This is a genomic window from Geofilum rubicundum JCM 15548 (assembly GCF_000974365.1).
In the GTDB taxonomy this organism is placed as follows: Bacteria; Bacteroidota; Bacteroidia; order Bacteroidales; family Marinilabiliaceae; genus Geofilum; species Geofilum rubicundum.
In genome coordinates this window covers 1-57,671 of the sequence record NZ_BAZW01000018.1, presented here as the reverse complement: position 1 = coordinate 57,671, position 57,671 = coordinate 1, and the positions used below count along the sequence as shown (strand labels likewise).

57 protein-coding genes and 4 pseudogenes (1 of these 61 running past the window's edge) are annotated in these 57,671 nt (G+C 46.4%); 31 read left to right on the top strand and 30 right to left on the bottom strand.

The genetic code is table 11. From position 1 onward, the window contains the following. The 3 genes from JCM15548_RS10075 to JCM15548_RS10065 all read left to right on the top strand — a co-directional run. On the top strand, window positions 1-265 hold the end of the coding sequence (locus JCM15548_RS10075; protein WP_227625677.1) for a Gfo/Idh/MocA family protein. 1,085 nt of this gene lie to the left of the window's left edge; 265 of the gene's 1,350 nt are visible here — the last part of the coding sequence; the start codon falls outside the window, past its left edge; its stop codon occupies window positions 263-265. Between the two features lie 123 nt (window positions 266-388). Further along, window positions 389-1,618, top strand: a complete 1,230-nt coding sequence (locus JCM15548_RS10070; RefSeq protein ID WP_062124914.1) for a DUF438 domain-containing protein — start codon at window positions 389-391, stop codon at window positions 1,616-1,618. 9 nt (window positions 1,619-1,627) lie between these two features. Continuing rightward, the gene (locus JCM15548_RS10065) at window positions 1,628-2,140 is read left to right on the top strand and encodes a DUF1858 domain-containing protein (protein ID WP_062124912.1); all 513 of its coding nucleotides are present in this window, start codon (window positions 1,628-1,630) and stop codon (window positions 2,138-2,140) included. A gap of 13 nt (window positions 2,141-2,153) precedes the next feature. Here the strand turns inward: JCM15548_RS10065 and JCM15548_RS10060 are convergent. The 9 genes and pseudogenes from JCM15548_RS10060 to JCM15548_RS10035 form a co-directional block, all read right to left on the bottom strand. After that, window positions 2,154-2,690: pseudogene (locus JCM15548_RS10060) on the bottom strand (outer membrane lipoprotein-sorting protein); the annotation flags it as partial. Window positions 2,691-2,701: 11 nt separating this feature from the next. Continuing rightward, entirely contained in the window at window positions 2,702-2,908 is a 207-nt protein-coding gene (locus JCM15548_RS23725; RefSeq protein ID WP_227625676.1) for a hypothetical protein, read from the bottom strand. Window positions 2,909-3,049: 141 nt separating this feature from the next. After that, window positions 3,050-3,208 carry a hypothetical protein gene (locus tag JCM15548_RS23720; RefSeq protein ID WP_227625675.1) on the bottom strand — a complete coding sequence of 53 codons (159 nt, stop codon included), beginning with the start codon at window positions 3,206-3,208 and terminating at the stop codon, window positions 3,050-3,052. Then, complete coding sequence (locus JCM15548_RS23715) at window positions 3,205-3,828, bottom strand: ABC transporter permease (protein WP_227625674.1); 624 nt, start codon at window positions 3,826-3,828, stop codon at window positions 3,205-3,207. Before JCM15548_RS23715 ends, JCM15548_RS23720 begins: the two co-directional genes overlap by 4 nt. Then, window positions 3,795-4,322: a hypothetical protein gene (locus JCM15548_RS23710; protein ID WP_227625673.1), complete on the bottom strand. Its 528-nt coding sequence runs from the start codon at window positions 4,320-4,322 to the stop codon at window positions 3,795-3,797. The genes JCM15548_RS23715 and JCM15548_RS23710 overlap by 34 nt, the downstream gene beginning before the upstream one ends. Beyond that, window positions 4,319-5,494: an ABC transporter permease gene (locus JCM15548_RS10050; RefSeq protein ID WP_062124910.1), complete on the bottom strand. Its 1,176-nt coding sequence runs from the start codon at window positions 5,492-5,494 to the stop codon at window positions 4,319-4,321. The genes JCM15548_RS23710 and JCM15548_RS10050 overlap by 4 nt, the downstream gene beginning before the upstream one ends. A 3-nt stretch (window positions 5,495-5,497) precedes the next feature. Continuing rightward, entirely contained in the window at window positions 5,498-6,199 is a 702-nt protein-coding gene (locus JCM15548_RS10045) for an ABC transporter ATP-binding protein (RefSeq protein ID WP_062124929.1), read from the bottom strand. Window positions 6,200-6,436: 237 nt separating this feature from the next. Then, entirely contained in the window at window positions 6,437-7,573 is a 1,137-nt protein-coding gene (locus tag JCM15548_RS10040; protein WP_157482629.1) for a hypothetical protein, read from the bottom strand. Continuing rightward, entirely contained in the window at window positions 7,561-8,157 is a 597-nt protein-coding gene (locus tag JCM15548_RS10035; RefSeq protein WP_062124906.1) for a TetR/AcrR family transcriptional regulator, read from the bottom strand. The genes JCM15548_RS10040 and JCM15548_RS10035 overlap by 13 nt, the downstream gene beginning before the upstream one ends. Window positions 8,158-8,461: 304 nt before the next feature. Between JCM15548_RS10035 and JCM15548_RS10030 the strand changes: the two genes are divergently transcribed. From JCM15548_RS10030 to JCM15548_RS09945, 24 genes and pseudogenes are all read left to right on the top strand, one after another. Further along, complete coding sequence (locus tag JCM15548_RS10030) at window positions 8,462-8,659, top strand: hypothetical protein (protein WP_062124904.1); 198 nt, start codon at window positions 8,462-8,464, stop codon at window positions 8,657-8,659. 10 nt (window positions 8,660-8,669) lie between these two features. Beyond that, window positions 8,670-9,152, top strand: coding sequence for a TspO/MBR family protein (locus JCM15548_RS10025; RefSeq protein WP_062124902.1), 483 nt, complete (start codon window positions 8,670-8,672; stop codon window positions 9,150-9,152). 264 nt (window positions 9,153-9,416) lie between these two features. After that, on the top strand, window positions 9,417-9,893 hold the full coding sequence (locus JCM15548_RS10020) for an NADH-quinone oxidoreductase subunit NuoE family protein (protein ID WP_062124900.1): 477 nt from the start codon (window positions 9,417-9,419) through the stop codon (window positions 9,891-9,893). Window positions 9,894-9,935: 42 nt separating this feature from the next. Continuing rightward, window positions 9,936-11,114, top strand: coding sequence for an NADH-ubiquinone oxidoreductase-F iron-sulfur binding region domain-containing protein (locus JCM15548_RS10015; RefSeq protein ID WP_062124898.1), 1,179 nt, complete (start codon window positions 9,936-9,938; stop codon window positions 11,112-11,114). Window positions 11,115-11,158: 44 nt separating this feature from the next. Then, entirely contained in the window at window positions 11,159-11,545 is a 387-nt protein-coding gene (locus JCM15548_RS23705; RefSeq protein ID WP_227625672.1) for a 2Fe-2S iron-sulfur cluster-binding protein, read from the top strand. Further along, a pseudogene (locus tag JCM15548_RS10010) lies at window positions 11,485-12,699 on the top strand ([FeFe] hydrogenase, group A); the annotation flags it as partial. The gene JCM15548_RS23705 and the pseudogene JCM15548_RS10010, both read left to right, overlap by 61 nt. A 15-nt stretch (window positions 12,700-12,714) precedes the next feature. After that, window positions 12,715-12,969 (top strand): iron hydrogenase small subunit, encoded by a 255-nt coding sequence (locus JCM15548_RS26600; RefSeq protein ID WP_439645448.1) that lies wholly within the window; start codon window positions 12,715-12,717, stop codon window positions 12,967-12,969. Between the two features lie 13 nt (window positions 12,970-12,982). Then, window positions 12,983-13,234 carry an NAD(P)H-dependent oxidoreductase subunit E gene (locus JCM15548_RS10005; RefSeq protein ID WP_062124895.1) on the top strand — a complete coding sequence of 84 codons (252 nt, stop codon included), beginning with the start codon at window positions 12,983-12,985 and terminating at the stop codon, window positions 13,232-13,234. A 47-nt stretch (window positions 13,235-13,281) separates the two neighbouring features. Beyond that, window positions 13,282-14,136, top strand: coding sequence for a [Fe-Fe] hydrogenase large subunit C-terminal domain-containing protein (locus tag JCM15548_RS23695; protein WP_227625671.1), 855 nt, complete (start codon window positions 13,282-13,284; stop codon window positions 14,134-14,136). 50 nt (window positions 14,137-14,186) lie between these two features. Beyond that, window positions 14,187-15,134 carry a (Fe-S)-binding protein gene (locus tag JCM15548_RS23690; protein ID WP_227625670.1) on the top strand — a complete coding sequence of 316 codons (948 nt, stop codon included), beginning with the start codon at window positions 14,187-14,189 and terminating at the stop codon, window positions 15,132-15,134. A gap of 32 nt (window positions 15,135-15,166) precedes the next feature. Beyond that, window positions 15,167-16,360, top strand: coding sequence for a SpoIIE family protein phosphatase (locus tag JCM15548_RS09995; RefSeq protein ID WP_062124893.1), 1,194 nt, complete (start codon window positions 15,167-15,169; stop codon window positions 16,358-16,360). A gap of 265 nt (window positions 16,361-16,625) precedes the next feature. Next, complete coding sequence (locus JCM15548_RS09990; protein ID WP_062124891.1) at window positions 16,626-16,970, top strand: DRTGG domain-containing protein; 345 nt, start codon at window positions 16,626-16,628, stop codon at window positions 16,968-16,970. Window positions 16,971-16,980: 10 nt separating this feature from the next. Continuing rightward, a complete protein-coding gene (locus JCM15548_RS09985; protein ID WP_062124889.1) occupies window positions 16,981-17,397 on the top strand; it encodes an ATP-binding protein in 417 nt (138 codons plus the stop codon). A 15-nt stretch (window positions 17,398-17,412) separates the two neighbouring features. Then, window positions 17,413-18,792, top strand: a complete 1,380-nt coding sequence (locus tag JCM15548_RS09980) for a [Fe-Fe] hydrogenase large subunit C-terminal domain-containing protein (RefSeq protein WP_062124887.1) — start codon at window positions 17,413-17,415, stop codon at window positions 18,790-18,792. Next, entirely contained in the window at window positions 18,779-19,114 is a 336-nt protein-coding gene (locus JCM15548_RS09975) for a serine kinase (RefSeq protein ID WP_062124885.1), read from the top strand. Before JCM15548_RS09980 ends, JCM15548_RS09975 begins: the two co-directional genes overlap by 14 nt. Window positions 19,115-19,118: 4 nt before the next feature. After that, the gene (locus tag JCM15548_RS09970; RefSeq protein WP_083985076.1) at window positions 19,119-19,862 is read left to right on the top strand and encodes a PHP domain-containing protein; all 744 of its coding nucleotides are present in this window, start codon (window positions 19,119-19,121) and stop codon (window positions 19,860-19,862) included. Then, window positions 19,859-20,221, top strand: coding sequence for an ATP-binding protein (locus JCM15548_RS09965; protein WP_227625669.1), 363 nt, complete (start codon window positions 19,859-19,861; stop codon window positions 20,219-20,221). Before JCM15548_RS09970 ends, JCM15548_RS09965 begins: the two co-directional genes overlap by 4 nt. Window positions 20,222-20,223: 2 nt before the next feature. Beyond that, window positions 20,224-20,397, top strand: a complete 174-nt coding sequence (locus JCM15548_RS23685; RefSeq protein WP_227625668.1) for a hypothetical protein — start codon at window positions 20,224-20,226, stop codon at window positions 20,395-20,397. Window positions 20,398-20,410: 13 nt separating this feature from the next. Then, window positions 20,411-20,803 (top strand): (2Fe-2S) ferredoxin domain-containing protein, encoded by a 393-nt coding sequence (locus JCM15548_RS09960; RefSeq protein ID WP_062124881.1) that lies wholly within the window; start codon window positions 20,411-20,413, stop codon window positions 20,801-20,803. 20 nt (window positions 20,804-20,823) lie between these two features. Continuing rightward, a complete protein-coding gene (locus tag JCM15548_RS09955; protein ID WP_227625667.1) occupies window positions 20,824-22,035 on the top strand; it encodes a (2Fe-2S) ferredoxin domain-containing protein in 1,212 nt (403 codons plus the stop codon). Next, entirely contained in the window at window positions 22,002-22,616 is a 615-nt protein-coding gene (locus JCM15548_RS25960) for an NADH-ubiquinone oxidoreductase-F iron-sulfur binding region domain-containing protein (RefSeq protein ID WP_439645447.1), read from the top strand. The genes JCM15548_RS09955 and JCM15548_RS25960 overlap by 34 nt, the downstream gene beginning before the upstream one ends. Window positions 22,617-22,645: 29 nt before the next feature. Beyond that, window positions 22,646-24,058, top strand: coding sequence for a [FeFe] hydrogenase, group A (locus tag JCM15548_RS09950; protein WP_305047382.1), 1,413 nt, complete (start codon window positions 22,646-22,648; stop codon window positions 24,056-24,058). Then, on the top strand, window positions 24,012-24,413 hold the full coding sequence (locus JCM15548_RS25955) for an iron hydrogenase small subunit (RefSeq protein ID WP_305047381.1): 402 nt from the start codon (window positions 24,012-24,014) through the stop codon (window positions 24,411-24,413). The genes JCM15548_RS09950 and JCM15548_RS25955 overlap by 47 nt, the downstream gene beginning before the upstream one ends. 236 nt (window positions 24,414-24,649) lie before the next feature. After that, window positions 24,650-25,123: an NADH-quinone oxidoreductase subunit NuoE family protein gene (locus JCM15548_RS09945; RefSeq protein WP_062124879.1), complete on the top strand. Its 474-nt coding sequence runs from the start codon at window positions 24,650-24,652 to the stop codon at window positions 25,121-25,123. On the opposite strand, the gene JCM15548_RS09940 is transcribed toward JCM15548_RS09945, so the two are convergent. The 17 genes from JCM15548_RS09940 to JCM15548_RS09860 all read right to left on the bottom strand — a co-directional run bounded on the left by JCM15548_RS09940 (window position 25,124) and on the right by JCM15548_RS09860 (window position 45,239). Then, window positions 25,124-25,906 carry a LytR/AlgR family response regulator transcription factor gene (locus JCM15548_RS09940; RefSeq protein ID WP_062124877.1) on the bottom strand — a complete coding sequence of 261 codons (783 nt, stop codon included), beginning with the start codon at window positions 25,904-25,906 and terminating at the stop codon, window positions 25,124-25,126. It abuts the gene before it with no gap. A 25-nt stretch (window positions 25,907-25,931) separates the two neighbouring features. Further along, a complete protein-coding gene (locus JCM15548_RS09935) occupies window positions 25,932-27,041 on the bottom strand; it encodes a sensor histidine kinase (protein WP_062124875.1) in 1,110 nt (369 codons plus the stop codon). Between the two features lie 180 nt (window positions 27,042-27,221). Further along, a complete protein-coding gene (locus JCM15548_RS09930) occupies window positions 27,222-29,411 on the bottom strand; it encodes an ATP-binding protein (protein ID WP_162198209.1) in 2,190 nt (729 codons plus the stop codon). Next, window positions 29,408-30,112, bottom strand: coding sequence for a PAS domain-containing protein (locus tag JCM15548_RS22340; RefSeq protein WP_305047384.1), 705 nt, complete (start codon window positions 30,110-30,112; stop codon window positions 29,408-29,410). Before JCM15548_RS22340 ends, JCM15548_RS09930 begins: the two co-directional genes overlap by 4 nt. A 16-nt stretch (window positions 30,113-30,128) precedes the next feature. Then, window positions 30,129-30,905 carry a PocR ligand-binding domain-containing protein gene (locus tag JCM15548_RS09920; protein ID WP_062124869.1) on the bottom strand — a complete coding sequence of 259 codons (777 nt, stop codon included), beginning with the start codon at window positions 30,903-30,905 and terminating at the stop codon, window positions 30,129-30,131. A gap of 111 nt (window positions 30,906-31,016) precedes the next feature. Next, window positions 31,017-32,495 (bottom strand): carboxypeptidase-like regulatory domain-containing protein, encoded by a 1,479-nt coding sequence (locus tag JCM15548_RS09915; protein WP_062124867.1) that lies wholly within the window; start codon window positions 32,493-32,495, stop codon window positions 31,017-31,019. Window positions 32,496-32,540: 45 nt separating this feature from the next. Continuing rightward, entirely contained in the window at window positions 32,541-33,947 is a 1,407-nt protein-coding gene (locus JCM15548_RS09910) for a CsgG/HfaB family protein (RefSeq protein ID WP_062124864.1), read from the bottom strand. Between the two features lie 50 nt (window positions 33,948-33,997). After that, complete coding sequence (locus JCM15548_RS09905; RefSeq protein WP_227625666.1) at window positions 33,998-34,432, bottom strand: curli production assembly/transport component CsgF; 435 nt, start codon at window positions 34,430-34,432, stop codon at window positions 33,998-34,000. Between the two features lie 27 nt (window positions 34,433-34,459). Beyond that, on the bottom strand, window positions 34,460-34,942 hold the full coding sequence (locus JCM15548_RS09900; protein ID WP_062124862.1) for a CsgE family curli-type amyloid fiber assembly protein: 483 nt from the start codon (window positions 34,940-34,942) through the stop codon (window positions 34,460-34,462). Between the two features lie 149 nt (window positions 34,943-35,091). Then, a complete protein-coding gene (csgH, locus tag JCM15548_RS09895; RefSeq protein ID WP_157482627.1) occupies window positions 35,092-35,451 on the bottom strand; it encodes a curli-like amyloid fiber formation chaperone CsgH in 360 nt (119 codons plus the stop codon). Between the two features lie 59 nt (window positions 35,452-35,510). After that, complete coding sequence (locus tag JCM15548_RS09890) at window positions 35,511-36,074, bottom strand: hypothetical protein (RefSeq protein ID WP_062124857.1); 564 nt, start codon at window positions 36,072-36,074, stop codon at window positions 35,511-35,513. Window positions 36,075-36,183: 109 nt separating this feature from the next. After that, a complete protein-coding gene (locus JCM15548_RS09885) occupies window positions 36,184-36,948 on the bottom strand; it encodes a hypothetical protein (RefSeq protein WP_062124855.1) in 765 nt (254 codons plus the stop codon). 86 nt (window positions 36,949-37,034) lie between these two features. Then, window positions 37,035-37,253, bottom strand: a complete 219-nt coding sequence (locus JCM15548_RS09880; protein WP_062124853.1) for a hypothetical protein — start codon at window positions 37,251-37,253, stop codon at window positions 37,035-37,037. A 280-nt stretch (window positions 37,254-37,533) separates the two neighbouring features. Next, window positions 37,534-38,232: a LytR/AlgR family response regulator transcription factor gene (locus tag JCM15548_RS09875; protein WP_062124851.1), complete on the bottom strand. Its 699-nt coding sequence runs from the start codon at window positions 38,230-38,232 to the stop codon at window positions 37,534-37,536. A gap of 586 nt (window positions 38,233-38,818) precedes the next feature. Beyond that, a complete protein-coding gene (locus JCM15548_RS09870; RefSeq protein WP_062124925.1) occupies window positions 38,819-43,618 on the bottom strand; it encodes a RecQ family ATP-dependent DNA helicase in 4,800 nt (1,599 codons plus the stop codon). A 234-nt stretch (window positions 43,619-43,852) separates the two neighbouring features. Further along, entirely contained in the window at window positions 43,853-44,785 is a 933-nt protein-coding gene (locus tag JCM15548_RS09865; RefSeq protein WP_062124849.1) for a DUF3137 domain-containing protein, read from the bottom strand. A 34-nt stretch (window positions 44,786-44,819) separates the two neighbouring features. Beyond that, window positions 44,820-45,239: a hypothetical protein gene (locus tag JCM15548_RS09860; protein ID WP_157482625.1), complete on the bottom strand. Its 420-nt coding sequence runs from the start codon at window positions 45,237-45,239 to the stop codon at window positions 44,820-44,822. A gap of 285 nt (window positions 45,240-45,524) precedes the next feature. On the opposite strand from JCM15548_RS09860, the gene JCM15548_RS23665 reads away from it, so the two are divergent. After that, window positions 45,525-46,094: a hypothetical protein gene (locus JCM15548_RS23665; RefSeq protein ID WP_227625665.1), complete on the top strand. Its 570-nt coding sequence runs from the start codon at window positions 45,525-45,527 to the stop codon at window positions 46,092-46,094. Continuing rightward, window positions 46,091-46,792, top strand: a complete 702-nt coding sequence (locus tag JCM15548_RS23660; RefSeq protein WP_227625664.1) for a metallophosphoesterase — start codon at window positions 46,091-46,093, stop codon at window positions 46,790-46,792. Before JCM15548_RS23665 ends, JCM15548_RS23660 begins: the two co-directional genes overlap by 4 nt. 16 nt (window positions 46,793-46,808) lie before the next feature. Here the strand turns inward: JCM15548_RS23660 and JCM15548_RS09850 are convergent, their stop codons facing one another. The 4 genes from JCM15548_RS09850 to JCM15548_RS09835 are packed head-to-tail and all read right to left on the bottom strand — an operon-like array spanning window position 46,809 to window position 55,440. Beyond that, on the bottom strand, window positions 46,809-48,908 hold the full coding sequence (locus tag JCM15548_RS09850; protein ID WP_157482623.1) for a fibronectin type III domain-containing protein: 2,100 nt from the start codon (window positions 48,906-48,908) through the stop codon (window positions 46,809-46,811). 24 nt (window positions 48,909-48,932) lie between these two features. Then, window positions 48,933-49,982, bottom strand: coding sequence for a hypothetical protein (locus JCM15548_RS09845; RefSeq protein ID WP_062124843.1), 1,050 nt, complete (start codon window positions 49,980-49,982; stop codon window positions 48,933-48,935). Then, window positions 49,979-53,692 carry a hypothetical protein gene (locus tag JCM15548_RS09840; RefSeq protein ID WP_062124841.1) on the bottom strand — a complete coding sequence of 1,238 codons (3,714 nt, stop codon included), beginning with the start codon at window positions 53,690-53,692 and terminating at the stop codon, window positions 49,979-49,981. Before JCM15548_RS09840 ends, JCM15548_RS09845 begins: the two co-directional genes overlap by 4 nt. A gap of 44 nt (window positions 53,693-53,736) precedes the next feature. Next, on the bottom strand, window positions 53,737-55,440 hold the full coding sequence (locus tag JCM15548_RS09835) for a hypothetical protein (protein WP_062124839.1): 1,704 nt from the start codon (window positions 55,438-55,440) through the stop codon (window positions 53,737-53,739). A gap of 222 nt (window positions 55,441-55,662) precedes the next feature. On the opposite strand from JCM15548_RS09835, the pseudogene ggt reads away from it, so the two are divergent. Together ggt and JCM15548_RS09825 are read left to right on the top strand one after the other, a co-directional pair. Further along, a pseudogene (gene ggt / locus JCM15548_RS26290) lies at window positions 55,663-57,349 on the top strand (gamma-glutamyltransferase). A gap of 60 nt (window positions 57,350-57,409) precedes the next feature. Further along, a pseudogene (locus JCM15548_RS09825) lies at window positions 57,410-57,671 on the top strand (NAD-dependent dehydratase); the annotation flags it as partial.

The following is a 57,671-nucleotide window of genomic DNA, read 5'->3' as shown; positions in this document are numbered from 1 at the left end:
GCCGATAGACCGATATACCAATGAAAAACCCAGGATTTTCCGCATCGATTATGTACGCGAAGGTCATTGGGGCGGTGATACCTTGATGATGGATAAGCTGTTTAAAGATCCGGATATGCCTGACCCCTTGAATCAGCAGGCCAGTCTCAGAGATGGTGTGATGTCTGTCTTAACCGGTATTGCTGCCCGTAAAAGTATTGAGACGGGTGGCCCGGTTGATATCAAGGGTTTGACTTCGCTGGAGCCACGGTTGACGATTGTTTAAATAATCAGGAAGAAAAAAGACATAGCATATAAAGAGTTTTTACTCTTTATATGCTATATTTGTATAGGTCCTATTCGATCAGAGTGGGGTTTCATCATTCGATGACCATTAAAACAAAGCCATATGAGTGAACTAATCAATAATTCAGAGAAGCGTAAAGAGATGCTTAAGCACATGATTTTGGAACTGCACAGCGGGCAGGCACCGGAACAGGTAAAAAAGCGTTTGACCGAACTCTTGCAATACATTCCCTATGATGATGTGGTGGAGGTGGAGCAGGAGCTGATCGCCGAAGGGCTGCCGGTGGAAGAGGTGCTTAGACTTTGTGATGTGCATACAGATGTGCTGGAAGGACGTATCGATACAAGCGGTGCAGCCAAGGTGCCGGAGGGGCATCCGGTTGACCTTTTCATGCAGGAAAACCGGGCGCTTGAAGCAGAAGCCAAGGAGTTGGGAGTCCTTTTCGACCAAATACCCGAACTCAAACAAGCGGATCTGCCGAAGTGGCTGGTAGGGGTTCATGGTAAACTGAACAATCTGATGGATGTGGATAAGCACTATCTGCGCAAGGAATATCTGTTGTTTCCCTTTTTAGAAACCCACGGGATTACTGGTCCCCCCAAAGTCATGTGGGGCAAGCACGATGAGACGCGCGAATTTCTGAAAGCTGCTATTGATGCCGTTAGTAACCATGAGGCACTCACTCTGGATGAATTGCCTTTGGTGGTTGAAGGAGCTGTGAAGCCAGCCGTTAAGGCTGTGCTGGATATGATTATGAAGGAGGAGGAGATTTTATTGCCCATGAGCATGGATACCCTGACCGATGAAGAGTGGTACCAGGTGGATCAGCAGACACCCGAGTACGGGTTTTGTCTGATCGACCCGGAGGTGGAGTGGACACCTGAAAACGTGGAGACCAATCCGGTTACCTATGGTGTGGATAACAGTATTCGTCTGCCAACCGGCGCCTTTAATGTGGACGAGCTGGCTGCCTTGTTTACGGTTTTGCCGATTGACCTGACCTTTGTGGACAAGGATGATAAAGTGAAATTCTTTTCGCACGGTCCCAACCGTGTATTTGCCCGTAACCGGGCCATATTGGGGCGTGATGTGCGCATGTGTCATCCACCCGGAAGTGTTCATATTGTGGATCAGATTGTGAATGATTTTAAATCAGGCAAGGAGAACAGTGCCGCTTTCTGGATACAATTCAAGGAGCGCTTTATTTACATCGAATATTTTGCCATGCGTGGTAAGGAAGATGAATATCTGGGAACGGTTGAGTTTACACAGGATTTGACCAAATTACGTCAGTTAGAGGGAGAGCAGCGCCTGCTCAACTATTCCAAATAACCCGGAAATATGCAGATTACGCCAAAGACAAAGATTGGTGAGTTGTTGGAAGAGTGGCCTCAGTTGGAATCCGTGTTGATTGACATATCGCCGGCCTTCGAAAAGTTGAAGAACCCCATTTTGCGCAGAACCATTGGGAAAGTCGCCACCCTGCAGCAGGCGGCCACCATCGGCCAGATAAGAGTGGATGAGCTGGTGCTGCGCCTGCGAGAGGCTGTGGGACAAGCAGGGGAAGTGCATGCCAGCGGGGAGACGGAGGATGTGGTGACGGAGTTACCGGATTGGTTGGGTGACAGCCAGGTGGTCCGGTCTTTTGACGCCACGGATGTGATCAATCGCGGAGAGAGTCCTATGGCCGCCGTTCTGAGTACTGCCCGGCAACTGGGTGAGGGAGAAGTTTTAGAACTGAAGTCGCCTTTTGTCCCCGCCCCTTTGCTGGATATGCTCAAGGAGCAGGGTTTTGCAGTGCTATCCCTACAAAAGGAGGATGGGGTACTTAGTTATCTTCGTAGAAAGTCGTAGTAGGCACTGAAGCCTAGCGCTTCAGTGCGGCTTTTGAAAAGATGTATTCAGGTATTTCCGCGTTGAACCGAATATCGGTGATTTTATATTCGGTGCCCTCTCCATCCTTTAGCATATCCTTATAAATCATGGTTTTGGGAAACCAGCGTCCTTCTGTTTTTTCCACATCCCGCAGCTCAATACGTTTCAGTAACTGTCCGCTTTTGGCGTGCATTTCTTGCTTAAGCGGTATGAAGCGCTCCGCATCCACCCACATTTTGCTTGAATGGTAGGCCACATCGCTCACTTTGGCTTTCAGCTCAAGGAGATAAACATCGCGGTTGTCCAGTTTTTCCTTCCCTAAAATCGTCGCCTCGTAGGTTTCCGTCAGCGGTCGGTCGTCCATCATGTCCTCGTATGACAGGTCGGACCCCATCACCGATTGCCGTAGCATGTGCCCTGCAATCTGAATGGTGCGGTCGGTCGATGGGGAATAGATCCATAGCTGATCCTCGAGTTTCAGCATTTTGGTCCCCTTGTCGCGCGCCGGCGACAGGTACTCGGTGAAGGATTTTTGCGTGCCTACGGCGTATGTTTTAGCGTGAGTGTGCGCGAGGAGCGACGACCGTGAATGGTGATCGACGTTTCCATGATGCGGTTGTCGGACGACAAGTTGTCGTCCACTTTTTGAATGATTTCTTCAGCGGTGGGCTTTGCCTGGGCCAGTGCAGCAAGGCCAAACATGGTAAAAGCCAGAAGCGTGTATTTCATTATTGTAGTTTTATTCATTAATGTATGGGGAATTTCTAAAAATTAACTTGAGGTGGAAAGGAAATCCTGCAACAAATATTATTTATTTTATCTGTCAACATCATCTACATGGAATGATTCAAAAGTTTTAAGCGGATAATCGTGTTAGATCATAAAAATTCAGGTTTCAAGTTCCTTAAACAACTGAGACGTTTGCCTGCGGTAAATACCAATGCCCGCCAGCATGGTTCCGGCAACGGTCGAAAGCAGTCCGGGGATGAAGCCCAGATAGTAGCTTTCGGCCGTAATTCTCGCCCGAATGGTCGACGGCATCATCATGGAGCTCCTTCCATCATGCCAGAAATGTTTAAGCCGTAGGTCTGCAACAACCACGCGAAAAGCAGTCCGAAAGCCGTACCAATAAGCGTGCCGATAATGCCTATAGCGATGGCTTCATAGATGAGGGTAGCAAAGACATGATCTTTCGCTTCTCCCATAGCCAGTCGTACCCCAAACTCACCGTAGCGCCGGAGACTGCCCAGCAGTCCCGCATTCCATAAAACCAGTCCCATGGTGAGGACAAAGAGCAAAGAGATGTAAACCGACCAGTATTGGGCCATCGAAACATACAGGCCCATGTTGCCTTGCCGACTGAGGCTTTTCATGACGGGCGCAAATTCATCATCTGTGCTCGAATGCTGTTGGTTGAAGCGGTGGGCCATTTCAAGGGCGGCTGCATCATGGTAATAGCCTTCCTGCTGAAATCCGAGAATCTCTCCAGCCGCATTCTGCATATCCAAGGCGTAGCGGGCATCTTCCAAATCAATAAGAAGGGCGCCCCGGTCTAATGCCTCAGAACCAAAAGTGACGGTTCCCACCACTGTGAAGTTATAGAAAGCCATGCTGCCGTTCATGGTTGACCCGATTAAGGTAACCGTATCACCCGGGTTGATGTGCATTTTTTGAGAAAAGAGTTCGCTGATGAGGCTTCTCCGCTTTGACTGATTATTTGTCCACGCACCAGCGCGTTATCCAGGTTTAGTCGCCCGGCTTCCCCACTTTCCGGTGAGAGGAAATCGAGACCCAGTCCGTATACCGGTCCCTGCGACCGGGTTTCCCCTTGCTCATTGGGCACATCCAGCAGTCCGCCAAAGCGGATGCGTGGCGCCCAGTCCACAGAGCTAAATTGCGTTTTGAGCGCTTCCAGCAGTCGATCCGTCTCCATCAGTGCCAAATCATTGGGCATCTGGTCCATGTTCTCAGCATAGGCCCGGGTCATGATTTTGACATGGCCATTGGAGAAGTTGGCATTCATTTCAATGGTATCACCCATAAAACCGGTGATGTAGGCATGCATAAAGACCGTTAGCATAACCCCGATGGCCACCACCAGGATGGGTAGCCGACTGCGGCTTTTATCGCGAAGCAGTCCTTTTAGTAGAAATGGTATCATTGTATTTTCCCCCTTAAAGCTTCGGTTGGATTCATTTTAGCAATTTTACGTGATGGCCAGTAGCTCACGATGGTCGTTATAAGCACCACCAGAAGGGTGGTAGAGACGATTAATCCCGGACTGAATACAGGATAGAGAGTTTGGGCGATGGGCACGCCAAATTCGCTGGTATCGACGGGCATGGTCCAGCCGTTTTTAGCCATCCACCAAAGCAAAGGCGTCCCATAGAGGGCGCCGACCAGGGCGGCCAGTACTGAGTGCATGGCTCCTTCCACGGTAAACAGTCCCACGACCTGGCCCCGGGTATAGCCAAGAGCAATGTAGGTGCCGATTTCTTTCTGGCGTTTAAAAATGGACAAGACCTGGGTGTCGAAAATCGCCAACATGGCCAGGAGAAGCAGTATAAAATAGAGAATGCCTTGTCCCACCTCCTTAGTCTTCAGCATTTCATCAATGGAGGCCGTGAGGGTCTCTTTGGTTTTGAGGCTAAAACCCTCAACCGATGTTCGTTCCCTTTCTTCATCCCGAAAGGTCAATATGGTAGTCTCTCCGGGCATGGAAAGCATCTCCTGCAGGGTTTCAAGCGGCAGGTAAATTTGTCCCGCTTCCGCCGAGGGGACATTGGATGAAAAGATATCCGTAATCAAAATATCATGGGCATCGAAAGTGCCGTTGACATCCCGCCAGCGAATGGTCACATATTGGCCGATCTCCAGCTTCAGGTTACGGGCCATCATGGCTCCGATGATGGCCGGGAAAGCTTCGGTGACCGTATCCAATTGGTGGGTCGGTAGTTTGAGCAGCGACTGTTCAGCGGGAATGCCTTTAATGAGGACACTCTGCAAGCGGCCCTGCGGGTAGATGCTGCCTTGGGTCATCAAAAGGGGTACCATGTCGCCTGCCGCTATCTCGTCGGCCAGTTCCGGCGGGATGGGGGCGTGACTGTCGCTCAGCGTGAAGGGATCGTAGGGGTCGTATTGCTGATGCCAATATTTTCCGCCAGCAATTTCCCATTGGGTTAAGTCGGTTTTAGCCTGCAAATCCCAACCCGACATGACCCCTTTCATAAACAGAATGACCACAAAGGAGAAGGAGAGCACAATGACATTGAGCCAGGTGCGCAAACCTGCTCCCGTAAGGTTTCTGTAGGCCAGTTTTATTGCGGTTTTCATAGCTTATGGTGTTTGTTTGACCCATTCTTCCTTGTCTACCCGACCATCTTTCAGAAAAATCTTGCGCCGGAGATAGCCAATCACTTTTTCGTCGTGCGTGGCAAACAGAAACGTGGTGTTCAGCTCCCGATTGAGGGTCTCCATGGTTTTTAAGATATGGTGGGAGTTATCCGCATCCAGATTGGCCGTCGGTTCATCGGCCAGCACCAGGGAGGGCTTCTTGACCATGGCGCGGGCAATGGCCACCCGCTGGCATTCGCCACCCGACAACTTCGGTGGTCTGGAGTCGGTCTTGTCGGTCAGCCCCACCCATTCCAGCGCTTCCTGTACCATTTTTTTGCGTTCTGAAGCGCTGTAGTCGAGCAGCAACAACGGAAATTCCACATTTTCAAAAACAGTGTGCACTGCAAGCAGGTTATAGCTTTGGAAAATGAATCCCAGACTGTGTTTCCGCAGCCGGGCCGCTTCCCTGGCCGATAGCTCCCCTATGGAGCTGCCCAAAACCACCGCTTCTCCGGTGGAGGGTACATCCAGCGAGCCAATGATGTTCAGAAGCGTTGTTTTTCCCGAACCACTGGGTCCAATGAGACCGGCAAACTCCCCGGTATTAAATTCCAGATCAATGCCCTTCAGGGCAGTGAACTCGCCTTTCCCCGCAGGAAATTTTTTAACGAGTTGCCGGATCGAAATGACAGATTTTTCCATGCTTTTTTTATTTTTCTGAACAATATTTCCTTCCCCCAACATTTAAATAAGACCTAATAACCTATTGACCCCATTCCCGCTTCGCGGGACTCCGTTTCACTTCGCAACCCTTCTCACCCCATCTACCCAATCAACCCCATCTACCTAATCTACCCAATCAACCCTATCTTCCCTTCCAAACCTCTCATCCCGCTTCGCGGGACTGCGCTTCGCTTGCCTCTCGACCTAATAACCTATCTAATAATTATAAACCAGCATAACTTGCACCCCATTCCCCGCAAACAGATTTTGTTCCTGAGCCTGAAAAGGCAGTTGGTAGGTCTTGGGGTTGCTGTAAGCCAAGGCATATAGTGACCATCTTGAAAAATCATGTTGCCAGGTCAGCATATTGTAGAGCATCTGACTGTTCCAGTTATAAAAGATCGTAGCGCTGAGTCCGTCGGCCAATGCCAAAGGATAGTTCAGAGAAAGGGCTGAAAATGACAGGGCATTTTTAAGATCCAGACTTTTCGTCCCGTAGGCGAATAATAAATGTTCATAAAGGGTTGTTAACCCGTTACCTATTCCAAACGTATAATCCAGACCAGTGTTTAGCATTAATTGCCGCCCAAATGGTTCTGTCGTTTCACTTTTCCACAGATAGACAGATTCTAGCCAGACACCCGCTCCTACATCCCATTTACCATCCCAGCCCATTCTGTTTTCTGGTATGGTGGCGTCTGCCACCAGAGAATCAGCAAGCGCCCACGCTTTGGTGGATCTGTGGTGATAGGAAAGCGCCACCTCTCCCCGGGGAACCGGCAGTTGCAGTCGCCCGCCCCATTCAGGCCGGCGGAGAGCCGTGCCGGTTGTTTCCCATGATTTGGGTGGCTCATTGCCATACAGAACCCAGAGCCAGATGTTGGCATTGTTCAAAAAGTAGTAACGCCCCAACAAAGCCCATACACCATCCGTAAGTTGCAGAGGGTCGCGGGCATCTACCTGATCGAACCACATCAGGGGCCTCAACAGCGTCGCCGAACCAAAATTAATTTTTTGCAGTCCACCCCGTATTTCCAGTTGCGGGGTAGAGTAGCGCGCCCATAAGCGGTACGCCTTTATCTGGCCGTCTCCACTGTACCGGTCGAACGGCGCTGCTCCTGCAGCACCATTGAGGTTGGCAGAAGCTTCAAAATCCCAGAGTCGCTCACTTTCCGGATTGAGTTGGTAGTTGAATTGGGGCAACCATCTGCCTCCCATCCAAAGTGGCAGCTCATGGGTGTCGTTGACCATGCCCCAGGCAGAAAGCTGTCCGCTCCATTGACTGTTTTGACTGTCAACGGAAATGCCCGGGATAAAGGCCAATAGGATGATTATAGATATCAGGCTACGCATAAGGGGTACTTATGAGGTGAAACCCCGTACAACAGTAAGTTGGTAAATTCCATTATCAGCTGGTCGGCCGAAGAATACAGGCTGTTGAGATAGGGATCGTTAATTATTTCGATCATTTTTTGACTCACGTAAATGTAGAAATCGAGGTTTAGGTCCTTGCGGAAGAGTCCGTTTTCCTGTGCCCGCTCAAAATCTTTACGCATGGTCGACCAGGTTTCCTGTGTTTTTTGCTCTATATGGTCCTTCAGCCCTAACTCGGCATCACCGTAAAAATCGGCCAGGAATTCCTTACTGATGTCATGCGTTCCTTCCATTTTCGCCATTAGCAACTGCTTCATTTTATCTGAGGGGGGCAGATCGGCATGCAAAATTTTCTGAAAATGGGCCAGACTCTCGTCAACAACGCTGTCGAAGACAGCTTTGGCCAACTCCAGCTTATTGGGGAAATACTTATAAAAAGTCATTTTGCTGGTGTTGGCTTCCCGGCAAATTTCTTCGATGGTCACCCGCTTAAAGCCATATTTCCAAAACAGTTGGCGTCCTGTATTCAGAAGGCTGGCTTGTTTTTTGTTTAGTTTACGCATGTCTGTAAATTATATTACAGGAGTAAAATTATACGTTATTTGTAATATTTGCAATAAAAAGTATGTTTTTTGCATGGGAGGTAATTGTTGGTAAATGAGGAAGTTTTTTCTTACTTTGTTTTGATTTGTGACAGAATGGGCGTGGAGGCATTTGAATTTTTTAACCCAAAACAAACACCATGGAAACAAGACACATTAAGTCCTTTGATGAGTTTAAGAACCAATTGGTCTCCAACCCGGATTTGCAAATCAGTTTAAAGAGAATCCGCTGGAAGCCGTTAAGCAGTTTGAACAGCAAAACCCTTTGCAGACCGACAAATGGATTTATCGCATTATTGTCATTGCTTTAGGCTTGACCATTTTGGCCATTATTATTGGCGTTTTGGTGCTGATGGGCAGCGGTCAGATAACCAACGATCAGGGTGTTCCCACCGTATTAACAGCCATCGGTTCTGCAGCCATCGGTGCTTTGGCCGGTCTGTTGGCACCTTCCCCTAAATAAATTTTGACTTATGTCTGATAGAATAACCAACATTCTAAAATTGATCGTTGCCCTGGTCATCCCTTTGGGACTGGGCGCTTTGGCCGGTATGGTTACTTCGGAGGCCATTCCGGAATGGTACGCGACGCTTAATAGACCCTCATTCAGTCCCCCCAACTGGTTGTTTGGGCCTGTATGGACGATCCTGTATATCTTATTGGGGATATCTTTCTTTCTGGTCTGGAAGGAAGCGCCTGGTAAGAATAGAAACAGAGCACTGCTTATTTTTGGCGTTCAAATGGTGCTGAATTTTGCATGGACCTTCATCTTCTTCTATTTTAAAATGCTCCAATTGGCCTTGATGGAGATCCTGCTTTTATGGCTCAGTATATTGGTTATGATGCTGTGGTTTTACAGGGTTAAGCCCCTGGCGGCTTACCTCAATATTCCTTACATTCTATGGGTGACTTTTGCGACGGTGCTGAATGCCGGATACTATTTTTTAAATAGTTGATGTTTTTTGCCTGAGGCAAATGCCAACTTCTGGACCATAATACCGATTTCCATTTTGTTTAGATAGATTTCAAATTAAGGATGCCAGATAAAAAAGAGGGTTTTTATGACAAAAGTCATAAAAACCCTCTTTTTTAATGTTGTAATTTAAATAAAGAAAAAAATCTCCAATTGATTTGGCACTTTTTATTTTTTGTTTTCGGATAGCAGAAAATAGCCTGAAGGGAAAATTTGAACGGATGCCAGGTGCTTAAAATTCAAAGTTATGCCAGAATCTCAAAGCATTGTTCACAAGGCTGCCACAAAGCGTGGCAGAAAGCGTCAATCGCTGTTGCCTATTCTACAGGATATTTATGAGCATAAGCATGTGATTGACGAGGAAGATATGGTGGAGGTAGCGCGGGAATTGGATATTTCGGCCGCCCATGTTTATGGAACTGCCACTTTTTACAGTTTTTTGGAAACCCGGCAAAGCGGCCAATTCATTATTCGTCTGTGTAAAACCATCACTTGCATGATGCATGGCAAGAATCTGATTCTTCAGGAGTTGGAGCGTATTCTTAAGATCAAACCCGGGCAGACAACTCCCGATGGTTTGTTTACCCTGAAAGAAGCCAACTGTTTGGGACAATGCCATAAGGGTCCCGCCATGCTGGTGAACGATACTCCCCATACCGAGCTGACTCCCGAAAAAATCCGTGATATTATTGATGGTTACCGTCGGGAGGCGCTTAAATTATAATCCTGGTGGGCTGCGTTTTCGAATTTTCTTAAATCTGAAACCATGACAAAGACATTGAAACGTCTCGACCTGATTTTTAAAAATGAAGGTGACTCCGAAGCCATTCTGGAAAAAACCTTGTCGAGGAACAACGAAGATATTATCAGCGATTTGATTGCTTCCGGCTTAAAAGGACGGGGTGGGGCCGGTTTTCCAACGGGCTTAAAATGGCGCCTGACTGGCGAAGTAGAGGCCGATCAGAAATATGTTATATGTAATGCGGACGAAGGGGAACCCGGGACTTTTAAAGACCGGGAAATTCTTTCGAGCGTGCCGCATAAAGTGTTGACCGGCATGGCCGTTTGTGGTCGGATAATAGGCGCTACCAAGGGTTTTATTTATCTGAGAAACGAATACAAATTTCTGGTGCCCAAGTTGCGCACAGCTCTGGACGACTTCCATTTGATCATGGATAAGTTAAACCTCGATTTCAGGGTCGATATTTTTATGGGATCCGGGGCCTACATCTGTGGAGAGGAAAGCGCTTTGTTCGAAAGCATGGAGGGCAAACGGGGCGAGCCGCGAAATAAGCCACCCTATCCCACCAATTACGGTTACAATGGTAAACCCACGGTTATTAACAATGTAGAAACCTTGGCACATACCTATTCCATTTTTAAATATGGTGCTGAAAAATTCCGCGATTTGGGCGTGAAGGACAGTCGGGGAAGCAAGGTGTTTTCTGTTTCGGGAGACACGCCCATACCGGGGATTTATGAATTGGAATTTGGCATGACCCTGCAAAGGTTTGTGGATGATTTTGGGGATGGGGATGCCAAAGCTGTTCAGGTAGGAGGTGCGGCCGGGTTTTGCGTGCCCCGGAAAAGGTTTGAGAAGACCATTATCGGGTATCAGGGAAAATTGACAGGCGTATCGCTACCCACCGGAGGTTCAATGATGATATTCAATTCCTCCCGTTCGATGTACAATGTTTTGCATAATTATCTGGAATTTTTTGTAGAGGAGAGTTGCGGGCAATGCACCCCCTGTCGTGTGGGTACCCAGCAATTGTTAATGGGAGTAGAGGCTGTAAAGCGCGGCGATAAGTCTTCCGATTACTTAAACAAGCTTCTTGAGTTGTCCGAGATTATGCGGCAGACAGCCAAGTGTGGTTTGGGGCAATCGGTGGCCAACTCCTTCAGTTCTATTGTTGAGAATTTTAAGGAGGAAATGATTTATTAGGAGGGATGGATCTTCGATGATTACTAATCAAAAATTTGGGAACCATGGACAATCAGGTAACATTAAAAATAGACAACATATCGGTCAGTGTTAAACAGGGAACGACTTTACTGGAGGCTGCCCGTACCATTAATGTACGGATTCCCACCTTGTGTCACCATGAAGATTTATGCGTCGCCGGAAATTGTCGGGTTTGTGTGGTGGAGCAGTCGGGAAGCGACCGGCTTTTACCTGCCTGTGCCATCCCGGCCGCCGATGGTATGGAAATTCATACCAACAGTCTGAAAGCCCGCAATGCCCGCAAGCAGATAATAGAGTTGCTCGTGTCGGAACACCGGCTGAATGTACCACCTGTTATAAGAATGGGAATTGTGAATTGCAAAGCCTGTCGCATGAGTATATTATTGGTGAAAACGGGTACATCAATCTGATACCCTTTAAAGATTATACGATAGATTATTTTTCCCCGTCCATCATAAAGGATGATTCAAAATGTATTCGGTGCCAAAGGTGTGTCCGTACCTGCGATGAATTGCAGAATATCGGGGCATTGACGGTTTCGGGAAAGGGCAGTGAAATGAAGATCTCCACCTTTTTTGAAAAGTCGATGTATCAGGTGGTGTGCACCAACTGCGGACAATGCGTGAACCGCTGTCCCACCGGTGCTTTGGTTGAGAAACACTACATTGATGAGGTGTGGGGAGCCATCAATAACGACAAAAAATACGTGGTGGTGCAAACAGCTCCGGCGGTGCGCATCGCCCTGGGCGAGGCTCTGGGCATCGATCCGGGAGAGATTGTCACCGGTAAGATGGTGGCCGCCCTGAAGCGCATGGGCTTTGACGCCGTTTTAGATACCGATTTTACGGCCGACCTCACCATTATTGAAGAGGGACATGAGTTGCTGCAAAGATTGACCCGGGCTTTGAAGGACAAGGATCCGGCTGTGAAATTACCCATGACCACCAGTTGTTCGCCGGGTTGGATAAAATTTATAGAACATCTCTTTCCAGAGTTCCTGAGCCATTTGTCGACCGCCAAATCACCACAGCAAATGTTTGGTGCGCTGGCCAAGACCTATTACGCCAAAAAGACAGGGGTTGATCCGGCCTCCATGGTCAGCGTTTCCATTATGCCTTGTACCGCCAAAAAATTTGAGGCCAACCGACCTGAAATGTATGCCAGTGGCTATCAGGATGTGGACTATGTTTTAACCACCCGTGAGCTGGCCCTGATGATAAAACAAGCCGGAATTGATTTTAAAACGCTGGCGGATGATAATTACGACAGTTTTATGGGTGAGAGTTCAGGTGCCGGTGTTATATTTGGTGCCACAGGTGGGGTTATGGAAGCGGCCTTGCGGACGGTTTATGAAGTGGTGACCGGCAGGGAAGTCCCGTTTGAAGGGCTCAATATTACCCCTGTAAGAGGTATGGAAGGGGTACGGGAAGCTGCCATTAAAATTGAACAGCCCTTACCTGAATATGATTTTCTGGAAGGAGTGGAGGTAAAAACATGCGTAGCGCATGGCTTGGCCAATGCCAAGACCGTGATGCAAAAGGTAAAGGATGGCACTGCTGCGTATCATTTTATTGAAATCATGGCCTGTCCGGGTGGATGTCTCGGTGGAGGCGGTCAACCCATACCTACTTCGCCCGAAATTCGTCGTCAACGTACTTCCGCCATTTATAGTGAGGATGCCCATAAGATGATTCGGAAGTCGCATGAAAACCCGGAAGTGTTGAGATTTATAAGGATTTTCTCATTGAGCCACTCGGACACCTGTCGCATAAATTGCTGCACACAACTTATACGCCCCGTGAACGCTATTAAGCGTGCAAAAGGGGCTTGCTAAAGATTTAAACGATATGGTACCAGCACACAACATAACGATTTGTCTGGGGAGCAGCTGCTTTTCAAGGGGGAATAAATCCATTCTTGACATCGTTAAGAATTATTTAAAGCAACACCAACTTGAATCGTCTGTGTTTTTTAGCGGTGAGCTGTGTACCGGACTGTGCGAAGAAGGTCCTGTTTTGAAAATTGATGATGCGGTTTTTAAGGGTGTTACAACTGAAAATGTGTATGAGATTTTGAATCGTTTTTTTGTGGAGGAGTAGCTATGCCTGTAGAAAGCAGGCCAGCAAATTTAAAATAAATATTTTTTATGAGTCAGTTGGTAGTTGTAGATCCTGATAAATGTAATCTGAGTTTTACCTGCATCAGGGTGTGCCCTGTTAAGGCCATCAAGATAGAAGATAACCATGCCAAAGTCGTCGCTGAGCGTTGTGTTGATTGCGGTCATTGCGTAACCGTTTGTGCCCAGAATGCCATATCTTACCGTCAGGAGAAGGATCGGGTACGGGACCTGATAGGCTCCGACAAACCAACGGCCGCTATTTGCGATCCATCCATATCGGGCGAATTCGTGGATATTTCCGATTTTCGAAAATTCGTGGCCATGATAAGGGCACTGGGTTTCGATTATGTGCTGGATACCGCTTTTGGGGTAGATTTAATTGCTTATAAGTACAAGGATTTGTTGAACGACTTTCATGGAAAGTATTACATACACACGGTTTGTCCCCCGGTTCCCTGGTTTGTTGAGAAGTTTCATCCTGAGCTGGTGGAGAATTTAGCCCCCCTGGTGCCTCCTTACGTGGCCATGGCCAAAGTTGTTCGCGAGATGTATGGTCATGATGCGCAGGTGGTTTACATCACTTCCTGTGTGGCAGCTAAGGATGATGCCCGCATGCATAAAGAAAGCGGAAGGGTGGATGGCGTCATTACCTTTGTCGAGTTGCGGGAAATGTTTGAGGAAAACGGAATTTCTGAGAATTTTGTGGAGTTCAGTGATTTTGATCCTCCTGTTGGCCGAAAAGGTGGATTGTTCCCCATTCGCAGAGGCATGTTGCAGGCTGTAGACATCAATCAGGAGCTTTTGTCAGGCGATATCATCAGTGCCAATGGCAAGACCGATTTTCTTCAATCCATTGAAGAGTTTAAGCGGGAAACAGGCTGAAGCAGCACCTCGATTTGTTTTATTGTGAAGGCTGCGCAATGGGACCGGGGATGAGTCCTGGCGGAAAGAAATTTCTCAGGCGTTCAGAGGTGATTCATTACGTAAATAAACGCCTTAGGGGCATTGATCTGGTTAATTGGCACGAGCAGATTGAGCGTTTCAGCCACCTTGATTTTGGTCGTAAGTTTAATAGTCAGGACCGGCGCATGCCCTACCCTGCTGAAAATGAAATTCGGCGGGTGTTGAACGATATGGGGAAAAGTAAGACGGAAGACCAGTTGGGCTGCGGTGCCTGCGGCTATCCCTCCTGTCGGGAATTTGCCGTGGCACATCTGCAGGGATTGACCAACTATGAAATGTGCTATACTTATACCATTCAAAAATTGCACACTTTTATCAGTAAGGTGAATGCTGCCAACGACAAGCTAAAGCGCACCAAAGAAGCGCTAAAGGAGAGCGAGGAGAAAGCCCGCACCGGAGAAACACACGCACTCGAAGCGGCTGAGATAACAACGGCCATGCTGGATAAAATCAGTGCCGGAGTCGTTTTGGTGGATGAGAATTTAAGGGTCATTGAATCCAACCGGGCTTTCATCTCTATGGTGGGTGAGGACGCCCAGACCATCAATGAATTAATTCCTGGTCTGAAAGGCGCCGAACTGGCTTCTCTGGTACCATTCTATCGTTTGTTTGCCACTGTTTTGCAATCGGGACAGGATCTGCTGAACCGGGACACGCCCTATGGTGAGTCGATATTAAATATCTCTGTCTTCACCATTAAGAAACAAAAGGTAGTGGGCGGCATTATTCGCGATTTAACCTCGCCGGACGTGCGTAAAGAAGAGGTGATTAACCGGGCCAGGGAGGTGATCAAGGAAAACCTAGAGACGGTGCAGCAAATTGCTTTTTTGCTGGGAGAAAGTGCCTCCAAAACTGAAAAAATACTCACCTCCATCATTGATGCGCAGAAGCTGGGTAGTAAGGAGGAAGAGGGATAGCTAATGGGCCCAACCGCTAAATAGTCAGAGAAATGCGATTACCGGAAAGTCATATTTTTATTGATATTTTTTGTCAGCAAGTGAATCACCATGGTGAATCGATTTGTGGGGATGTTTTTTTATCGCGACGCGTGAAGGAGGAAGGGCGCACCATCTTAGTCCTTTCAGATGGCATGGGTTCTGGTATTAAAGCCAATGTTCTGGCTTCATTAACCGCCTCGATGGCGGTTAATTTTACCATGGAGCATCGGGAAGTGCAGAAAACAGCTGAAATCATCATGGATACCCTTCCGGTTTGCTCCGTCCGGAAAATCAGTTATTCCACCTTTACCATTGTTGATATTGAAGACGACGGGTTTACCACCATTGTTGAGTTTGACAATCCGCTGTGTCTGCTGCTGCGAGGAGATGAGATTTTTGATCCCGGGTGGGAAAAAATCGTACTGGACTCTGAGAAATATCAGGGCAAAGTGATCAATACCTGTAGTTTCAGGGCTGAGAAGGAAGACCGCCTTTTGTTTTGGAGTGATGGCATCATACAATCGGGCATGGGCTCCAAAGCCTTTCCTTTCGGATGGGGACGGGACAATCTGGTAACGCAGGTACTGAAAATTCTTACCAATAATCCCTTCACCTCCTCTTCAAAACTGGCCCGGAAAATTGTGAATATCGCTTCGCAGCATGATGGCGGTCAACCCAAAGACGACACTTCCTGCGGGGTGGTTTATTTTCGGGAGCCCCGGAAGTTGCTGTTGGTTTCGGGTCCGCCCTTTGATGAAAGACGGGATTTGGATTTTTCCATTAAAGTACAGCGTTTTTCCGGAAAGAAAATTATTGCCGGCGGTACAACTGCTGAAATCGTGGCGCGGGAGTTGGCCCTGAAGTTTGATGCCGGTATGGAACAGGGGGACCCTGAATTGCCGCCGGTTTCTTATGTGGAGGGCATCAATCTGGTGACCGAGGGCATTCTTACGCTCAGTAAGGTGGCCAAAATATTGGAGAACCTCCGGAAGGACAGTCGCCTGGGTACTGGCCCGGCCGATCTCATTGTGAAGTATTTTTTAGAAAGCGATCGCATCCATGTCATGAATGGCACCCGCATCAACGTGGCCCATCAGGACCCTAACCTGCCCGTGGAGTTGGAAATTAGGCGCTCCATCATAAAACGCATCGTTAAGCTATTGGAAGATAAGTTTTTAAAAGAAGTGACCGTTGAGTATTTATAGATGATTTTAGGGTCGGGCAGGAAACGCTTTTGGGCAGTGCACTCATCAGAGTTAACAGACGTTAATTTAGACTGTTTACATATTGGTGTTTAGGGTCTTGAAATAATAAAGATTTTTTTCCGGAATCGCGTTTTCCGTGTATCTTCACGACCAAGTTGGTTGAGCCAGATTAAAGCCAAAGACGGAATAATCAGCGGGTTTCTTGTAGATACTAAAATAGTGACCTTATAGATATGGAAATGTTAGATGATGAGCGCTTGATTGTATGAAGATAAAAACCATTGTAGAGCTCTTGCAGGCACGGGTTATTTGTGGCGTCGATCAACTCGAATCCGAGGTGAAAAATGGGTTCGCAAGCGATTTAATGAGTGATGTGTTGACGCTGGATACGGATCATCTGGTGCTGTTGACGGGACTTTCTAATTTGCAGGTGATTCGGACAGCAGAGATGGCCGATATTTTTTGCATCGTGATTGTTCGCGGCAAAAGGGTGACCAAGGAGATGCACCACCTGGCAGAGGAGAATAGAATCGTGCTGATTGAAACCCCATATTCCATGTTCAGAGCGATTTCTGTGCTGCACGATGGTGGTCTTAATGCGGTCTATTAACAAGGAGTTCATGGAGTTCAGGTACGAAATAGAAGGGGGCAATTTTTCCAGAGCCGGACACGCCAGCAGTGCTGTTAAGAAGATTTTGAAACAGTTGAATGTGGATAACAAGGTAATAAAAAGAGTGGTGGTAGCGCTGTATGAAGGAGAGGTGAATGTGGTGGCACATGCCGAAAAGGGCAGTATGATGGTCGATATTGATGAGCAGCGCATTCGAATTAGAATTGAAGATAGCGGTCCGGGTATTCCCGATATAGACCTGGCCATGCAGGCCGGGTTTTCTACGGCCTCTGCAGCGGTCAGAGAAATGGGATTTGGCGCGGGAATGGGACTGCCCAATATGAAAAAAAATACCGACCAAATGCATGTAACAAGCGAGGTTGGCAAGGGAACACAAGTAGAAATGATTACCTGGTTCAGACAGTAATTTTTGGATAGGCTTATGGCTGAGCAGCAATTTTATCATGCTTTAAAGGTTAACAATGATTTGTGCTTCGGATGTACGCATTGCATGAATGTGTGCCCAACCGGCGCCATTCGCATACGCGACGGCAAAGCTTCCATCCGTAAGAACTGGTGCATCGATTGTGGCGATTGCATGAAAGCTTGTCCGGTAGACGCCTTTTACATTGAACAAGACGATTTCGATAAAATATACCATTTTAAATACCGGGTAGCCTTGGTGCCCGCCGTTATGATCGGTCAGTTTCCTTCCAATATATCGGAATCTGAAATATTCTCGGTCATGCGGGAACTGGGATTTACCCATGTGTTCCAAACAGAACATACCGTTGATGTGATTCACGAGCTAATGCTGGAGGAGGCACGCAGTGCCACCGATAAGCCGCTCATTTCTTCCTTCTGTCCGGCTGTTGTTCGCCTCATTCAGGTGAAGTTTCCATCCCTGGTGGATCAGATCATGCATGTGAAACCGCCCATTGACACCTCCGCCATTTTCTTTCGTAAGAAGCTTCAAGACGAAGGGATTCCGGATGAAGACATTGGTCTTTTTTATGTGACCCCCTGTGCGGCCAAAATTGCCATTGTTAAGAGTCCGGTTAAAGACCGGCCATCGCCGGTCAACGGCGTTATTAATATGGATTTCCTATACAACAAGGTGCTTCATGGTATCAAAAACCGCAGTGGCAGCAGCACCCGTTCACCAGGCGATAATCTGCCCAATCTGGGTCCCAAGCACATCAGCTGGAGTCTGACCAACGGCGAGGCTCCCTATATGAAAGGCCGTTGTCTGGCCATCGATGAAATTCACAACGTAATTGATTTCCTGGAACGGGTGGAGAATGATGAAATTCAGGATGTGGACTTTCTGGAACTGCGGGCCTGTGATGAGAGTTGTGCCGGAGGGGTGCTCGTGGTGGGCAATCGCTTCTTGACGGCAGAAAGGTTGCGCAAAAGGGCCCAGTTGTTTAAGGACATACACGGCATGCCCGATGATCTGGTGCCGTACCGGGATTATATGAAAAGCAGAGTGACCGTGGAAACCCCGGAGCCCCGTTCCATGCTGATGCTGGATACAGACACAGGAGTGGCCTTGCAGAAGATGGAACAGGTGCGCAAGTTCATGTGCTATTTACCCGGGATTGATTGTGGCGCCTGCGGTTCACCCAACTGTTTAAGTCTGGCCAGAGACATTGTGCAACGAGAAGCCCAGCTCTCGAGTTGCGTATTTATTCAGCGCACCATGGAAAAGCACCGGAAGTTACACGGAGACCATGCCATTCGCATCATTGAAAAAACCTGGGGCAAAGATCGACTTGATAAAGATTGTACTAAAATAGGCGCTAAAGATGAAGGTTCGTGATTTAATCGACAAAATGGGGCTGACCCTCTTTTCGGGAGAGTTGTGCCTCGATAAGGAAATTAGCGGAGGCTATGTCTCCGACCTGCTAAGCGATGTGATGGGCAATGCCGCCGAGGGGCAGGTCTGGATAACCCTGCAAAGTCATAAAAACATTATGGCTGTGGCTTCGCTGAAAGATTTGGCAGCGGTGATTCTGGTTAAAGGTCAGGCACCGGATACGGACACCATGGCGCACAGCATTGAAGAGCAGGTGCCCATTCTGGGGACGGATCAGGAGGCCTTTGAAACAGCCGGCCAACTTTATCACTTATTAAATGCCTGAAGTGATGCAGTGGTTCCGGGCTGATTTACATATCCACACCGTTCTGTCGCCTTGCGGCGACCTGGAGATGTCGCCCGAACGCATTGTTGAAGAAGCCCTGCGAAATGAGTTGGACGTAATCGCCATCACCGACCATAACTCTACCAAACAGGCGCCCGAAGTAATGGCCCTTGGTCGCGAAAAAGGATTACTGGTGTTGGGTGGGGCTGAAATCAACACACAAGAAGAAGTGCATTGTGTGGCCCTGTTTGAAGAGCTGGTGCAACTGGCCAATTTTCAGGATTATTTGGATGCCCATTTACCCGGTATTCTCAACAAACCGGATTTGTTCGGGCATCAGGTATGGGTCAATCGAAATGAGGAAATTATGGGGGAGGAGCAGCGGTTGTTGTGGAGCGCATTGGATCAGCATCTGGAAGAGGTGTCTGAAAAGGTCAGACAGCTAAGGGGCCTCTTTTTTCCGGCCCATATTGACCGACCCGTGAATGGTCTTTTGCGTCAATTGGGCTTTGTGCCGGAGCAATTGCAGGCCGATGCTTTGGAAGTTTGTCAGTACAGCAGTGAGTGGGAGGACGATTATTCTGATTTGTCAGAGAAGTTTGCCATCATTAGTAACTCAGATGCCCATACCCTGGACCAAATTGGACAACGCTATACCATGCTTTGGATGGAGGATTTAACCTTTTGTGAAATTCGTCTGGCCCTTAGCGGCCAGAAGGGGCGCAAAGCCAAACCCATGAGCAGATGAAGGATGTATCCCAACACCTGTTAGATATTGTGGGCAACTCCCTCCGGGCAGGAGCTTCTTTGATCGAAGTTGGTATGGAAATCCTGGAAAGAGAAGAAGCATTGGTTTTAAGTATTCGCGACAATGGTTGCGGCATGAGTCCGGAAATGGTCGCCACAGTGACCGACCCTTTTATCACTTCCCGCAGCACGCGAAAAGTGGGATTGGGGTTGCCCTTTTTAAAAATGAATGCTGAACAGACCGGCGGTTCTATTAAGGTCGAGTCGGAAGAGGGGAAAGGAACCCTGGTGGAAGCGCGGTTTTATTACCACCATATTGATTGTGTTCCCATGGGTGACTTAAAGGGCACTCTAGCTTGATCATGAGTGGAAATCCAAATGTGGATTTTGTTTTATCCCTTAAAAGGGGATCCGATACTTTTGAAATGAAGAGTGCCGACATTAAAGAAGTGCTGGGGGATGTCAGCATTAACCACCCCAAAGTTACACGGTTTATAAAAGAAATGCTGGATTTTAGTCTGTTAGAAAATAATTGATAAACGTAATAATATGGCCAAAGTAAAAACACTGGACGACCTTCGAAAAATGAAGGATCAGCTCAAAAGCAAAATCTCCCTGAGAGAGAACGGCGAAAATCCTGAAAGCATGGTTCAGATTAAAGTTTCCATGTCCACCTGCGGCATCGCCTCGGGCGCTAAAGAAATCATGGGTTTTTTTGTGGATGAGTTCGACAATCAGGGCCTAGACGCAGTCGTGACCCAGACCGGCTGCATGGGATATTGCTATGCAGAGCCCACCATTGAAGTCACCAAGCCAGGCGAGAAGCCTCTGGTGTTTGGCAATGTCACCACCGACAAGGCCATGGAGATCATCGAAAAATATATCAAGGAAGGAGAACTGGTGGATGGTATCATTCCTGATAGCTACGAAACAATTGAATAACTGTTAACCCTTCATTCAAAATGGGAAAGTTTAAAAGTCATATTTTAGTCTGCGGCGGCACAGGATGCCGTGCCTCCAGAGGCGAGGAGATTGTGGAAAACCTGCAAGCGGCACTGCAGGAAAACGGCCTTCACAAAGAGGTGCAAGTGGTGCGCACTGGTTGTTTTGGTTTCTGCGAGAAGGGCCCTGTGGTGAAAATGGTGCCCGACAATACCTTTTATGTGCATGTTGAGCCCGAAGATGCATCTGAATTGGTGTTGGAGCATATGGTCAAAGGCAGAAAAGTGGAGCGTCTGCTTTATCTGGATCCGGAGACCAAGGAGCGCATCAGCGACTCCAAGCACATGGGTTTCTATAAAAAACAATACCGCATTGCCTTGCGCAATTGCGGATTTATCAACCCCGAAAACATCGATGAGTATATTGCCCGGGATGGTTATGCCGCATTGGGCAAGGCCTTGGTCGATATGCAGCCCGATGCCGTGATTCAGATGATCAAGGCTTCCGGATTGCGCGGCAGGGGAGGCGGGGGCTTTCCCACCGGCTTGAAGTGGGAATTGACCCGAAAGTCGGTCGCCGACCAAAAATATGTGGTTTGTAATGCCGATGAGGGCGATCCGGGTGCTTTTATGGACCGCTCCATTTTGGAGGGTGATCCGCACTCAGTGCTTGAGGCCATGGCCATCTGCGGTTATTGCATCGGTGCCGATACGGGCCTTATTTACATCCGGGCCGAATATCCTCTGGCCATTCAGCGCTTGAAAACGGCCATCGATCAGGCCCGCGATTATGGTGTGTTAGGGAACGATATTTTTGGCACCGGTTTTAATTTTGATGTAGAGATTCGCTACGGTGCCGGCGCTTTTGTCTGCGGTGAAGAAACTGCCCTGATCCATTCCATGGAGGGACTCAGAGGAGAGCCGACCGTTAAGCCACCCTTTCCTGCGGAACGGGGTTATAAGGATAAACCGACCAACGTTAACAATGTCGAGACCCTGGCCAATATTGCCCCCATCCTCCTGAAAGGGAGTGAGTGTTCAGTCAGATCGGTAATGAAAAGAGCAAAGGAACCAAGGTTTTTGCCCTGGCCGGGAAGGTCAACAATGTGGGGCTTATTGAGGTACCCATGGGCGTTACCCTGCGCGAAGTTATTTTTGATATTGGCGGAGGTATCAAAGGCGGCAAAAAGTTCAAGGCCGTGCAGACGGGTGGACCTTCGGGGGGCTGCCTGACCGAGAAGCATCTGGACACGCCCATCGATTATGAGCACCTTCTGGCCAGTGGTTCCATGATGGGATCCGGCGGCATGATTGTCATGGACGAGGACGACTGTATGGTTTCCATGGCCAAGTTCTATCTGGAATTCACCGTTGAGGAAAGTTGCGGAAAATGTGCCCCTTGTCGCATCGGCAACAAGCGCCTGCACGAGATGCTTGATAAAATTACGTTGGGCAAAGCGGATGAAGGAGAGCTCACCCGACTCCGAAACCTGGCCAATGTCATAAAAGACACCTCCTTGTGTGGTTTGGGGCAAACATCGCCCAATCCGGTATTGTCCACCATGGATAATTTCCCCGAGGAGTATGGCATTCATGTGCACGACGGTAAATGTCCGGCCGGTCAATGTAAAGCCCTGATGCACTACATCATTGATTCACATTTGTGCGTAGGCTGTACCCTGTGTAGCAGGGTCTGTCCGGTGGATGCCATATCGGGCGACAAAAAAACGCCGCACATCATTGATAGTTCTATCTGTATTAAATGTGGTGCCTGTATGGATAAGTGTAAGTTTGGTGCCATCAGTGTGCAGTAATGGGTTAAATCTTTGAAAAAATTGACAGAATGGATATCGTAAAATTAACAATAGATGATAAGACCCTTGTTGTAGAAAAGGGAACAACTTTGCTGGAGGCGGCCAAGACCATTGGGATCAATATTCCTTCACTTTGTTATATGAAGTTGGAGGACTTGAACTTCGAAAACAAACCCGGTGGCTGCCGTGTTTGCGTGGTAGAAGTAGAGGGACGCCGCAATCTGGCACCGGCCTGTAAAACAGTCTGCGAAGAAGGCATGAAGGTGCAAACGCATACCGTGCGCGTGGTGAATGCCCGTCGCACAGTGATGGAACTGATCCTGTCGGACCATCCGGCCGAATGCCTGACTTGCGCGAAATCCGGTGAATGTGACTTGCAGACGGTGGCTCAAAAGCTGGGCATTCGTGAGATTCACTACCAGGGGGAGCAATCACATTACAAAGGCGATAAATCTCCGGCCATTATTCGGGATATGGACAAGTGTATCATGTGCCGTCGATGTGAAACAGTCTGTAACGAAGTACAAACCGTAGGTGTTTTATCTGCCATCAACCGGGGCTTTGAAGCCGTGGTAGCCCCTGCCTTTGAAATGGATCTGGACCACTCTACCTGTACGTATTGTGGCCAGTGCGTGGCTGTTTGTCCCACAGGCGCCCTGACCGAGCGCGATTATACCTGGAAGGTCATTGAAGCCTTGGTGGACCCTACCAAAACGGTGGTGGTGCAAACCGCCCCTGCCGTGCGTGCCGCACTGGGCGAGTCGTTTGGCATGGAGCCCGGCACTCTGGTGACCGGAAAAATGGTCACCGCTTTACGCAAGTTGGGCTTCGACTATGTGTTTGATACCGATTTTGCGGCCGACCTCACCATTATGGAAGAGGGTGCAGAAATTCTGGATCGCCTATCGAAGCATCTGAGTGGCGATAAAGAGGTGAAACTTCCCATACTGACCAGTTGCTGTCCGGGCTGGGTCAGCTTTCTGGAGCATAACTTTGCCGACATGAAGGATGTCCCTTCAACAGCCAAGTCGCCTCAGCAAATGTTTGGTGCCATTGCCAAGTCCTATTTGGCCAAGAAACTCGGCGTTAAGCGGGAAGACATGGTGGTGGTTTCGGTCATGCCCTGTCTGGCCAAAAAATACGAATGTACCCGTGAGGAATTTTCTGTCAACGGCGATCCCGATGTCAATATGTCCATTTCTACACGGGAATTGGCGCAGTTGATACGCAATGCGAACATTGATTTCAAGCAACTGACCGATGAGGAGTTTGACAATCCCATGGGAGAATCCACCGGAGCTTCGGTGATTTTTGGAACTACCGGGGGTGTTATTGAGGCTGCTGTGCGCACCGCTTACGAGTTGTACACCAAGAAAGAATTGAAAAAAGTCGATTTTGAGGAACTACGCGGCATGGACGGTATTCGTCAGGCCACGGGTTGATTTTGACGGACTCCCCATCAATATCGGTATTGCGCATGGTCTGGGCAATGCCCGTAAGCTCCTCGAAGATATCAAAGCAGGTAAATCAACTTTTCATGCCATCGAAATCATGGCTTGTCCCGGCGGTTGCATTGGTGGCGGCGGTCAGCCCTACCACCATGGTAATGTGGATATCCTTAAAAAGCGACAAAAAGCCCTTTATAGGGAGGATGCCGGTAAAGCCCTTCGAAAATCGCATGAGAACCCCTTCATCATTAAGTTGTATGACGAGTTTCTGGGTGCACCACTCAGCAATCTGTCCCATGAGTTGTTGCATACCCATTATTTTGACAGGAAGAAGAAGATTGAGATATGATAGGTCGATAGGTTGATAGGGTGAGAAGGGTTGAGGGGGTAGATGGGGTTATTAGGTCGGGAGGCGGAGCGAAGCGTAGTCCCGCGAAGCGGGATCGATAGGTTGAGAGGGTGAGAAGGGAAGATAGGGTGGATGGGGTGAGAGGGTGATAGGTCGATAGGGTGGAAAGGGTATATAGGGGTAGGGAAAGGGTTGAGGGGGTTTGTTTAAGGTGAATAGTTTTAAAAAATAAGGATATGGCTAGTGTAAAAATACCGGATACTAAGGTTCAGGAACTGAAGGCTATTTGCCAGAAGTTCCGTAATGATGGCAGTGAATTAATCAATGTATTGCATGGGGCTCAGGAGTTGTTTGGCTATTTGCCGCCTGAAGTGCAGGAGATTGTGGCAGATGAGCTGAATGTTTCGTTGGCACACGTCTATGGCGTGGTGACTTTCTACTCGTTTTTCAGCATGCTGCCCAAAGGCAAACACCCGATTTCCATTTGCATGGGAACGGCTTGCTATGTGCGGGGTGCTGAAAAGGTGCTGGACGAATTTAAGAAACTGCTCAAGGTCAAGGTGGGCGAAACCACCCCGGATGGTAAATACTCTTTGAGCTGTCTGCGTTGCGTGGGGGCTTGCGGACTGGCGCCGGTGGTGACCATTGGGGAGCGTGTCTATGGCCGCGTTGCGGCCGGAGACGTGAAGAAAATTTTGGGCGAGTATTAATTACCTGTTAATCCACTCTTTGAAGCTGCGGGCTTTTTCGCGACTAATGACGATTTTTTCCGGGGCTTCAGGCTTGGTTTTTACCACCAGTTTGCCGTTGAACCAGGTCTCGATGCGCTGAATGGCCTCAATGTGGAGGATGAATTGTCGATTGGCTCTGAAAAAACAGTGCGGATCCAATTCATCTTCCAGCTTTTCAAGAGTCATATCGATAATGTGTGGTTTTCCGCTGTTGGTGATGGCTGTTGTTACCTTTTGTGAGCTCTGGAAATAGGCCACATCGGCAATATTGAGTTTGAGAAAGCCGTCGGCCACCGGCACCAATAGTCGGTTTCTGTAAGGGGGACGTCCTTCTTTGATGAGGGAACTGAGGTCTCTTAGTTCTGAAATGTCAATCTGTGGCGATATCGCTGCTTTTATTCTTTCGTATTTGGAGATGGCATTTTCCAACTGCTCCGTCCGTATGGGCTTCAGAAGGTAGTCAATGCTGCTGACTTTGAATGCTTTGATGGCGTATTCATCATAGGCCGTGGTGAATACAATGATGGAATTGAGCTTGATTTTGTCAAAAATCTCAAAGCTTAGTCCATCCGATAGCTGCACATCCATAAATACCAAATGGGGATGGGGATGATTTTCGAGCCATTCCACTGTTTCTTCCACGCCACTTGTGGCAGCTACAATCTGCCAGTCAGGCCTGAGTTCTTCAATCATTTTTCTCAGAAGTCTCTGAGTAGGCAGCTCGTCTTCTACAATCAAGACCGTATCATTTGTTGTAGCCATGGTATTTCAGTATTAATATTCCGTTTTATATCGATTCGGGCAACTCGTTTTTTCCCAGTAAAGGCAGGGTTACAGAAAAGTTTTTTTGGTCATTGTGGACCAGCACCTGCTTATTGGTGAGTAGCTTGTATCGTTCCAGGATATTTTCGAGGCCGACCCCGGTGGAGTAGGTCGTGCTTTTGGGATTGAGATTATTGCAAACAATAATCTCATTGTTGGCATTGCTTGAGATATGTATGTTGAGCGGTTGTTTCTTCGTGGCTCTGTTGTGTTTGATCGCATTTTCAACCAATACCTGTAAGGTAATGGGCGGTAGCTCAAGATTCAGGTGGGTCGGGTCGATATCCATTTTTAAGTCAAGCGCCTCTCCCATGCGTATTTTATGTAAAAACTGATAGTCTGACATAAAATCCAGTTCGGCCTTTAAAGTGGTGGTGGTGGCATTGCGTTGTTGCAAAACATAGCGGTAAACATCCGACATTTTTTGGGCAAATTCAACAGCGCTTTTCGGGTTGTATTGAATCTCAGAAATTAAAACACTAAAACTGTTGAATAAAAAGTGGGGATTCAGCTGATTTTGAAGAGCCATATAGTCGGCATGCAACTTGGCCTGTTTGAGTTGTTCGTTTTCTACTATGGATTGTCGCCAGCTATAGGCAAAGTTGCGCATAATCAGAATGCTGTTGAAGAACAGGATAAACAGGGTTCCGAAAAGAAAGGACATGATGGCTTCTTTCGAGAGGGTGCGGGGAGCCAGGGTGTAGAAAAGAAAGGTTATTAATACCAACCAGGTAAAACTCAGTCCCAGTTGAATGGCAATCCTTTGCGTGAGTTTTCCGAACCAGGGTATTCTTTTGTTAAGGGTGCGGTTTATCAGAACATTGCCCTCACTTAACAGGTTGATCCCAATTACAGCCAAAATTATGGATATGGGGCGGTGGTAGAGATCTCTCACATCCAGTATTTCACCCAAAAAAAGCAGGGAAACGATGCCCAGCATGGAAACAATGGCCACACGCCGAATGGATGCAACAATCCCAGGATTCATGATGCCTTCATGTAATTTCAGAAATTCATCCGCATATTCGGGCTTCTCTTTAGGTCTCATCTTTTCAGTCGTCACAATATGACTCAAAATTAGTGATTTTTAGCCACCCTTCCCTTTAGCGATGACCAATATGCTTATATCCGTAACTGAAGCGAACAAAAAACGACTCCAACCAGAAAGGGACAAAGATGCCAGATGTCTCATTTTTTAGGATCTTCCATAACCGTGCCTGATTTTATTGGCAGAGAATTTTTTGAGGTGGTCTTTCTATTTCCCCATTAAATATTTATCTATGGTGTTAAATAGTTTTTCTTTATGAATGGGTTTGGATATAAAGTCATCGCAACCATGCTTTAGGGCCAGTTGCCTGTCAGTTTCTGTTGAATAGGCTGTTTGAGCTATGATGGGAAGTTTTGGACATTTCGATTTTATTTTATCAGCCGCTTCATGGCCATTCATCACCGGCATTTTTATGTCCATTAAAACAAGATCTATTTTTTGGTTTTCCATGCAAATATCCACCGCTTCTTTACCGTTTATCGCATGGATTAACTGGTAGTTTCTGTCCCCATTTGCCTCGAACAAGGCTTCCAGGAATAAATAGTTAACTTCCTCATCTTCTGCAATTAAAATTGTAAAGGGTTTGTTCATTTCTGAATCCTCAACAGTTTCTCCAGTCTTATTTGTATGGCTTTTGTCGGCCGGCTTATAAGGTAGGGTAATTAAAAAGACGGAACCCTGCCCTTTTTCTGATTGCAGGGTAATGTCTCCTCCTAAAAGCTGTGCATTCTCTTTGGAAATTGATAGTCCCAGCCCCAAACCACCATGCTTATTCGCAATCTCTCTGTCTTCCTGTGAGAAACGGTCAAATATTTTTCGATGATTTTTGGGAGAAATGCCAATTCCTGTATCTTTAACATATAGTTTCAGGTTCTCGTTTTCAATATAGTATCCCAATTCAATGTATCCTTCATTGGTGAATTTTAAGGCATTTTCCATCAGATTGCTGACTATTTTATTCAGTTTTGTTTTGTCTGAAATAATATAGCTTTGATCATCGTGCCATCCTTTTTTAAGATACAAGGGGATGTTTCGCTCTTTTGATTTTAGATTGAAAATTGAAAAAATCTCCATTAGAAAGTCGTTCAGGCAAAATTCCGATTCAATCGTTTTTTCCTGTTTGGTTTCCAGCGTTGATATCTCAAGGATGTCATCAATGATGCGCAATAATTGGTGACTGCTGTTTTGGATGATTTTAGAGTAATATTTTCTCCTTTCCTCTGACAAGCCAGGCTCGTCCAGCATATCCGAAAAGCCAATAATCCCATTCATCGGGGTGCGTATTTCGTGCGACATGTTATTTAGGAATCTGGTTTTCAGACGGTCGCTTTCAACTGCTTTTTCTTTGGCTGTGACCAACTCTTCGAGCATTTTTTTTCTTTCGGAAATGTCTTGCTCAATACTCACAAAGTGGGTGATGACTCCTTCGTTGCTGACGATGGGCGAGATAACCGTTTTCACCCAGTATAATTCTCCGTTCTTTTTCTTATTCAGGATCTCTCCCTCCCAATCGTTGCCCGAAAGGATGGTGGCCCAAAGTTCTTTGTAAAATGCTTTGGATTGATGGTCGCTTTTTAATAGGTTGGGATTTTTACCTTTTGCCTCCTCTAGCCGGTAACCTGTTAATTTTGTAAAAAATGTATTGACATATTCAATACATCCTTCCCGGTTGGTTATGACTACTGATACAGAGCTTTGTTCAACAGCTCTGGAAAGTTTATTGGTTTTCTCTTCACTCCTTTGGCGGTCAATAAAGATGCTCAATTCATGGGCGACCAATTCCATGATTTCAACGCTTGTTTGATCATAAACATCGGCGTTGTCATAATTTTGGACCACAATAGTACCCAGGATATTTCCTTCCACTTTTAATGGAACCCCCAGCCAGACTTCTGGAGTGGTTCCGAACAGCTCGATGATTCCCTCTTCATGTAAGCGTTTGATTTCATTCTTGCGTAAAAGCACCGGTTTGTTTTGTCGGATAACATAGCCTGAAAGTGATTTTTCAAGGGGCCATTCCGGTATTTGATCCTTTTCATCGTTATCTACTTTTGCGCTCAGGCTTCCGGATTCTTCGTCATAGAATGCCACCAAAAAGTTTTTGACATCAATGAGGCTATTGAGTTCATTCTTGACTGATTCAAACAAATCTTCAAGGTTTTTGGTGTTGATCGAAGCCTGAATCAGATTGTATTGCAGGCGATTCAAGCGCTCTGCATTTTTAATTTTGGTTAGGTCCAGGTCCACGCAATATAATTCCGGAGTATTTCCATCCCTGTTCAGGATGGTATGACTTGAAAAGACGGATACCTGCGATCCGTCTTTTCGTAAAAGAGAGAGTTCGGCCGGAGGGATGGCTTTTCGGGACTCGGACATACTACCTATTTCTTCTTTCACCCTTTCCAGCATTTCAGGAGGATGATGAGATCAAGCAGGTTTTGGCCAAGGGCTTCTTCACAGGTGTAGCCATAAAGCTTCTCTGAAGCTTCATTCCAGTATATCACCGTCCCATCCATCTGGTAGCCCTGGACCGATATGGAGGGGATATCCTGAAGCAAACTCCGGAAGCGATTTTCACTTTCTATAAGGGCTTCTTCTGCTTTTTTGCGTTCCGTAATGTTGCGGGCAACAATTTCAATGCCCGTTATTTCTCCGTCTTTAGTGACGGCAGATGTGTTGAGTTCAAAGGGGGTAAGGTGACCGGTTTTGTTTTTTATGGCAACTTCAAAAGGTATTGTGATATTCTCCCCACTCAAGCGTTTTTGAATTCGGTTCATGGCTATATTATAGGACGCCGGTGTCAGAATCTTTTGAATGTTAACACCTTCAATTTCTTCTTTTTTATAGCCTGTCTCGTCCTCAATCTTTCGACTCATATAGGTAATTGTGCCCTGCAAATCCATGATGGCGATGACGTCTGAAGTGTTTTCTGCCAGACTACGAAATTTTTCTTCACTTTCGCGCAGCGCTTCCTCTGTGCGTTTACGTTCGGTTATGTCCTGAATAGCCCCGTGCATTCTAATGGGGTTTCCTTGTTTATCGTATTCGAGTTTCCCGGTGCCATGAACCCAACGTTCTTCCCCATCGTTAATACGGATGATTTTATAATCGTAATTAAACGATTTCTTTTATAACTGATTCATGGTAAGCAATCACTTCTTCGCGGTAGTCCGGATGAATAAAACCGGCCCAACCCGCTATGGTGTGGGGATAGGTTTTGTCTATTCCAAAAATTTTATATAATTCGGGTGAACATACCCATTGGCTTTTAGCTGTCTCATTTTCAATCAGGTCTGTGGAATAAGAACATATGTGCGCCACAGATTGCGAATTGCGCATCATTTCTTCGCTTTCGCGCAGGGCCTTTTCTACGCGCTGAAGTTTTGTCAGGGACATCTCACCAATAAGCAGGGTCATGTTCATTAAAAAATCCAAGGCCGTTTGAACTTTTTCTTTTGACACCACCAGCACTTTATTGAGTGCGGTCAGATATTCTTTCTCATTGAATCCAAAAACCTGAGCCTGCTTTTTAAAGAGTCTCTGATCGGGTTTCTCAAGAAAGAATGGTCCGGAAACGAGGTTGGCAATATGTTCGCCGTTGATGACGATTGGTGCCGACACATCCATCAGTCCGTTCAGATACTGATAGACATGATATTTTTGTTCCTCAGTCGTTTGATTCGAGAATTCACTATCATTAAGGGTTCTTCTTTTGTCTGATTCAGGATGGAGAAGGTCATACGCGGTGCATATTTGTCTCCAACCCGACTTAGTCAAAGCATTTCCTTCCAGGTCTAAAATGGCCGAAACAAAACCGGTGGTTTTGTAGAAACCCTCGAGCAGGATGTCTACTTTTTCGAAGTCGATTAATTCCAGCGCTTTGGTCTTCATTTGAATCTATTTCGTTCAGAAAATAGCTGTCTATCCCTGACAATAAAAGTAATGAATTTGCAGGCAATTGAGACCAATAACTGTTTTCTTTTTACGCCATAGAGACAAATACTACTCAAACCAATAGGGATTAAATGCTCCAGGCAAAATATTATTCCGGTACCGGCCATCCTGAGTCATGATCCATATGGCCGGTGTTGCTGTTGCGGTATTAAGGCCGTTGGTAAATATAATTTTTCCGCCATCCGGCGAATACATGGCCTCCAGATCGTTGGTGCCATTGTCTTTCAGCGTAGAGCGGTCGGTCACAACGCCACTGCTAATATCGAGTTCCATGATTCTGGCATCCAGCATACGTCCGGTTTCTGACTCATTGCCGCTCATGTCCATCGAAAACAACAGGCGGTTGTTATCGGGATGCATCGCCAACCCTTGAATGGCATACTGATTATTATCGTAAAGCAATTGCAGATTACTACCATTGGTGTTGAGCGTATAGATTTGCCGGTCTTTCATTGTATTTCCCGTCAAAATAGTCACCAGGCCCGAACCATTGGGCTGGTAAATGACCTCTCTGAAATGCTTGCCTTCCGGCGCAGACGCAATGGCGATCAAGCCTGTACCATCTGGGTCGATCCGGTATAGCTTGTTAAAACTCGAAAACATAATGTAAGAACCATTGGGCGCCCAATCGTATTCTATTTTATGGTGAAAATAACCACCGATTTGAAAGGTGGTCAATTTTTTCACATTACTGCCATCCAGATCCATTATATACAAATAGGGTGTCATATCCCTGCTGGATTGAAAAGCAATCTTTGTTTTTTGCTTATTGATGCGGGCATTCCATATATGATGCTGATTGTTGGTGATTTGCACTGGATTTGCACCGGTTGAGTCGGCAATAAATAGCTGGTTGCTTTCCTCCGCCTGGGCCGCATAGAGAATTTTATTGGAAGGAAAAGCCATTGTTCTGAACTGACGAATTTCAGAGAACGTTTGTCCGGCATCATTTTCCGCATAAACCTGCCAGTAATACCAGGTTTTAAATTTCAGGTTGTTGACCACCAAAAAAGTGTCTGTCAGATTTTCGTAGCTCAAAGGGTTGTTGGAAGAACCCGATTCGTAAATCAATAGCTTATACCAAACCGAGTCATTCCTTTTAGTGGTTTGCCATTGAAATTCGGCATGAACGGTTGGTAGCGTAGCGTTGTTAAGCGGCGCATACGCTTCAGAGAATTCCGGAGCATTGTCGCTTGTCAGACTGCGGATAAGCTCCATCTCTACATCGGTTTCCTTGTTATGCGCTATGGTGATGGTTATGCTTTGCGATTTATAACCCGCTTTGGTAGCTATTACATTGTATTCACCGGTGGGTATTTTTTCTATAACGAAACGTCCGTTCTCATCCGTTGTGACGTTCTCAGTGTATGGATGCGTAGATATTCGGACTTCCGATAAAGGGCTATAATCACTTTGTAAGAGAACAACGCCCGACAGACTTCCTGTCAACAGGTTGTCCACATGTTCCTCGCAGGCAAACAATGCGAGTGATAAAAGGATGGCCGGTATTATGTGGTGCAGTTTCATGGGATAATGGCTTAGTGTTTAATAGCTGGTCCGGGGACTCCTATATTACTTTGAAATATTAAATCTGTATTGAAGGCCAATGTTGGCCATCCATAAACGATCATTGTACTTTCCATACACAACGCCATCGAATTGATCGTTGAGATAAAGCTGATTCGTGATAGAGAATTGGATGTCCAATGGCCAGTCGCTTAAGCGCCATTGATAACCGGCGCCCAGGTGCAGGTATTGTAAAAGGTTGGTATTCCATACAAAGTCGTTGTGGAACCAGTTGTTGTCTGTTATAAAGCTGACGCCATATCCCATCTGAATGAATGGGTTGTTTTTGTGTTTGTGCAAAAAGTGAAACTGGGCTATGGCGGTTGTTTGGATAAAGTTGGTTTCAAAAGATACTTCGTCGGCGGCCTGGCCAACCCCCATGTCGAGCAAAAGATTAACAGGCTGTTTTTGAAAGAATCCAAGGGTCAGGCTCCCGGCAGGTTTTATCTGGCCGCTTCCTGAGTCTCCATCTAATAGCGTGAAACTTCCTTTGAGGGCTGCACTAAATGATTTGGTATGGGGGACCGTCAGGTTACCCAGATGGTCCATGTCCAAACTCAAGGCCTTCTCTTCAAAGTAGTTTTTGATAACCGATGTGTTGATATCGTTGGGATTGTTCAGTTCCCAGAGACCCTCGCCCAAACCTTCGACGATCAATGCCAGTACCGCCTTATCAATGGCAGCCTGCACCGCAACAAATGAGGGCTCGTTGTAGGTATAGCCAACTTCCGCTTCCAGCAGTTTCTTAAGAGAGACAAAGCGAAATATCCCCATGTCTAATTTCTGAGACAAAATGGTTTTTGAAGCATGAACCGTTTTTAAAATTCGCCCGGTACTGGTGCTGACTGCTCTCAGGTAGATGGTCACCTGATCCTCCCGGTACTGGCCGGAAGTGCCGGTACCAAAATAACGGGCACCCATGCCACCTGTCCGAACGTTTGATTCATAGGCAATGATGCCGCCTTCGATGATGATGCCCGCATAAAGCAGAGGTGGGAGTGTGGTGCTATTGCCCTGGAATTGCTCCTGCGTTTGACGAATAATCCTGCGTTCATTTAATAAATTGGAAAGGCCTTCCCTTTCTATGGCAATGAACCAATCGGATTCTTCGAGGGCCTGAATAAGCACCGATGTGGCGCCCTGGGTGACCACCGTGGACCAACTGGCCGAGTTTTCGAGCAGTTTGTACTGACCGGTCTGGTCCCTGAAATTGTAGACGGCCGCATAGACCTTCTCTTTAGGTTCCGGTAGCTGACTGGTTTCCTTTTTGTGGACTTCCGAATATTCTCCCAGTCGGGCCGGAGAAGGAGAAACAGGATGTTTAAAAGTGCTGGCACAACTTTGGACCAGGATGGATAATAGAAACAGCATTATGGGATGCCGGTGTATATAGAAAGCTGGGAAGATACTCATAGTTTGAGATTTCAGATCAGGTTCTCCTTTGGTCGAAAGGCATTCAGGGATTAGAAATAGGGAACAGTTACAACCGTTTTATCACCGGTACTGGTATCGAGGATCACCACCTCGAGTCCATTTGCGCCGGGTGAAACTTCAATTTCGTAACTGCCCACATTGTATTGACCTTCAGAAAAACCTTCACTGAAATAGTTGCGCATCAGGTTACGGGAAAGCTGACTCAGAATTTGTCGGTTCAAACTCCCTTCAAAATCCGCCAGTGGATCGGTGGTGGCGCGCTCGGGTGTTTTCTCTTCATGGGTGTTCTGCACCTGAGCTGAATTGAGCAGCCAGGAGTAATTGAGATAGCTTCCGCCAAAAGCCGGGTTGATGGGTTGATAAACAAAATCCTGCGCTTTAGCGTCGGATGCAAAAAACACCAAGACCGCCATTAAAGGAAGCAGGAAGATCCATTTTTTGTTTTGGGTGAGATTTGGTTTCATAGATGAGGTTTTTACTTTTAGGTTTTATTAAAAGAGGCCTGTACCGCTATAATCGTCACTTTCCAGGTCTTTTTGAATGAGTTCGTAATTGATGAAATAAGATTGCGTTTGCTGCAGCGCTTGCTTCACACTTTGTCGCAATTGCTCCAGATTGGGCCGGACAAAGGCCATATAGGTGTAGCGATCTTCCACTTTCACCCAAATTCTGGTGCCCATGCCCGGCATGGGCTTTTCTCCAATGTAAATAGATAGTCCGGTGATGAGTGAGGTGTTTTCCCATTCGCTGTAGAACATTCTGAAGAAATCACTGCCAATTTTGGTAATGGTCTCATCAAAAACAAACTCGAATGGTTCCGAATCCATATTGACAACAAGTGTGTCAGGTGCCTGGTTGTTTTCTGCCTGGTCTTCTTTTACTTCGTTGTTTTGCGCTGCTGCCAGCATGCCTATGCACGTCACCAGTATCAGTGTAACGGTAAATTTGTTGATAATGAGGTGTTTTAAGCGCATAGGTTGACGGTTGAAACAATTCAGGATTCACCAATCAATTTCGAATAAAGTTCCCGAATTTTCAAGCATTATTGGTCAACTGCTCTAAAGTAGGGGTGAACAGCAATTGAGATTGGAAGTGTTTGGCGCAGTGTTTGTGTAATTACCAGTTAGTCAGGCGAGTATATGATAGAGTCAGCGGCGATGACCGACTCATTGAAAAGGATCAGTAAAGTGACCTTGTAACTGTCCTCTGTTGTTACAGAAATGGTCGTTTTCGACAACTGGGTTGTTTTGCCTGGTTTTAAGAGAACAGACCCTGATTGGTTATTGGTCGACTGACCCGCTTGACCACTGCGCTTGGCCATCATTTTATAGGTGCAGGCGTATTCTTGTCCCCCATAATTGGTGGCCAGTCCGGTAAAGGTAATCGACTCATCAGCCACTTGGGATTCAATTTGAGCAGAAACAGCCGGATTGTTATCCGACAGGTTGTTCGTTGCCATATTGGAAGGCGGCATCGCCACCATCAAAATCAGGATTCTGGCAAACGTTTTTATATTTGGTTTAAGCCGGAAGTTCATAGGCATCAATAAGAGGGGAGGTGTTCTATGGTTATTTGCATCCCATGCTCGCCCTGTTGATGAATCTGATAGGCCGGAGAAGTACCATCCTTCTCTATTTGAATCACTTCATGGTTGTTACCTTCTTGAATCACATCGAGTTGCATGCCATCACCCTCCAAGTCCTGAAAAACCTTGTTGTCATTCCCGAGTTGCAGAACCCGTATGAGGTTCTCATCCCCGTTTATGGTTCCGTCATATAGGTTGTCATCCCCCTTTTGCAGCAAGCCGAAATTATTGCTATCGCCTGTCTGATTGAGGTTGGCCTTGTTGTAATCGCCTTCCTGGTAGATGACGGACGTATTTCCTTGCTCCGGTGTTCCACTGAAAAAGAGTACATCCGGATTAGTAGATAGGTATTCGGTTATAGCAGGCGTACTTTCTCCATCAATGGGCGTAATAATGCCTTTGCTGAGAAGGCCCAACTCATCAAGTTCCAGAACCTGTTGTGTGTTTTCTTCGGCTTCCTGAGCCTGAATTCCTGCAGAGGCTATAAGTCCAATAGAAAGCGCGAGTAATATCGTCTTCATTTTAGTTGGGTGTTATTAGAAGATTATTCAAGGCAAGTTAGTGAGAAAAGGATGATTCCCGCAAGCATAAAATGCTTGCGGGAAAAATACTTAAAGTATCAAAAGGTAATTAGGGAAGAGGAAGAGGATTTATTTGGACCACATTCGCAATATTGCCATTACCTATCTGATTGGTGGTTTCACTATTATTCCAGCCTGTCTGAGTTTGAGTGGCCAGGTTGTTGGCTCCATTTTGGTGGATATAAGCATAGTTTAAAACGACATCACCACCAGGAGAGGTTTGAGTCTGAGTAGCAATGTTGCCATTTCCGCCCTGCTGGATGATGATGGCATCGTTGATTGGATCATAGCCAGAACCGCGTTTAGCATCAGAAGTTTGCGTCTGAGTTGCTGTGTTCCAATTGGATCGTTGGGTGATGTTTGCAGAGTTTAACTTGCCTGTTTGGTCCTGAGTAGCTGTATTGCGATCACCGGTCTGTAAAATGTCCGCATCACTGACCCAACTGTCTTGAGTTTGAGTGGCCGTATTATTGTTGCCACCAAGTTGTTTGATGGTCGCGTTGTTGTCCCAGCCATCTTGTTTCTGTGAGGCAAAGTTATTGTCCCCCGATTGCTCTATCAATGCCTTGTTAACACTACCTTCTTCCTCAGGTAAGAGAGTGGCATCCTGTCCCTGCATGGCTGTATTGTTATTTCCAGACTGCTTGATGGTTGCTTCATTCCAATATCTTAGCTGGTGTTGAGAAGCATAGTTATGATCTCCACTTTGGTTAATGGTAGCTTTATTAGCTCCTAAATATTTATCATATTTATCCGGTCCCTGTACCTGAAGGGCTGAGTTATGGTCGCCAGCCTGATTTACCCAAGCTTCCATCAAACCAGCTCTGTCTGGAAGGTTGCCATTATGCTTTTGGTCTATCTTGGCTTCGTTTTTTACACCACTTTGCTTAACATCAGCTTTTAATGCATTTGAAGATAGGGGCTATAATTCAGCTGATCTATTTTGGCTTCATTGCCATTATTAGATTGGTTCACCATTGACTCAATAAAGCCACCAGTCTGGTTTACTGTAGCTTCTTGGTTGGTACCGCTTTGATTAACCTTTGATAGGTTTCCTTGTGCCATAAGCATGCCTGCAGAAATAAAAAGACCCGCAAAAACAAATAATAACTTTTTCATGATTAAATAATTTTAAAGTGTGTTGAATAAATGATTGATGATTTGAAGTAAGTTTTGATCCTAACCGGAATCGAAGAAGGGGTGCGACTGCTTTGGGTTCATAATCTAGAATTTTAGGTTTATTTTGGTAATGTGGATTAAATTTCAAAGGGGCATAAAATGGCCCTTTTCAAAAAGCAACCTCCTATTGAGGTTGCTTTCAGAAGTAAATTTATGGCGAGAAATGGGGCTGTTTTGTAAAAAGTTGTTAACGGCAGGAAATTATTGGCGAACGACAAAACTACTTTGTCATTAAGGCGAGTGCTTTCTTTGAAAACGTACGCCCTATGGGGATTTGATGGCTTTGGATATGTACATGCTCCTTGGTGAAGAAGTCAATTCTGGACAAGGAGACAATGTAAGATTTGTGAATTCGGAGGAAATTCTGGGGGCTAAGTATCTCTCCAATACCTTTTAAATTTTGAAGGGTGACATAGGTCTTTTTGGCCGTGTGAATTTTAATGTAGTTATCCAGAGCTTCGATAAAGAGGATTTGTGAGAGTCGGATTTTTACATTTTTATAATCCACTTTAATGATGATGAAATCATCGTTTTTGAAGGACTCCTGTTTAATTTTTTCAATGGCAATTCGGTCCCTTGCCTTATTGATCGCCTGAAAAAACTGATCAAATTCGATGGGCTTTAACAGGTAGTCGGCCGCATTGAGTTGAAAACCTTCGAAGGCGTAGTCTCTATAGGCAGTGGTAAATATTATTTCACTTTTTTCAGTCGCTTTTTGGGCGATGGAAATACCTGACATGCCTGGCATGTCTATGTCCAGGAAGAGGATGTCAGGTTGGTTGTGTTTGAGGTGCGCCAAGCCATCCATCGGATTTGAAAAGGTGGCCGTCATATTGAGAGAAGGTATTTTTCCGCAGTATTTCTTTAGCAAGGTCAATGCCAGGTTGTCGTCATCTATGGCTACACAGTTAAGTGTCATAGTTTTGAGTTTTTGGGGTTTCTGTGTTGAATGTTCAAGAGTATAAAGCGGGTTAGTTTATCATAAGCGAGATAGCAGCCAGTTGTTGTGTATGGTTTAATTGTTATGATTACCGGTTGCACCTTTCTACTGTTGGAATTTTTTCGCAGGAAAGTAAAGAATTAATTGTTGTAATGTCAATAATTTTAAATGGAATCTTGTTATTTATAATGCTGTTGAATAGCATGTGTGGATTCGGAGAGTTGTTTTGTCCGAGTATTTGGGTTAAGTGCTTTTTGTCCATTTGCGGTCTTGTGATGGAGATCATGTAAATGTAGGTCTATTGTTATGTTGGTTTTTTATTTTTTATTTTTAATTAATATGATAAGTAAAAACCTTAGTTTTTTGGCCGGAATTCATCATGGGATATGCTGAAGATTCGTTAAATGGTGGAAAAAGATAACACCAAACAGTCCTGGCTCTTTGATGAAACTTTTATCAGTAACATTTTTTAATTGTATGATTATGAGATTTAAGAAGGTTTGGCCATTGGGTTGTATTTAACAATCGCTTGAATAACGGAACTCTACAAATGAGGGATGGATTTTTAAGCCTTAAGTAACTTCAACTCAGGCAAAATGACTTTCACCTCTATTTCGGTATCTTCTTTCTGCCAAAATACCATAAAGTTGATTTCAGCGTTGGTCAGTTTATACCCTTTTTTCAGGTAGGTGCTTAAACTTTCCTTAAAGCCATTTGAAAACTTAAGCACACAATTGTGGCTTTCATTGAAGCAGCCCTCATTATTAACAAACAATTGGTCGCCACTTTTGAGATTTGTCAGCAGGTGTTGCCTCGTAATAAAGTAATCTAACCAGATGTCCTTATGCGTTAAATGCAATACCAGTAGGTTGGATTCCTCGTAGGCGACCTGGTCATAATAGCGTTGAAGGCCAGAGCAAGTAATATGATTTAAGTACATACCGTTCAAATGAATCGATAAGTTACTTTTAGCTCTGGTTAATGCCACATATAGGAGTCTTTTCTTTTCGTCCGTTTCCGGAGAAAACCCATCCAACATAAGATAAACATTGTCGAATTCTTTCCCTTTTGCCTTATGCATGGTTGAAACGTGTATCGTTTCAATATTGGTATTTATGAAGTCTTCCAGCTTAGACTCTCTGATATAGGCTTCAAAATCTGACTGGTACTTCTTTTTGGGATGACTCGATTCAAATGCTTTAATCAGATGAATGCAAATATCAATTTTGGCACTGTCCTTATATTTATCCCACAATTTTCTTTTGGCTCCTTTCCAAATAAGGTCACTAATGGTGAATGAATCATCTGAATATTTAAGCTGTTCAACGAAATATCTGACTTCTGCCAAATGATAAAAACTAAAGCCCTCGTTGGTCTGGATGAGTCTGGCCGGAAGACCTTCATTTATAAGCCAGCCTGTTATTTGCAATGCTTCATGGTTAGTTTGCGTCAAAATACAGGTAGTCCCCGAAAGGTCGGCCGACGATACCTCTTTCACCAATGGATGAATCAGGAAACGGCTCGAATAATGGACTATTCTGATGGTCCCATTTTCACTTTGGTGAGATACAATCGGAATTTCTTTAAGACGGTGCCCAATGGTATTTACAAATTGATTGGTGAATTCCACCAGGTTGACTTTGCTTCTGAAATTTTCGTTGAGCTCATATTTTTTTGCCTGTTGTTCATGAATAAACTGTTCCAGATGCTTTGAACTGGCTCCTCTGAACTCATAAATATTTTGGTCATCATCGCCCACGGCAATCACCCGCATCTCTTCATTTTTTTCCATTAAGACCTTGATCAGCTCAAATTCAAATTCATCCATGTCCTGAGCTTCATCAATGACCAAAACGGCCTTACTAATCCGGTTTTGTTCAATGTCGTTCATCCGAATTCTTTCAACGGCCCGACGGATGATGGTTTGTGATTTTTCGAGGGAACCTACTTTTCCCAGCAGGTCAAAACAATACGAATGGAAGGTTTTTATTTCAATAAAACCAGCCGCGTTGCCAATCAAATCCAGGAGCCTTTTTTTAAATTCAGTGGCTGCTGCTCTGGAAAAGGTCACCATTAACAACTGCTCGTGCTTAACGTCCTCCATCAGTAGTAGTGACGCCAGTTTATGGACAAGGACTTTGGTCTTTCCACTGCCTGGTCCGGCAGCAACGGCCATATACCGGGAAGTGTTATCCTTAATGATGCTTAATTGGGCCGGGGAAAGTTCGCCAAACAGTTGTCTGAATTTTGTGGGGGTTATGTTTCTGGCCAATTCTTTTTGTCGGCTGACATTAAAATATTTATTTAAAAACGAGGGGTAGTTTAGCAGGAAGTAATCTTCAACAAATTGCAGGGCCTCCTTATAGTCGTGGATCATTTTTTTGGCATACTCACCCACTATATGACTCTGGTGGACTTTATTCTCATAAAACTGGTTAAGCTTGGTATAGTCTTCCGTTTTATAGCGTTTTTTATTATCTGTTTCCAAGCGCTCAAAACTCAGCTTGTTGTAAACCACCAAAAAACCACCTTCTATTTTAATGGCCTCTATCCGCGAAAGGTAGAACAAGGCATCCTCCACATCCTCGATCTTTACATTCAATTTAAACAAAGAAGCCCCGCTTTCATAGGCTTGTTTTAAGGCGTGAACAGAAAATTCTACCAATAATTGTTCTTTGCTTTGGTCGGAAGCGGAAAGGTTTTCATGGCTTTTCTCATATAAATAATTCACAATAAAGCGGGCCAACTCATGACGCTTTTCCAATTTGCTCCTGAGTTCGGATGGTGAATAATTGCCAACAATTGAAAGATGATTGTTTGAATAATCGTTCTTTTGCCGTTTAATCCAGTTTTTTATGGCCCAGAAATTAATGATCGTTCTGAGTTTATGGGGAGAAACTTCTGTGCAGCCCTGAAGCTCTGCCAGTTCATTCAGCTCTTTGATGTGAAATATTTTTTCCTGTTCATGGATTTGTTCAAGCAGAAAGGTTTCAATTTTACGATACGTTACCACAATGGACAGGGACCGGTTGATCTGATCACCTCGCTTGATAAAGGCCGTCAGGTCTTTGGTGTCGGCCAGTATTTTTTCTTCGCGCAATAAATTAACCACACTAATAACCTCTTCTTTAACAATGCCTAAATGGTCAGAGATATAGTCAATCCTGGACTCTGCAGCTTCATCAGTCGCCTGCCGCCTGCTTTTGCTTGAAAACAGTTTTTTTATAATGCGGACAGCCTGTTCTTTTTGTTTCTCATTAAAAAGGGCTGAGGCGTGTATCTTTTCAATGGCCTCCTGTGCATTTTTGGATAGAATACTATTGGCAAATATGCGCGGCATATTTTGTCCGCGTCTCAAATAGCCAGCTTCTTCAAGCGCTGCAATGGCGGTTGTCACCCTTGTTTCTATTTCAACCACCGTATCATCCCACCCGGCCTTTCTGGCAATTTCCAAAGCCGAGTTGGAGGCCGCAAGACGAAAGCGGGTAAGGTCTTTAATGGCTTTCCATATCTGTTGTATTTCTTTAATATTGAGCTTGGTCTGGTTCAGTAGAATAAAGTGCTTGCTTAAATCTTCTTCATTATAAAGGACATAGCAGTCGGCCGTAATATTTTCATCCCGGCCTGCCCGACCGGCCTCCTGAACGTAATTCTCGAGAGAATCAGAAATTTCATAGTGAATGACCATGCCAACATCCTTTTTGTCCACGCCCATGCCAAAGGCGGAGGTGGCCACTATGATGCGGATATCTCCCCGAATAAAAGCATCCTGATTTTCAGATTTCTCCTGTTTGTCCATTTTCCCATGATAGGGTCTGGCCAGATAGCCATCCTTTGCTAGTTTTTCAGCCAACTGAAAGGCTCTGCGTGTTCGGGATACATATATAATGGCCGGGCATGGTTTGCCATCCAGCAGGTTGCGGACCGTATTATACTTTTCTTCTTCTGTCTCCTTAGGGATTACTTTGTATTGGAGGTTGGTCCGTGTTGCCTTTGAGCTGAAAGTCTCTAAATTCAAAGACAATTTTCCCTGAAAGTAATCTTTAATGTCCTGTATGACATTTGGTTTAGCTGTTGCTGTAAAACAGGACACCGGTATAGGATCCTCAAGGTTTTTCTTTTCCTGAAGCGATTTAATGAAATCGCCTATGTGAAGGTAATCTACCCGGAAATCCTGTCCCCATGAAGAGAAGCAGTGGGCTTCATCAATGACAAAACGAACGATGGGCCGCCCCAGTAAGAGATGCTCAATGGTCTTTGATCGCAAGGATTCCGGAGAGATATACAAAATGGAAGCAGCCCCGTTTTCAACGCGTTCAAAAGATTGGGCTCTTTCTATCGGATCCAGCAGTCCATTAATGGTAACAGCCTCTGTGATGTTTGATTTTTCGAGATTATCAACCTGGTCTTTCATCAAGGATTGAAGCGGAGAAATAACGACAGTCAGTCCTTTCACATTTTCGCCACTCATTAAGGCCGGAACCTGAAAGGTGATGGATTTTCCTCCGCCTGTCGGGAACACCACCAAAAAAGACTTGTTAAGAAGGGCTGCCTTTACCGCTTCTTCCTGTAAAGGTTTTCCGCCATAGCTGCGGTAGGCATCAAACCCAAAGAATTTTTTCAAACCAATTTTTGCATCCAGGGCCTGGTTGCAATAGAGACAACCCGTTAAGCAAGGATGGCTGCGTAATACATACATTACCCGGTCCACTTCAGGGTAATTTTTAATGACCCAGGAAGGTGTAATGGAATACCGGCTTTTGGTGTTGATTAATGACAGGCCATAGGCCAATTCAATCGGGTGATCTTCGATGAGCCTGTCTATCTCGACATTTGAACAAAGCAGAGACTTAAATCTCCATTTAATTAGCGCTTTAAGGTCTGCCCTTTGAAGGGAATAATCAACGAATGGGAAAAATCCTGAAAACTCTTTTCTGTCCTTTAGCAGTCCGTAAAATATTTGCTTTAATTCATCATCCAATTTTTTAAAGGCAGCCACTTCATCATAAAAGAGGTCTTTTGCTTTTAGCGCATCGTTGAGTGGGTTATTGAGCTCATCGGTTTGTAATTTGTCATCTTTTAGCAAGTGATGATAGGGGCGTTTGGGAAATAGGAGGGGGGACCAATACAAGGTGTCGATGATTGAGGTTTCTACAAAATCAATCCCAAAAGCCTTTTTGAGGTGGGGTAAATCATGTTTTAACAGATTATGCCCGCAGAGATACTTACTACCCTTAATGTAGCTGGAAAAATCGGTAGCCGAGCCGGAATGAAACTGTTCTCCGAGGTTGTCAATACCTCCAATATCAAGTATACGTTTGGTTCTTACGTCAATTTCGGTATCTATGAAAACTATTCTATCCATAATAGTTATGGTAAACCAGATAATAAATCGCCCATAGCATTCACTTAAAGGAATCAGACCAGGCATTGTGGCAAATGGGTGATGGTTGTGTCAGGCATTCACTTCCTGGATAATGAGGAGAGAGGTGGGCCTGTTTTGATTTTTCGCAACAAGATAAAAACTATTTCAATAAGTTAAAATCGGATTTTTGCATTTACCCGGAGGTGCCGTATGGAAGCATGTCAACTGGTTTAATTATAGCCATATGCGTGTGTTTAGATCCAAATCCTTTACCACTGTGGTTAACAGGTCGAGATAGAGATAATTGTTTTCGATAAACTTTTTATCGTTTAAAGGTTTAAGTAGACGAGGTTCAAAGAGATTTTTGTCTGACTGTATCGTAATATAGAGGTAGTTCTCAATAAAAGAAAAAGAGACCGTTGTGTTAAGTTTTTTCTTATAGGCCAGCATCATTTCCATCAGTGCGGGGGTAAGCTTAAATCGTGCTTCAATCTGATCTTCGGCTATTACCAGAAAATTTTTATTGAATTCAATGCTTTCCAGTTTAACGTAGTTGGCCTTTTTCATATCCCCAAAGAGGTTTAATTTCGCTTTCCTGAATAAGGTGCTGTCCTTTCGGTTGATTACCACTGTTTTTGTGCTGAACTGTTTGTTAAACATGACTGCAATAAAAACGCCTCTAAAGGTTGATTTCTGTTGGTTCAAATGAAAGGTTTCAATTTCAGAAAAATACACATCCGTATGGCCAATTCTGCAAGTAATGAAATCTTCTCCCCAATGCTTATAAACGAATTTTCTGATTAAGAGACTTTTGTTCAATAAATGAATGCTCATTCGCTGATTGGGAATGTATTCTACATGATCATAAAAATAGTCCAGTAACGCCAGTATGACCGTCTTTTTGAACTTGGGAGCCAAATCTTTTGTGGCAACATCCAGTTTTTCAAAAACCATTCCCACACAGTATAGGATAAACAAAATAATAATGGCCCCTAAAAAGTATAGCCCCAAATTAAAGACCAAAAAAATAAGCGCCAAAGACGTTATGCCTAATATTTCCCATAGCAGAATATCCTTCGCTCTATTTTTTCTTACTTCCTCTAATAGCTGCAGATTGGGAGAAATCTTCTCAAAGATTTCATCAAAACTTTTTGGGGGCGTTTTCATGTTTTGGGTAAAATGGGTTGAATAGGGTTTGAAATCAATTTTCTAATAGTTTGGAAATGCTTATTTGACCGTTTTCCACGAGTAATTGTTCTTTTATTTGTGATAGAGCAGTGTTAATATCATCAGTGCTTTGCACCTGTATCCCTTTCCCTGATTTATTGTTTTTAACTGTATATTCAAATGTTTTACCCGTTGTGAAGTCAAAATATTCCCACGTGCTGGTCATATTGACATCATAGTCAAAAATGAAATTTTGCGGGCAACCTGCACACGCTGGTGAAAACCCTTCATGGTCTAAACCAATGTCCAGAGATTGGTAAACAGGTTCACTTAAATAGCGTATAGGTGTGCATGAGAAAAATGACAAACCAAGCAATAGTACTGATATTTTCAAAACATACATATGTCTTGGGGAGGTGGCTTTGGGTCGTGGAAGGATTGGAGTTAGGTTCATCTGGGCGCTTTTAAGGTTATGCATGTTTGTCTTCAGGTGCGTGGATGTTTTCAAAAGTAGCATTATTTTTTAATCTCAAATACAACTTTTTGAATTTTATGCTTGAATGTTGCCAGTCATTTCATACATATATGGTCCCGCATCTCTTTTTTTGCCCCATAACTACTTCCGGGCTATTTGGAAACATTAACTATAATTAGCACGCTGATGGTGCGGTTGTTGTAACTTTGCAGCGGCGATTTTAGTATAGAGGGGTAGTTGCCAGATTTATATAAAGGATTGATAATGAAGTTTCATTTTGAGTTGGTTTGGTTGATGGTGGTGTTGGTGGTGATGATTGACGCCTATCTGTTTTGGAGGTGGCGGAAGAGCGACCTTTTTAACCATCTGACCGGAAAACTGTCTGCCCTTTTTCTTTTCGGACTGATGCCTTTGACGTCCATTATTGGTTTTATTCATATGGGATGGCGGATGCCGACTACGGATTCTGCACAGATTTATGTGGATTTTGGTTGGTTTCTGCTCTTCTTCTTAATGGTTTATATCGCGAAGTTTTTTTATACCGGTTTCAGTGCTTTGCAGCTCATGGTTAACAGAAAGCGTCGAAAGCCGGAGGAGAAGGTGCACCATTACCCGCGGATTACGCGACGCAAGTTTTTGAGTCAGATGGGCATTATCATGGCTACGGCTCCTTTTGTCTCCTTGCTCTTTGGTGCTTTTCAGGGTCGCTTTGCTTTCTATACCCGCCACCTTCGCTTGTCCTTCCCCAATTTGCCGGATGGCTTTGATGGGATGCGCATCGCTCAAATATCGGATTTGCACATTGGCAGTTTTGGCGATAACCGGGATCCTTGAGAGAGGCTGTTAAACTGGTTAATGCCGAGCAGCCCGATATGATTCTTTTTACGGGTGACCTGGTCAATAATTTTGCCGAGGAGGTCAACGGCTGGGAAACGATTTTCGCTGAATTGAAGGCGCCCATGGGTAAATACTCCATACTCGGCAACCACGATTATGGCAATTATAGCCGCTGGTCGTCAAAGGCTCAGAAAGAGGCCAATTTCGCGGGTATTGTGGATGGGCACCGCAAGATTGGATTTACCCTACTGCGCAATGAATCCCTTGTACTAAACCGCAAGGGTGATTCCATTGGGCTGGGAGGGGTCGAGAACTGGGGAACCGCCTCACAGCCACGCAAGGGTGATTTGAATATGGCCTCCCAAGGTCTCAAAGATCAGCCTTTTAATTTGTTGATGTCGCACGATCCCGACCATTGGGATAAGCAGATATTGCCACAGGACTTCTTCGACCTGACCTTGGCAGGTCACACGCATGGCATGCAGTTTGGCATTGAGAAGGGCGATTTTAAATGGAGTCCCGCACAATACATCCAAAAACGCTGGGCCGGCATCTACCGCGAAGGCAATAAGTTCTTATACGTGAATCGCGGACTGGGCTACCATGGCTTGCCAGCCCGCGTGGGAATGCCACCTGAAATTACCATCATAGAATTAAGAAAGGGCCCGGTTGGTACCGAGCCCTTGAAAGCATAATTCGATTAGTTATTCACTAAGGTTCATAAGTCACCACCTCACTCATGGGCGATTGCCCACCATCCGTGGTGTGCGTCCTAACAGCATAGCTCAATGGTCCCTCACCTCTGAGCGGCTCCGAAAAGCTCAGTCCTTCAGCACGTCGGTGCGTTTTTAGTCTGCCCTGATTGTCGGTTCGGTAAATGACAAAGAAGGTGTCTTCGTTCATACCTTCATAAGCCCAGTTCAGGGTGATGGTACCTTCTTCCTCGGTCAGCGTTAAATCGCTAACCACTTCACGCACCCCATTGTCATAGGCCTTTCCAAAGACCGGATGGGCATAAGTCGAAAAGTTACCGCTGTTGTCCCGCGCCCTCATGGAGTAATAATAGGTGGTTCCTTGTTCCACTTCAGTGTCGGTAAACTGCGTTTGCGGTGCTGCTATGGTAGCGTATGCCATCCAGGGGGCTTCTATCGACGTCTTTCTGTAAAGGATCTGCTCCACCACATCCTCGCTCTCGCTCAAGGCAAAGTATAAGTCTATTTGGTCGGTGCTATTGACCAGACGCTTGAATACAGGCGTGGTGGGGGCAATGGTATCGGGACGCTCCACGCGCAGGATGTCCGAAAACTCTGATTGGTTGTGGTTGAAATCAAGGGCTCTGGCCCGGTAATAAATGGCGGGTGTCAGTGAATTAAGTGTCACCGTGTCGGTAAAGACCAGCTGCACCTGCTGTTCCATCGAATCGATCTCTAAAAAGCCTTCGCGGATAACCGAGAATTCGTGTTCGGGATCATTGGCCCTGAAAATACGGTAGCCCATTAAATCCCTTTCGGGATTTTGGGTCATGGTCAGGGTCACAACCCCCAATGAATCGATCACGCCCGATTCAATAATGGGCTGGACCGGTGGTACGGTATCTATTAAAGTCACGGCCACCGGAAAGGAAGAGCTGACGTTGAAGGCGGTGTCCACCGCCTGAACCACGTAATAATTTCTGGCGCCTTCCACAAAGGAAGTGTCGGTGAATGTGCGGGTTGCTGCCGGCAATAATTCGTTATGCAATAAACGGAAATCTCCTTCAGGCGCATCGGATCGGGCCACGGCAAAGCCCATGAGGTCTTCTGCCGGATTTTCATTCATCTGCCACTTCACCAGTACCTCACGCGGTGCTACATGCTCGGGTTTTTCCAGATAGGGCTGTTCCGGAGGCGTGCGATCTCGCGGCATGGCCTTCACCTCGTCGACCAGCACCCGCTCGCCATACAGATTGCTGGCATAAAAGCGGTAGGTGTAGGTCTGGTAATTGACCAGATCCTCTTCGCGGTAGCTACCTCTGGCGTTTTCATAATTGAGCTGTCCGCTCAAATTATAGAGGGGCGCCTCGTTAAGGGGTGTGAAATCTGTTTCTCCGGGAGCCCGCCGCTCCACAAAATAACCACTCAGGTGCTCCGTTTCTTCCCAGGCAAAGTTCAACTCGGTATCTCCCTCGTACACGTAAACTTCGTTTTGGTACGCTTCATTGTCCACCACCGCTTCCATGGTAAAAGGCGCGGGATTCACCCGGTAAAGCGGGTGCTCCTCAACCGGTCTTACCCGGTAAGTATAGGTGGCGCCTGGCTGCACATCACTGTCGGTATAGCTCAGGGCCAGTGCTTCGGCCACCTGGGCTTCACGAACGGCGGAGAGGACAAAAACGGCATACTCAAAATCTTCATCGGCTCTTTGCTGGCGCATTTCGCTGATGCCCTCCTCAAAACTGAAGTTACCGCCCGAGGGAGTGGTGGCCGACTGCAGAAAATGATAGGCTAGATCCAGATAGTCCTGGGTTTCGGAATCGGTCTCAGCCGCCGCAATGGCTGTTTCCCATTGCTGGTCACTATAGGGCTGCAGAAGGGCCAATTCCTCAAATTCGCCATTGCCCACCGCTCTTTCAAGCACAAGACCCCTTTGCAGACCGTTCAAAAGAACGGCGCGCCGGTCGGGAAAGTACCGCAATTCAATGCCAGTGCCTTCCACATAGCGACCACGTATTTGGATGGTGGCCGAAAATGCTTCTTCTTGTGCCACCGTCTTTTGGGAAAAAGAGAGGGCGATGAAGCATATTATTAACAAGTATCTAGTTGTATGTATCATATGTATTAGTTTTTCTGGTTAGGGTTACATGCTCAATTGAAATGTTTGTTGGACGATCTCCATGGGACCGGTTCTAAAGTTTTTTTGAACTGTTTGCGTGACCGGGGTTCCATTATTCTTAAGGGCATCCACCCAATTGCCGTTTTTATATTCCTTTAAGGTGGCTGTTACCACAAAGCGGTAACTCTTGTCGTCCTCCAGATTATTGACTGGTGGCGCGGGCGTTGGCGGCAAATCGCCATAGGATGGCGGCGGTGGCTCTACCGGATAAGCCAGTGACAGTCCAAGACCACCCGTGGCCAGTCCGCCAGAAGTTTCTCCGGATGGTGTTGATCCTCCGTTCGCTATGTTTTGGAACACCATGGTGTTAAAAGCAGGCATGGATCCCGTTCCGGTCCCTGAACCTGATCCGCCAGTTGAGACATTGGTGGCTGGCATTAATGGTTGTTGCATCTCATTGAGAGAGCCCATTACAGTATACAAAAATTCACCCAGATTGTTCTGAGTCGAATTCAGCCCGACCACACTCCAGTTGTCGTTCTCATCTTTGACCTGCAAGTTGGGCGTTACTACCATTTTGAAGGTGCGGTTCAAAATGGTTCCGTTGGCTTGTTGTTCAGATACGTCAAATACTTCATCGGGAATCAGTCCAAACTTCACCGCAAGAGGCGTCTCTACCGGGAAGTTGTAGCTCTGTGAGGGATTGACATACTGAATCAACTTCTGCTGCTGATCGGCGGCCACATCGCCTTGCTGGACAGGAGCTGCGCCGCCTACAGCGGCGTTTCCGCACTGGGCGCCTACTTCAAATTCCTTATGGAAACTCACATCGATTACTTTAAAGATATTGGCATGTCCCGATATGGCACCGGCTGCATAGTAGGGGTTGGGGAATTCGCCATATATCCAGGCACCGGCTGCCAGACTGGCCAGATTCCAGGTCTTGTCTTTCAGGGTGCCTCCAATGCGTTTCACCTGAGCACCTGCCGTACCATAAAAGCCCAATCCGCCACTGGCTCGCCATCCATTAATACCAATGGGGTCGTAACCATTGCAACTGCCACTGTAATTCATGAAGCCAGGTGGAGTTCCGCGCCGGCGCCCAACTGGTAGGCCAGGTAGTAATTACCGGTGAGGTGTTTTTGATCGCTTTTATCGAACATGAACCCAACACCCAGTGCAAAACCGGATCCCGTTTGTGTGGCACCGCCAACACCACCATTGCCGACGCTACCGCCGGGGTAGTGACCAACCGCTCCGTGATAGGCATTCCGGAAGGTCGGTGTAAAGCCGTTGGGCGTGGGAATGTGATTACCAAACATCAGGTATTCATAGAGGTTAACACCCAGAATGCGGACCATATTCAGGTTTTGGGGCTCTCCAAATTTAAAGTACCACTGGTTGTTTTTGCCATCGATGTCGAGCACCATGTTGACCGGACTCGGCGTTGTAATGGGTGGCGCATTCACATTCACGTTGGTTGAGAAGTTGAAGTGCCTGTCGGGAAAGTTGTAGGCGGCCGACAAGTTGCCATCAATTTTGGCTTTAGCGCGGGAAGCACTCGTCAGGTCAGCCCCCACCCAAAAGTCGCCCGTAAAGGCAATGTAAGTGAGTCCGCCACTGGTCGAAAACTGTCCGAGCAATCCCACATCGGCATTGAAGCCATCTTCTTTGGGCGTTGTGGCCAACGTGGCCATGGCTCTAAAGCCGAGGGACGATTTTTGGGGTGTGAAATTATAGGTAGTGCCCGAAAGGGCCGCCTCCATATTGTAAAAGGCGCCGCCGCCAAAGCCTCTGAAGGCTACGCCCGGCATAAATACCACACCCGGAGCTGGCAGTACGACACCTGCCTCTACCCGCCAGTAACGATAAATTTCATTGTTGTTTAGGTAGGCGGTATTGCCAAATTCAGCCAAAGCACTCACCTGAATGCCTACCGCCTTAAATTCAGCGCTGAGTTCGCCAATAAAACCATTGCCATACACCGGATCGTCGTTTCTGAACCCAATGGCGCCTTTGATGTTGACGGCCGACAGGTTGGCGTGTACACTGATGGAGTCTATCTGGGTGCCAATGTATTGCGGATAGAATTTTTGTCCCCCGGTATTGTTTTCAATGGCAAACTCAACACCCAGTCCCGACATGCCGCCAATATTGGAGGTGAGGTTAAATATCACATCAAAATTAACCCGACCGCGCATGAGCTGTCCCGGCTGAGGCGGCAGCATGGTGTAGTCAATTTCATCGATGGTGACCGGGAAGTTGGCCAGCATTTTTTGGGGACTGGCAAAGGACCAGCTGCCAATATTGAAGCCCATTTCCAGGGCGTTGGTTGAGTCGTAACTCATGCCCAGTCCCTGAAAGTTCAATCCCATATTGACGCTTTTGACCGGTCCCAGGGTGATGTTGGTCCATTTAAATTCCCCATCCAGATCGATGTCGAAGGTCTTATGGTCCTTTTCGATGTGCGCCATGATGTTGGAGGTCTGCGCCAGTTCCAGTTCACCCTTGAGCATGTGCGCATTGACCGGTCCGGTAGGCGACACCGTGAGCTGAAAGCTGACCGGCTCGCCGGGTAATTGCGGGTTGTTAAAGAGGGCCACATATTCCAGCGGATTCTGAATGGAATCCTTTTTACTGACCGGCAGTCCGACGCGTCCCTTAACACCCGCTTCGATGAGCGAGTTGGCAATGAGTTCCACATGCACCGTGTCAATACTGGCAATCAGATCGGCCACCTTGGCATCGGGAAACTGAAGGACACTGGTGGCTTCGGCCAGCATGGTAATGCCCATGTTGTCGATGATCATATCATAGACAGCAATTTTAGGCTGGTTGTTGGCCTGGGTCTGCCAGGCTTCCGGCATTTCCATTTCCAGGGCTTGCATGTAGAAACCTCTAAAGGTTTCGGTGGTATCTCCCGGATAGTTTTCGGGGAAGGTGATGGCTGGCGGATTTAAAAAATCTGAGAAATCGTAGTAGAGACTATCCCCCAGAATGGTGATGCCACCTGCACCAACAATTTCGGCTTTTTCCAGGGTCCCTCCCAGAATCAGATCGTCCCAGTCGGTGCCGTTGGCCGACAGACTGGCGGCAACTTTTTTGTTCGGGTCATTGTCCGGTGAGGGCACCATCCAATCGCGTGTAAACAGTGTTTCCACCTCTATGCCATATTCCGAGAAGCCATCATCATCCCATTCAATAAAACACCCCAGATGGTTGGTGTCGGGTTTCTTAAAGACGAAGACCATGTCGTTGCCGGCATTGCCCAGGGTGATGTCTTCCACCAATTCAATGCGTTCCGGTGGCATTTCTATGCTGGTGGGGTGAAAACGTATGTTGGTAGCTTTGAATCCCAAACGCGTGGTTCCCCAGGACGGGGGAACCGCTTTGGCGGCAATCAGATTGAATTCTGATTTGTTGGGCTGGAAGGCCATTTCGTGGATGGCCAATTCGTTTCCATCGGGAAAAACGAGTCCCAAAGGCACCTTGACCGGCGTGGTATATTCTGTCAGATTGTTAAAGGGGATGGTCTGTTGCGTCGTGTTTTCCACCCAATTGACGATGCTGTTGGCTATTTGATTGTTGAATGGCACATTGGCGGTGGCTTCCAGTGCCCATTGGACGGGGTAAACCGGGGCATCCTCATGAATGACCGCAATGATTTTTCCCTCGGCCAGTTGCTTGTTCACATCCACCACGATGCTGTCAAAAGCGACTTCCACGCGGGCATTGAGCCATTGGACAAAGACCGTTCCTTCTCCTGTGTATTTGCCGTTGTCCACCTGCACATTGTTCACGAGGACCTCAAATTCACCGTTGAGTCCCGCATACAGCGTATCACTGGCTGCCAGCGTTCCGGGTGTTACGGGCGGTCCCTCATTTTCTTCGCCGCCATTTTTCTCACCACCTTCCTCGTCGCCACCACCCATTTTAGCCATGGGGTTATCGGGTTGCACCAGGAAGGTGCCCGGTGCTGAGAAACCGGCATTTTCTGTGTGGTACGGCTCATCGTCCATGGTGACCGCCTTAACGGCCCATACATATTGGGTGGAATCGTCGGGTACATCCAAATCGGTGGGCCACAGCAGTCGGTTCGATCCGATCACCTCTTCTTCCACCAGTGGGAAATTGGCCAGAAAGGCCTGGGAGGGCGATTGGTGCTCGTAAACTTCCGAAATGGTTACGATGTATTTCACGCCCAAATCGGCCGGTGGTGAAGGTGTTATGGGGGTCCATACAAACTCAGTTCCCTGAAGGAGCATGGATTGTATGGCCGCATTGCTGTGCGGATAGATGAGTTCCGGTGTTTGATAGCTGGTAATGAACATGGGGCGACAAACCTCTTCCGGTGTGGATAGGGTTTTGTTGTTTAAATCCACCAGCGACACACAAAAGGAATATACCCCGGCAGGCAACATGCCAGTTTGGGCAATGGTTTCTGCGGTCTTGCCGTAGAAGGTCAAGGCCTCATACGGAATCAGCTCATCGGCCAGCAGGACTTCCGAACCAAAGGGTAGCGGTCGGGCCGGCACCTGCGCCAGTTTGGTTTCTGCCACCACCTGATTGTCCACCGACACGGTGATCATTGTTTTATATTCCAGTCCTTCCAGTTCCGGATTGGTATTGGTCACCGTTAACATGGCTACTTCGCTGCGGTTGACCCAGTCGGCTATTTTCGGTGTGGGATTGGCATCCACATTCAGCGAAACCTGCACCTGTGCACCAGCCATGCTTGTCATGGTGGTCACTACCAATAAAAGTAAAATTCGTAAAATGCTCATAGGATTTGGTTTTATATCAGGCCTGGGGCCTAAAGGCTATTCGTTTAAAATCGTTGGGCGACTGAAAATTGAACCCGGTGCTCGTTGGTCACGGCATCGGGCCGTGTGGTGCCGTACTGGTAGTTCGACCAGGTGTAGGCCAGACGAAAATTGAGTTTTGGGGTGAGTTTATAGTCTGTTTTTAAGTTCAACCGTTTTCGCTTGTCCGGTGTTTCCTCATTTCTTTTTATGCCTGAAAAGGAAAAGAGGAGAGAAGGCGTCAGTTTTTTGTCCAACAGCCGGTACCGGGCATTGAGTCCGATATTGTAGAGGTTGAGCTGGCTCTGCGGCGTTTCATTATCGAGCAACAGTCCCATGACACCCATCGAAAGCGGGGTGCTTTTCAGGGCTACATTATAACCCAAATTAAAAGTCTGCGAAGCCGTCGACACCGTTTGTCCGTCGTGCATGTTGTACTCATCGAAAAACTGAAAGGAGGCACCGGTATTAATTATGTGACTGGCATTGGTCCGGTCGAACTGAAAGGCAGGGGAAACGGAAAACAGGTTCTGGATCATCTCCACCTTCAGTGTATCAAACGCCACATTGTTTCTGAATCCAAAATTCGAATAGCTGGTATTCACCGAAACCACCCTGGATAACTGGGTAAACAAATTCACATTGGCAATAAAGCGGTTGGTCGATTCCATGGTGGTGTTTTCCAGGTTGTTGGTCCTTATACCCGTCGAGCCACTCAATAAGACCTTGCTATTGAACAGTCTGAAATTGGTTTTGAGGTTGTAGTCGATCACATCCCGCTCCATGGTTCGGTAGCCCACAGGTTGAAATCCCGGACCAATATAACGGACCTCGCCGCCAATACTGGCTGCGTCGGTCCTCCATTCCAGACTGGTAATATTGGACAGGTCGGCATTGGTGGAGGCATTAACGGTGATGAAGCTTTCGGCCAGTGAGGTCAGCTCATTGTCCGGCGTCACATCCGGTCCCAAAAGGTCGTCGGTATAGACCGACGTGGCCAGCTCGGTGGAAAAGCGCCATTGCTCGGCCAGTTTAATTTGTAAGAGCGGGGCAATGGTTATGCCCTCTGAAGGTTGCGTATGATTCGGTTTCGAATCGATGGATTGCTGGTCGTCGCTTAACTTCACCATCTGCAAAATAAATTTGGTGCCGGCTGCTTGACCGATGCCAATTCGGGAAGCCAGCATCCATTGCTCATAGGCACCTGCGATGTCCTCAAAAGGGGACGGATTAATCCCAATTTGTGATTTGCCATAGTTCAGGGAAAACAGGAAGTTCCCGGGAGTCAACTCCAGGCCCAGTCCGAAAATAGGAATATCCCCCGTTGTCAGTGGCGAATAGGCGGGCGTTTGCGTCCCTAAAAAGGCCTGGGCCCATTTGTAAGTGGGGTTAACGCTGACATTGTTGCGGGGATTCTGAATGTAATCGATAAATCGTTCTTCCGGCAAATTAGGCAGGCGATAATTGGTTTTCTGATTGGTGATGTCGATGCCAAAGGGCATGGAGAAGTATTTACCGGCGCTAAAAGTCGCATGCGCAGAGAAGCGCAGAAGATGGTCCGGGTACCTGGGGCGAAAGCTGTCGTAATTTTCTTCCGCGTAATTGTAGCCATCGTAAAAGAGGCCCACCTGACCAGAAAAATTCACCAGCGGAGGCGATTCTCCTACGGCTGTTGTGGTTAGGGAAAAACAAAGCAGACCTAGCCATACAAAGGGTTTGGTTTTGTACATAAGTATCGGTTTTGGTTTTTTAAAACTTTAACATTTAGGATAAACTTGTCCTAAAAGTATATAAATTTTAACGTTTCAACCGAATGATGGTTGCAGAAATCCTGATTTCTTTTGATGAAGGAGGGTTTTTATCCGATAAAAAAACGATAGTTTGGATTGGACTGGGAGGTGAAGGGGATTCTTATTATCTTGTTATCAAATTTTAACTTCAAGCACTCAACCATGAAAGCATTCATTCTGCTATTCGCAGGCTTTACCTTATTCGGCAGTCTTTTCGCTCAGGACAGGGTCACCGGCAAAAGTTTTGCTACCCGTTCGGATGTCATTGCTCAACACGGAATGGCGGCGACCAGCCAGCCATTTGCGACACAGGTTGCTCTTGATATTTTAAAAGCTGGTGGAAATGCCATTGACGCGGCCATTGCTGCCAATGCGATGCTGGGACTGGTTGAGCCAACTGGCAGCGGTGTGGGGGTGATTTATTTGCCATCATTTGGGATGCAAAGTCTGAAAAACTATATGGCCTTAATGCCAGTGGCCGTTCACCCCAATCTCTAACCCTCCATTATTTTCTGGAAAATGGCTATGAAAGCATTCCTGCACTGGGGCCGCTTCCCGTTTCAGTGCCGGGATGTGTGGACGGCTGGTTCGAAATGCACCGTAAATTTGGGTCTATGTCAATGGAAAAAATACTTGCCCCAACCATAAAATATGCCAGAGAAGGATTCCCGGTATCTGAACTCATCGCCTATTATCTGGAACGAAGTGCGCATGTTCTACAGGAGTTTGCCGGATTTAAAGAAACCTATATGCCGGATGGAAAAATTCCGGCCAAGGGCGAAATTTTTAGAAACCCTGCGCTTGCGAATACCCTGGAACTGATTGCCCAAAAAGGCAGGATGAATTTTATAAAGGATCTATCGCCAAAACAATCGACGCCTATATCAAAGAGCAGGGGGGATTTCTTTCCTATGAGGACCTGGCTTCTCATACATCGGAATGGGTGGAACCTGTTTCTACCAATTACCGGGGATACGATGTGTGGGAGTTACCGCCTAGCGGACAGGGGATTGCGGCTTTGCAAATTCTGAACATCCTGGAACTTTATGATATTAAAGCCATGGGCTTTGGAAGCATCGATTATTTGCATTTATTCACGGAAGCCAAAAAACTGGCTTATGAGGACCGGGCTAAATTCTATGCCGACCCTGATTTTAACCAGCTTCCCATTGACCAATTGATTTCCAAGGAATATGCCAGGGAAAGGAATAAGCTGATCGACATGAACCGTTCTGCCAGCTCCTATCCATCTGGCGACTTCGGTCACGGAGAAACCATTTATCTGACGGTGGCGGATGAGGAAGGAAATATGGTCTCACTGATTCAAAGCAATTATCGTGGAATGGGAAGCGGAATGACACCCACAGGTTTGGGCTTTGTCCTTCAGGATAGAGGAGAACTATTTAGTTTGGAAGAAGGTCACTTCAACGTATATGAACCTGGGAAAAGGCCGTTTCACACGATTATTCCAAGTTTTATTACCAAAGACGGAAAGCCCTGGGTGAGCTTTGGCGTAATGGGTGGCGGCATGCAGCCACAGGGACATGTGCAAATGGTTGTTAATCTCATCGATTTTGGGATGGGATTGCAGGAAGCCGGCGATGCGCCCAGAATTCAGCATGTAAAGTCGTCTGAACCTACCGGATACCAAATGAAAGATGGCGGATGGATCAATTTGGAGACCGGTTTTGATTATGAAGTCATCCGGGGCTTGATGCAAAAAGGGCACCAGGTAAAATACGATATGGGAGGCTATGGAGGCTATCAGGCCATTCTGTGGGATGAAAAAAACAAAGTTTATTATGGCGCCTCAGAATCGAGAAAAGATGGGCAGGCAGCGGGGTACTAAGCAGGCCGACTGACAGTTTTGTTTTAAGTGGAATTTGGGCTTTTATAAAAATATCAAATTATGAAGATTCTTTACATTGGAGGGACAGGGAATATCAGCACGGCCTCAAGTCGTCTGGCCATTGAAATGGGCATGGATTTGTATCTGCTAAATCGCGGTACCAACAGATCGGAAATTCCCGGAGCCAGGACACTGGTTGCAGATCATTCCGATTTAAATGCGGTAAAAAGAGTGGTGGACGGCTATGAGTGGGATGTGGTGGTCAATTGGATTGCTTTTACTGAGGAGGATGTTAAGCGGGACTATGAATTGTTTATGGGTT

Coding starts and splice junctions, on each gene's coding strand:
- JCM15548_RS10035 (WP_062124906.1), bottom strand. CDS start 8,157: ATGCGTAAACTAAACAAAAAACAAGCCAGCCTTCTGAATACAGGACGC.
- JCM15548_RS10040 (WP_157482629.1), bottom strand. CDS start 7,573: ATGCGTAGCCTGATATCTATAATCATCCTATTGGCCTTTATCCCGGGC.
- JCM15548_RS23690 (WP_227625670.1), top strand. CDS start 14,187: ATGAGTCCTGGCGGAAAGAAATTTCTCAGGCGTTCAGAGGTGATTCAT.
- JCM15548_RS09965 (WP_227625669.1), top strand. CDS start 19,859: ATGAAGGATGTATCCCAACACCTGTTAGATATTGTGGGCAACTCCCTC.
- JCM15548_RS23715 (WP_227625674.1), bottom strand. CDS start 3,828: ATGCACATCAACCCGGGTGATACGGTTACCTTAATCGGGTCAACCATG.
- JCM15548_RS09890 (WP_062124857.1), bottom strand. CDS start 36,074: ATGAAGACGATATTACTCGCGCTTTCTATTGGACTTATAGCCTCTGCA.
- JCM15548_RS09870 (WP_062124925.1), bottom strand. CDS start 43,618: ATGGATAGAATAGTTTTCATAGATACCGAAATTGACGTAAGAACCAAA.
- JCM15548_RS09950 (WP_305047382.1), top strand. CDS start 22,646: ATGGATATCGTAAAATTAACAATAGATGATAAGACCCTTGTTGTAGAA.
- JCM15548_RS09875 (WP_062124851.1), bottom strand. CDS start 38,232: ATGACACTTAACTGTGTAGCCATAGATGACGACAACCTGGCATTGACC.
- JCM15548_RS09840 (WP_062124841.1), bottom strand. CDS start 53,692: ATGAGCATTTTACGAATTTTACTTTTATTGGTAGTGACCACCATGACA.
- JCM15548_RS23720 (WP_227625675.1), bottom strand. CDS start 3,208: ATGATGATGCCGTCGACCATTCGGGCGAGAATTACGGCCGAAAGCTAC.
- JCM15548_RS10045 (WP_062124929.1), bottom strand. CDS start 6,199: ATGGAAAAATCTGTCATTTCGATCCGGCAACTCGTTAAAAAATTTCCT.
- JCM15548_RS23705 (WP_227625672.1), top strand. CDS start 11,159: ATGGACAATCAGGTAACATTAAAAATAGACAACATATCGGTCAGTGTT.
- JCM15548_RS09975 (WP_062124885.1), top strand. CDS start 18,779: ATGAAGGTTCGTGATTTAATCGACAAAATGGGGCTGACCCTCTTTTCG.
- JCM15548_RS10025 (WP_062124902.1), top strand. CDS start 8,670: ATGTCTGATAGAATAACCAACATTCTAAAATTGATCGTTGCCCTGGTC.
- JCM15548_RS09940 (WP_062124877.1), bottom strand. CDS start 25,906: ATGGCTACAACAAATGATACGGTCTTGATTGTAGAAGACGAGCTGCCT.
- JCM15548_RS09850 (WP_157482623.1), bottom strand. CDS start 48,908: ATGATACATACAACTAGATACTTGTTAATAATATGCTTCATCGCCCTC.
- JCM15548_RS10065 (WP_062124912.1), top strand. CDS start 1,628: ATGCAGATTACGCCAAAGACAAAGATTGGTGAGTTGTTGGAAGAGTGG.
- JCM15548_RS10050 (WP_062124910.1), bottom strand. CDS start 5,494: ATGAAAACCGCAATAAAACTGGCCTACAGAAACCTTACGGGAGCAGGT.
- JCM15548_RS23665 (WP_227625665.1), top strand. CDS start 45,525: ATGAAGTTTCATTTTGAGTTGGTTTGGTTGATGGTGGTGTTGGTGGTG.
- JCM15548_RS09985 (WP_062124889.1), top strand. CDS start 16,981: ATGGAGTTCAGGTACGAAATAGAAGGGGGCAATTTTTCCAGAGCCGGA.
- JCM15548_RS09900 (WP_062124862.1), bottom strand. CDS start 34,942: ATGCGCTTAAAACACCTCATTATCAACAAATTTACCGTTACACTGATA.
- JCM15548_RS26600 (WP_439645448.1), top strand. CDS start 12,715: ATGGCCTGTCCGGGTGGATGTCTCGGTGGAGGCGGTCAACCCATACCT.
- JCM15548_RS23710 (WP_227625673.1), bottom strand. CDS start 4,322: ATGATACCATTTCTACTAAAAGGACTGCTTCGCGATAAAAGCCGCAGT.
- JCM15548_RS09920 (WP_062124869.1), bottom strand. CDS start 30,905: ATGAAGACCAAAGCGCTGGAATTAATCGACTTCGAAAAAGTAGACATC.
- JCM15548_RS09880 (WP_062124853.1), bottom strand. CDS start 37,253: ATGAAAAAGTTATTATTTGTTTTTGCGGGTCTTTTTATTTCTGCAGGC.
- JCM15548_RS10005 (WP_062124895.1), top strand. CDS start 12,983: ATGGTACCAGCACACAACATAACGATTTGTCTGGGGAGCAGCTGCTTT.
- JCM15548_RS09955 (WP_227625667.1), top strand. CDS start 20,824: ATGGGAAAGTTTAAAAGTCATATTTTAGTCTGCGGCGGCACAGGATGC.
- JCM15548_RS10015 (WP_062124898.1), top strand. CDS start 9,936: ATGACAAAGACATTGAAACGTCTCGACCTGATTTTTAAAAATGAAGGT.
- JCM15548_RS09860 (WP_157482625.1), bottom strand. CDS start 45,239: ATGAACCTAACTCCAATCCTTCCACGACCCAAAGCCACCTCCCCAAGA.
- JCM15548_RS09905 (WP_227625666.1), bottom strand. CDS start 34,432: ATGAAACCAAATCTCACCCAAAACAAAAAATGGATCTTCCTGCTTCCT.
- JCM15548_RS09980 (WP_062124887.1), top strand. CDS start 17,413: ATGGCTGAGCAGCAATTTTATCATGCTTTAAAGGTTAACAATGATTTG.
- csgH (WP_157482627.1), bottom strand. CDS start 35,451: ATGGTGGCGATGCCGCCTTCCAATATGGCAACGAACAACCTGTCGGAT.
- JCM15548_RS10070 (WP_062124914.1), top strand. CDS start 389: ATGAGTGAACTAATCAATAATTCAGAGAAGCGTAAAGAGATGCTTAAG.
- JCM15548_RS09915 (WP_062124867.1), bottom strand. CDS start 32,495: ATGAAACTGCACCACATAATACCGGCCATCCTTTTATCACTCGCATTG.
- JCM15548_RS23725 (WP_227625676.1), bottom strand. CDS start 2,908: ATGAATAAAACTACAATAATGAAATACACGCTTCTGGCTTTTACCATG.
- JCM15548_RS09910 (WP_062124864.1), bottom strand. CDS start 33,947: ATGAGTATCTTCCCAGCTTTCTATATACACCGGCATCCCATAATGCTG.
- JCM15548_RS23685 (WP_227625668.1), top strand. CDS start 20,224: ATGAGTGGAAATCCAAATGTGGATTTTGTTTTATCCCTTAAAAGGGGA.
- JCM15548_RS09835 (WP_062124839.1), bottom strand. CDS start 55,440: ATGTACAAAACCAAACCCTTTGTATGGCTAGGTCTGCTTTGTTTTTCC.
- JCM15548_RS09945 (WP_062124879.1), top strand. CDS start 24,650: ATGGCTAGTGTAAAAATACCGGATACTAAGGTTCAGGAACTGAAGGCT.
- JCM15548_RS09995 (WP_062124893.1), top strand. CDS start 15,167: ATGCGATTACCGGAAAGTCATATTTTTATTGATATTTTTTGTCAGCAA.
- JCM15548_RS09990 (WP_062124891.1), top strand. CDS start 16,626: ATGAAGATAAAAACCATTGTAGAGCTCTTGCAGGCACGGGTTATTTGT.
- JCM15548_RS09885 (WP_062124855.1), bottom strand. CDS start 36,948: ATGGAAGCTTGGGTAAATCAGGCTGGCGACCATAACTCAGCCCTTCAG.
- JCM15548_RS10020 (WP_062124900.1), top strand. CDS start 9,417: ATGCCAGAATCTCAAAGCATTGTTCACAAGGCTGCCACAAAGCGTGGC.
- JCM15548_RS09845 (WP_062124843.1), bottom strand. CDS start 49,982: ATGAATTACAGTGGCAGTTGCAATGGTTACGACCCCATTGGTATTAAT.
- JCM15548_RS09865 (WP_062124849.1), bottom strand. CDS start 44,785: ATGAAAACGCCCCCAAAAAGTTTTGATGAAATCTTTGAGAAGATTTCT.
- JCM15548_RS23695 (WP_227625671.1), top strand. CDS start 13,282: ATGAGTCAGTTGGTAGTTGTAGATCCTGATAAATGTAATCTGAGTTTT.
- JCM15548_RS09970 (WP_083985076.1), top strand. CDS start 19,119: ATGCAGTGGTTCCGGGCTGATTTACATATCCACACCGTTCTGTCGCCT.
- JCM15548_RS09960 (WP_062124881.1), top strand. CDS start 20,411: ATGGCCAAAGTAAAAACACTGGACGACCTTCGAAAAATGAAGGATCAG.